Source organism: Sulfitobacter sp. S223, assembly GCF_025143825.1.
In the GTDB taxonomy this organism is placed as follows: Bacteria; Pseudomonadota; Alphaproteobacteria; order Rhodobacterales; family Rhodobacteraceae; genus Sulfitobacter.
The window spans coordinates 1536763-1592474 of the sequence record NZ_CP083560.1 but is presented as its reverse complement, the minus strand read 5'-3'; the positions used below and the strand labels follow the sequence as shown (position 1 = coordinate 1592474).

The window sequence follows — 55712 nt, the reverse complement described above, 5'->3', positions numbered from 1 at the left end:
CAATACCTTCCAGCGTCTCCCACGTCAGGTTCAGGCCGTCGAACTCGGCATAGTGCCTCTCCAGCGACGTCACGATCTTGATGGCCTGTGCGTTGTGGTCAAAACCGCCATAAGGCTCCATCAACGCATGTAGCGCGTCCTCTCCGGTGTGGCCAAACGGCGGGTGACCCAGATCATGGGCAAGCGCCACCGCCTCGGTTAGTTCGACATTGAGGTACAGCGCGCCTGCAATGGTACGCGCCACTTGCGCAACCTCGATCGAATGGGTCAACCGGGTGCGATAGTAATCCCCTTCATGCTCCACGAAAACTTGCGTCTTGTGTTTAAGCCGCCGGAAAGCGCTGGCATGGATGATCCGGTCACGGTCACGCTGAAAACAAGAGCGGAAGCTGCTTTCATCTTCATGGACACGCCGACCGCGGGCGCGGTCAGGATCGGAGGCAAAGGATGCACGCATCTGGCAGGTCTCCTACAACGCAGCGCTTGTACCGCGCTTTGTCCGTTTCTATATTATGCATACGGCCCAATGGAAACACACTGCGGAGACCCAAGATGAACCTGCCCCCAAAAGTGACCGAGCGTGCATTTGCCCGCCTGTCCGAGATCGGCGCCGCAACAGACGGTAAAGCGCTGCGCGTGGCCGTAGAGGGTGGCGGCTGCTCCGGTTTTCAGTACGAAATTGCGCTGGATGAGGCCAAGGATGACGATCTGGTGCTTGAAGGCGCTGGAGAATCTGTTGTGGTCGATAGTGTCTCTTTGCCGTTCCTGTCCAACGCGGTGATTGATTTCACCGAAGAACTGATTGGTGCGCGCTTTGTCATAGACAATCCGAACGCATCGTCGTCCTGCGGTTGTGGCACGTCATTTTCGATGTAGCGGGCGGACGGGGCGGCATAGGCTGCTTGCCCTGCTGCACCAATTGGGCGATAGCATGAGGGTCCCCGCCAAAGGAGCCCTGCCCCATGAAGATCGCAACATTCAACATCAACGGTATCAAGGCCCGCATCAACGCGTTGCCTGACTGGCTGGATGCAGCCCAACCCGACGTGGTGCTGATGCAAGAGATCAAATCCGTGGACGAGGCCTTTCCGCGCGAAGTTTTCGAAGAACGCGGCTATAACGTGGAAGTGCACGGGCAAAAGTCCTTTAACGGGGTTGGCATCCTGTCAAAGCTGCCGCTCGAAGATGTGACACGTGGCCTGCCCGGCGACGATACAGATGAACAGGCGCGCTATATCGAGGCGACGGTCGTTGGCGACACCCATTCCGTCCGGCTGTGTGGTCTTTATCTGCCAAACGGCAATCCCGTCGAGCTTGAGGAAGACGGCACGCCGGTGGCAGGCGGCAAATTCGCATACAAACTGGCGTGGATGGACCGCCTGCGCGCCCGCGCACAAGAACTGCTGAAGGAAGAGACCCCCTTTCTGATGGCAGGCGACTATAACATCATTCCACAGGCCGAAGATGCCGCCAAACCAGACAGCTGGCGGGATGATGCACTGTTCCGCCCTGAATCACGCGCCAAATGGCGGCAGTTGCAGAACCTTGGCCTGACCGAAGCGTTCCGGGCGCGCACCCAAGGGCCCGGCCACTACAGCTTTTGGGATTATCAGGCTGGTGCATGGAATCGCAACAACGGCATCCGCATCGATCACTTCCTGCTCTGCCCCTACACGGCAGACCGCCTGCGTGACTGCCAGATCGACAAGGATATCCGCGGCTATGACAAGCCGTCGGACCACGTGCCTGTCTGGGTGGATCTGGAACTGTAACCACAGGTAGATCAGATCCCCTACCGCTTGCACCAAAGCACGCGCAAGACCAAGCAAAGCTTCCGCAAGGTCAACGCTTCGATCCCGAAAAATCACCTTTCATGAGTGACTTAGGGTAAATTGATTATTGGTCACACTTTCTCACTTTGCGGTGAAACCCGGCACGGATTGCTTGAGAAGAGACCGTCAAATCCTCACAGATATTCGCCATGCAGTTCTTCATGATGAAGCTGCTTGGCAGCCCTGACCACAGCGTGTCGCTGCTCGGGGCCAGTCTTCTGGGGAGGAGATAACTATGAGACGAAATCTAATTGCAATTGCGGGCCTGTTGGCATCAACAACGTCCGCCTACGCCGTCGGTCTGGACCGGTCCGGTCAAGACATCAACGTATTGTTCGAGACCGGCAACCACATCCAATTCCGCTTTGGCAGCATCAATCCCGACATTGACGGTGCGGATCAGCAAGTGTTTGGTGGCGCCAGCATTGGCAACGTCGCGGACGACTTCAGAGTCCTCGGGCTGGGCTTCAAATACGAGCTGACCGACAAGCTGTCCTTTGCCGTGATCGCGGATGAGCCTTTCGGCTCGGATGTGGTTTATCCCGGTGATCCAGCAAGCACATTCCTTGGCGGCACCAGCGCAATAGTGGAAAGCTATGCGGTCACAGCTTTGGCGCGGTATAAATTTACCGATAAATGGTCAGTACATGGCGGCCTGAAATATCAGGAAGTATCCGCCGACGTGACACTCGGCGGTCTGGCGTACCGGTCGGCCAACGGATACCAGGGGTCGTTTGAGGCTGATGGTGCGGTCGGGTTTGTGCTTGGGACAGCCTATGAAAGACCTGATATCGCCCTGCGCGTTGCCCTGACATATCACTCGAAAGTCTCTCATGATCTGCGCACCACCGAGACCATCAATGGTGTACCAATTGCGCCAATCAGCACCACCGAAGTGCACACCCCCGAAAGCCTCAACCTGAGCTTTCAATCCGGTGTCGCGAAAGACACCCTTGTCTTCGGCAGTCTGCGCTATGCGCGCTACGGCGACACCGAAGTAAGCCCTATCGGTTTCACCACCAATACCGGTAATTCGCTCACCGATCTTGAAGACGGTTTCGACTTTGAGCTGGGCGTTGGCCGCCGCTTTAACGAAAAGTGGTCGGGCAGTGTCGCCGCAGGATTTTCGACGAAGGGCAATGACGACCTCGTGTCGCCGCTGGCGCCGACAAACGGGTCCAAGCACATCTCGCTTGGCGTCAAATATGATGTAAGCGACCGGATGGCTGTGTCGGGAGGTGTTCGCTACACCTTCTTGGGCGATGCGATCGCGGCCCCTGCCGGGAATGCCGTCGCAGACTTTGATGACAACACGGCTGTTTCCATCGGCCTGAACATCGGCATCAAGCTGTAAATCAGCCCCTTTGACTGACAGTACCCCGCCGTGCGTACACGGCGGGGTTTTCCCCTTCCGTCCCGCACGACGACCGCAAGGCGGATGCTTTCAGCGCGGCATCCGATATTGGGCATCCATTCCAGCTGCCATGCAAATTCCCCTTACACATAGTTGATCTGAAAGAATTTTTTCGATGAACAATAATCCGCTCATGGCGCATGGAGGGCGGAACGTTATTCAAAATCGAACGTTGTCTATCCAGCACCCCGATACCGGGGGATCATAACACTGGAGTACCAAGATGAAAAATTTTGTTCTGAGCTCGACCGTCGCTGTCGTTGCCCTCATGGGGTCCACGGCTATCGCCGCTACCGCAACTGCAACAGGCCCTGTAACTGTCAAGATGATCGAAGTCACGACCGATCTTGACGCGATCCAGAATGCCGAAGCTGCCGCAGTCTGGGCAAATATCGATGCGGACCTTACCGCTGCGATTATCTCGCAGTTGGGTGTGCTTCTCGATCCTGAAGGCGCCGAAATTGTCATCGACATTGATGAAGTGTCCTTGGCGACCAGCTTTGAGCAGGCCATCGGCACCGAAGAAGCCTACCTGCAAGGCGATGTCCTTTTGCGCGTACCCGGCCCTGACAACAACGAAAACTACACGTTGACCGTCAGCTCGCTGCAAGCGGAATCGTTCTACCCTGACGGGACCGTCATTGGCGATCTAACCCAGGGCAGCGATGTTTATTATCGTGCGATGCTGGACGCGTTCGCCGCAAACGTAGTGCGCAATCTCGAAGACTGATCAGCTCGCAAAGCAATTTGGGAAATAGCGCCGCTTGTCGGCGCTATTTTTTTGGCTGCACCTGTTAGGCTTCCAGTTCTGCATCCCAATAGAGGAAATCCATCCAGCTATCATGCAGATGGCCTGGCGGGAATTTCCGGCCCGTGTTGCGCAGTTCTTCCGCGGCGGGCTGGCGGGGCGGTTTGCGCAGAGAAAATCCGGTTTGGTGCAGCGCCTTGGAGCCTTTGCGCAGATTACACGGGCTACAGGCCGCAACCACGTTCTGCCAGCTTGTCACGCCACCACTGGCACGTGGCACAACATGGTCAAAGGTCAGATCCCCACGCGCGCCACAGTATTGGCACCGGAATTCGTCCCTTAGAAATAAATTAAAGCGCGTGAAGGCCACGCGCTTTTGAGGTTTTACATAGTCTTTCAGCACAACGACGGAAGGGATGCGCAATGTGGTGGTGGGTGAATGGACGCAATCGTCATACTCAGCCACGATATCCACCCTATCGAGGTATTTGGCTTTCACCGCTTCCTGCCAGGACCACAAAGACAGTGGATAATAGCTTAGCGGGCGATAATCCGCGTTAAGCACCAAGGCAGGCCTGTTTTTCAACCCCGCCGGACTTCGCGTAAATTCGGTTCTGAAATCGCCGTCCATCTGCACGCCACCCTCTTGCCGTTTGATATGACTATATCTCGTGCATTGAAGCTGGCAAGCCTTCCTGTGACCACAAGATGTCGCAGGAAGGCTAACGCGGGAATGTTACAGCTATTTGACGGATTTCATGCCTAAAGGTTCAGCTTGTCGCGCATAAACGCCAGCGCAACAGACAACCCGTCTGGCGCAATACCATGGGCGGTGCCTTTCATGATATGGGCATAGACATCAGTCCAACCGGCCTCTTGCAGCGCTTCTGCGGCCTGCGGCAGTGATTCCGGCGGCACCACATCGTCTTGATCTCCGTGGATCAACATGACCGGTGGCCGCGAAACAACTTCGTCCGCGAGGCTTTCGGGCGAAAGCAAGCGGCCGCTGAATGCTACCACACCGGCGATTTCGTCCTCGCGGCGGGCCGCCACATGCAGCGACATCATAGTGCCTTGGGAAAATCCGAAAAGGGCAACCTGTTCTGGCAAAACGTCTTCGTCTACCATCAAGGCGTCCAGATAGGAGTTCAGATCATCAACCGCCTGGGCCAAGCCACGCGCGCTTTCTTCCTCGGATGAACCGTCGATCCAAGGGATCGGGAACCACTGGTATCCGTTTGGCATACCGGCCACGCTTTCAGGTGCATCAGGCGCGACAAACAGCGTATCGGGCAGATGTTCACCCAAGGGATCGGCAAGACCCAAAAGGTCAGCGCCATTGGCGCCGTAACCATGCAGGAATACAACCACCGAGCGGGTCTCGCCCGAGACTGGTTCGCGGCGTTCCGAATTGAGGACTCGTGTCATGTTATTCCTTCCCGATCTTTTGCAATACGGTAGTAGGTGAACAAAAGACGGGCTGCAACTGCCCTCCAAGGGGACCACGCCAAAGACATGTGTTCCAGCGTGCTTGCCGATGGGCGATCAGGCAAGTCAAACAGGATGCGGGCTGCCTCTTGTAGGGCAAGATCACCGGGCGCGAAAACATCCGCGCGCCCCAGATTGAACATCGCATAAACTTGCGCCGTCCAGACCCCAATGCCCGACACCGCCGTGAGTGTTTCGATAACCTGCGCATCCGGCACATCACGCAACGCATCATAGTCGATGTTTGCGTCGGCCAAAGCGCGGGCATATTTTATCTTCGGTCGGCTAAGGCCCACTGATTTGAGGTCTTCCTCACTCGCGGCTGCGACAGCCTGCGGCGTGATCAACCCTGCCGCCTCTACCCTGCCCCAGATCGCGCGCGCCGAGGCAACCGAAACCTGCTGGCTGACGATCTTGTTAAACAGGGCTGCAAATCCGTCCGGGGCAAGGCGCAGTGGCAGCGGGCCTGTCGCATCTAAAGCGATGGCAAAGCGCGGTTCGATCCGGACAAGCCATTCTGCACCCTTTGCTACATCCGCATCAGTGGCAATCAACACCGTCACAACGCAGCGATCCAAGCAATGGCCGCGTCAATCTCTGTTACCTGTGCGGACCCCTCCGGTGCTGGCGGGCGATCAATCAGGATAACATCCAGATCCAGCGCGCGCGCGGCATCCAGTTTTGGTCGGCTCGCCGCCCCGCCCAGATTTCGACACATCAAAAGGTCGATTCCCAAACGGGTGAACAGCGCCTCTTCCTGCGCTACACTAAAGGGCGGATCGCCAAACACCAATTCTACATGCGGGTAAGGCGCGGGACGCGGGTGCCGACGCGTCTGACGCAGAAAAAGCCGCGCACCGGCAAAATCGGCAAAGGCAGGCAGGCTGTCCCACCCTGTCGCACAAAAAACCCGCGCACCTGCAGGTATCATGGCATTTGCTTCTGTAAGATTAGCAGCGCTCCGCCAACGGAGGTGCTCATCAGCGTCCCACGCAGGACGCTCAAGCCGCAGATAGGGAAGATTTAGCGCGCCTGCCGCAGCATAGGCCGCATGGGTCACAGTCCGGTCGAACACATGACCTGCATCCAGCACAGCGGTGTACCCCCCTTCAGCAATTGCATTGCGCATCTGGGTGCCTGTGTCAAAGCGCCGCAAAAGCGGTATCTGCGGCATCGGCGCCGCGCCACGGGGGGCTTCGCTGAGCCACGCATCATACACCACGCCCTGCGCTGTAAGGGCTTCTGCTACACGCCGCGCCTCGAAACTGCCCGCAAGCAGCAGAATTTTCTGCACTACTGTCATCCTGTCAGCATTAGCGTCATGGCCCGCAGGCGCAAGAGCGGCGTTACTCCAAGGGGTTGCCTCCCCCCCGTCTCGGGAGTAGCGATACCGAATGGCATGGGGACAATACGATGATTGACGACACGCGCGCACGGCGCAATGTAACGGTACTGATTTTGGCTCAGGCTATTCTGGGTGCCCAGATGCCAATGATTTTTCTGGTTGGCGGCCTTGCCGGACAATCACTTGCCAGCAACATCTGCTTTGCCACCTTGCCGATTTCGATGATTGTTCTGGGCTCTATGCTGTCGGCCACACCAGTATCAGCCGTTATGCAGCGCTTTGGCCGACGCGCAGGTTTCTTTCTGGGCGCTGCGGGCGGCGCATCCGGCGCGATAATTGCAGCTTACGGGCTTTTTGTCTCTTCATTCACTATCTTCCTTGCAGGCTCTTTCCTGACCGGCATCTATATGTCGGCGCAGGGGTTTTACCGTTTTGCTGCCGCCGATACCGCCTCTGACGAATACCGACCCAAAGCGATCTCCTACGTTATGGCAGGTGGTCTGGTTTCCGCCATCATAGGTCCGCAGCTGGCCTCGGCAACGTCGCTGAGCCTGTCGGCTATCCCCTTCGTGGGCACATATGTCGCTGTGGCGATACTGAACATATTCGGGTCCTTGCTGTTTTTGTTCATCGACATCCCGAAACCGCCGGTCCCGTCTGTGGACGCCCCGCGCGGGCGCAGCCGGATGGAGCTGCTGCGGACACCGCGCATCGCCGTCGCCGTGATCTGCGCCATGGTTTCCTATGCGTTGATGAACCTTGTCATGACTTCAACCCCTTTGGCGGTGGTCGGCTGTGGCATTGCAGGCGACACCACTGTGCCACCGTTCCTTGCAAACCTGTTTTCGGGCGAGGAAACATCAGCACTGTTCAAAATCATCGCAGGCTTTGTGGTGACCGGCCACGTATTGGCGATGTTCGCACCCTCGTTCTTTACCGGCCACCTGATCAACAAGTTTGGCGTCGAAAAAATTATCGGAGCAGGCCTGCTGATCCTTGCGGCCGCTGGTCTGGTCGCCCTGCAAGGTGTGCGGCTTGAGAACTTCTTTGTTGCGCTCATTCTGCTGGGCATCGGCTGGAACTTTGGCTTTATCGGCGCGACATCGATGCTGGCAGGCGCCCATGCGCCGCATGAACGCGGCCGCATGCAGGGTCTCAATGATTTGCTGGTTTTCGGCGGCGTGACCTTTGCTTCGCTGGCCTCTGGCGGGTTGATGAACTGCTCCGGCGGGACAGCGCAAGCTGGTTGGGCCGCCGTGAACTACGCGATGATTCCGTTCCTGATCCTTGCCGGTGGCGCGCTTCTGTGGCTGATGCGGCACGATCGCCGCGCCTGAACTACCAACGCGCAGTAGCGGCCCGCACAGTAAAGCCCAAGCCGACATCAGGCAGTCGCCCTTCGACGACCGTCTGCGGATAACTGCGTGCTTGCTTCAACGCAGGCTCAGCAGCGGTTGCCGGCAGCAATGCAGGTGCACAGGCACGTGCGACCGAAGCCCTGCCCTTACGCGCCAGTGTAAGCGCGTCCAGCCCGCTTTGCGCCAGATCAGCAACGCCGGACGGCGTTCCGTCCAACAACGGAACCCGCCCCGCAGCTTCAAGCGCGGGGATCGCCCGCAGCCACGCACCAATGCCCGCCGCACGGCCTGCATGGCGCACAGGGTCCTGCTCCGCCTGCCCCAGAACTGATGCAGCCACCCACATCAGATGGCCTGACGTCTGGTCGATATAGCGCTCAAGATCGGCAGCATCCTCAAAAGGATCGCGGTAAATATCCCAACCCCGGGCAGCCACAAGCGCGTCCAGCAGTCTTGCCTGATCGGGACTGACAACCTCTGCCAAGGGTGTTGCCACCTCGTGGCGCCGGACAGGGCCACCTTCGGCGATTTCCTCTAACACATCGCGCCACCACTGCAGGCGCATCTCGGCGATCATCGCCTCTTGGGTGACCCACGGCGCGCGGCTTACTTCCACGTTAAACGCATATAGCGCAAACAGCGCGGCACGTTGCGCCACAGGCGCTAGCATCGCGGTACGAAAACGCAGCGGATCGCCCCGCTCAACAATGGCGGCACAGGCATTCAGATCATCAGACCAAGTCACTTCGGGCGCACCACGCTAAGCAGATAGCCATATTCATCGCGGTGCGCGCGCCAGCAAGCCGCTTCTTCTTCTGCCTCGTCCAGTACAGTGGTCAGAGCAGCGTCCGCCCCTTCCCGCAGCATCGCAATACGTGCATCCAGGGGCGTGAAATATGCCTCCCAGGCGTTGTCGGACAACCGGCGCTGAGCTACCACCTCATAGCCTGCAGCATTGATCTGCGCAGTGATGCCAGCCGCGTTCTGCATGGTCCGGTATTCCCGATCCCAAAGTGCCTTTGCCCGTTCAGACGGGGTATCGGTGAACCAGCACGCCTCAGAAAACGCGATGGCCCCTTCGGGCAACAAGGATTTCCGCCACGCGCGCAAGGCGGTTTCTACCCCCATGAAATAGACAGCACCGGCACACCAGATCAGATCGTACTGGTTGGCAATCACTTTCATGTCAGCCTTCAACACCGTCACGCGGTCATCCTCACGCCACAGGGCGCGTGCGGCTTCAACGAAATGAGGCGTTGCGTCCAAAGCTGTCACATGCCCGTCAGGTGCAGCCTCTAACAATGAAGCGATATCGCCGCCCGGACCACAGGCGACGTCTGCCATCCGCGCACGCGCAGGCAACGTTAACAGGGATACAGCCCAAGCCACATCCTGCGGCACACCCGGCCCCTCGCGCGGAAGATCCCGATGCAGTTTGAAGAACGCTTCCATTTTTGCATCAGAACTCATTCACAAATCCTTTGATAATCGCCTCTGTGCGCGGGTCATCGACCAGATCAAGGTGGTTTGCCCCCAAGATCATGTCATAGCGGCCCTTGCTGGTCACATCCCCCATGGTAGGCGCGTATTGCGATGCGTCAAATGCCTCGTCCGCGCTGCCGGCCAGCAACACAAAAGGCGGAAGCGCTGCAACATCATCCAGATACCTGCTGCGAGGCGCAAAGGAGGTGTTGAGCCTGAATGAATAAGACGTAGTGGCAGTATCGCCTAACGGTCCTTCCAAGACCGTGCGCGGCATATTGAACTGAATAACCGGAAGGTGGTTGAATGTTGTCATGCCGACACTGTTGAGAATGCTCAATCCGATGATCCTGCGAGTCAGCACATGCGCCCAGCCACCCGAATTTTCGCGCGTGGTTGGCGCATTATGCTTGAGAAACGGCGCAAGCAATATCGCACCATCAAGCAGATCACCATGCTGCCCGCCAGCAAAGCGCACAACCAGCCCGCCACCCGAGCTGTGCCCCCCCATAATAACCTTCTGGCCCGGCTTCGCCACGGCTTTGATCAGATCGGCAAGATCATCTTCCAATTGCCCGATATAATCGATGTCGCCACGCCGCCCCGGTGCCGTCCCATGGCCGCGCAAATCCGGAACGATCACATCAGCGTCGCGAGACAGCTCATTGGCAAGCCTGTCAAATTGGAGACCGTGCCAACCAGACCCATGCACCAGCACCAAAAGCGGCACATTATCTGCACCGCCATATGTACGCACCTGCATCTGGTAGCCGTCGCGCATCGGCAACGCCTGTAGTGCTGCGGGGTTTTCGCGGCCTGCCGTCAGCTGACGGCGGAAATCCAGCCCGCCTTCGCCGGTCGTTTGTCCGGGACGTTGCGAAAACACCAGCACTACGGCAACGGCCAACACAGACACAACCGAAATGCCTATATTTTTCAGAATCCTAACCAGCACTCTTCACATCCATATCGCGTATCAGTTTCCAACGGATGGCATCCAGCAGGGCCTCAAAAGACGCATCAACTATGTTGGCTGAAACGCCCACAGTAGACCAAAGGCGGCCCTGCGCGTCTTCGCTGTCGATGATGACGCGGGTCACCGCCTCTGTGCCGCCTTGCGTGATACGTACCTTGAAATCGACCAGCCGCCAGTCTTCCAATTGTGCGGAATACTGACCCAAATCCTTCACCAGCGCTTTGCTTAATGCATTGACCGGGCCACGGTCGCTGCCTGTCTCGTCCATGCTTTCCGAAACTGACAGACGCTTTTCGCCGTCCACCTTAACCACGACGACAGCCTCAGACAGGCTGATCATCTGGTTGTGCTTGTTTTTGCGCCGCTCAACGGTCACGCGGTAGCGTTTGACCTCGAACAATTCAGGCATCTGCCCCAGCACCTTGCGCGCCAACAGCTCAAAGCTCGCTTGTGCCGTATCATAGCTGTAGCCCTCGGCCTCCCGCGCCTTCACCTCGTCAAGGATCAACGCAAGCGCGGGATCGCCCTTTTCAACGTCCAGTCCGGCGCTTGCCAGACGGCGGCGCAGGTTGGACTGGCCCGCCTGATTGGACATCGGAATAATCCGCGCGTTGCCCACAAGCGCGGGATCGATATGCTCATAGGTACTGGGATCTTTAAGGATCGCGCTGGCGTGCAACCCCGCTTTGTGCGCAAAGGCCGAACCGCCCACAAAACCCGCCTGCTTCATCGGTACACGGTTGAGAATTTCATCCAGCATCCGCGACGTACGGGTCAGCCCTTGCAAAGCCTCATCGCTTATCCCTGTCTCATACTGGCTGGCATAAGGTTCTTTAAGCTTCAGGATCGGGATAAGGGTCGTAAGATTTGCATTCCCGCAGCGTTCGCCCAGACCGTTAAGCGTGCCTTGTATCTGACGCGCACCGGCGTCTACGGCTGCCAGCGTACAGGCCACCGCGTTCTCTGTATCGTCATGGGTGTGGATGCCCAAACGGTCACCACTGATACCAGAGGCAATGACGTCTGCTGTGATGCGCCCCACTTCGGCGGGCAATGTGCCGCCATTGGTATCACACAGCACAATCCAGCGCGCGCCAGCGTCGTAGGCCGCGCGGATCGCTTCCAACGCATAGGCAGGGTTGGATTTATAGCCGTCAAAGAAATGCTCCGCATCAAACAGCGCCTCGCGCCCCTGAGCGACCAGATGGGCGATGGATTTTGCGATGTTTTCTGTGTTTTCGGGCAATGTGATGCCGAGCGCGGTTTTGACGTGGAATTCATGGGTCTTGCCAACCAGACAAACACTGGCGGTGTTGGCATTCATCACGGCGGCCAGCACATCGTCATTTTCGGCGGACATGCCATTGCGTTTGGTCATGCCAAAGGCTGTCATTGTCGCGCGCGTTTTGGGCGCTTCGTCAAAGAATGCGGAATCCGTCGGGTTCGCCCCCGGCCAGCCACCCTCGATGTAATCCACGCCCAGCGCGTCCAGCGTCTTTGCGATGATTTGCTTTTCTTCGGTAGAGAATTGCACGCCTTGGGTTTGCTGCCCGTCACGCAGGGTGGTGTCGTAGAGCGAGAGGCGTTCCATCAGAGCGCCTCCAGCTTGTCGGCGTCAAACTCAGGCGTTGGCGTCAGCACGACGCCATCCTTGCTCATTTGCACCTGAACACCAGCGGCGACCAGCATGGATTTAATCCGGTCTACATCGGCAAAGTCCTTTGTTTCCATCGCAGTAACACGCGCATCACTCAGGAATGCTTCGTAGTCCACCAGATCAAAAGAGGCCTGTGCGGCCCATGCAGGAATGATGTCCCCCATCAGCCCCAAAAGCTGCAATCCACTGCGCAGTGCGGCAGCGTCCCCTGCACCTGCGAGCTTGTGCAAATGACCAATCGCGCCTGCCGTGTTCAGATCATCGGCCAATAGACCAATCAAATCCTCATCCGGCGTGCTACCATCGGCAGCAGCGGCCAAGGCATACCACTTGCGCAGCGTCTTCTCTGCCTCTTCGCGCTTCTTCTCTGTCCAGTCCATCGGCTTACGGTAATGGGTGCTGAGCATCACAAAGCGGATCACTTCGCCCGGCACGTCCTGATCCAGCAGGTCACGTACGGTAAAGAAATTGCCCAAGGACTTGGACATCTTCTTACCCTCTACCTGCAACATCTCATTGTGCAGCCAGACATTGGCGAACTTGTCGCCCGCGCAGCAGCTTTGCGCGATCTCGTTCTCATGGTGCGGGAACATCAGATCGTTGCCGCCGCCGTGGATGTCGAAATGCGATCCCAGCAGCTCATGCGCCATGGCAGAGCATTCTATATGCCAGCCCGGGCGCCCACGGCCCCACGGACTGTCCCAACCGGGTGTTTCTGCATCCGAAGGCTTCCACAGAACGAAATCCATCGGGTCTTCTTTGTAGGGCGCGACTTCGACCCGCGCACCAGCGATCATGTCATCCACCGACCGACCCGACAGCGCGCCGTACTCTTTGTACTTGCGCACGCGAAACAGGACGTGACCGTCCTTTTCATAGGCGAAGCCATCGGCCATCAGACCTTCGATCATCGCAACCATCTGCGGGATGTATTCAGTGGCGCGGGGCATGTGCGTGGGTTGCAGGGCGCCGACAGCGCCCATGTCCTCTAGGAACCAGCCGATCGTCTCTTCGGTAATCTCACCGATGGACCTGCCGCTTGCAGCGCTGCGCGCGTTGATCTTGTCATCCACATCGGTGAAATTGCGCACATAGGTCACGTGATCTGCACCGTAGATGTGGCGCAGCAGACGGAAAAGCACGTCAAACACAATCACCGGCCGCGCATTACCAAGGTGTGCGCGGTCATAGACCGTGGGGCCGCAGACGTACATCCGCACGTTTTGCGGATCAATCGGCGCGAAATCCTCGCGCTTGCGTGTCTTGGTGTTGTGCAGTTTGAGGGTCGTCATGGCAAATATCCTATCGGCGCGGGGATGCGCGGGACATGGCACAGTTTCAATGAGAATAAAACAACGTGATCAAGGCCCGCGAGAGGTATCTCAGCAGGTAATGGTACAGCAAATAATCAGCGTCATCTTTGTCATGCTTCCTGCCTAGCCCAAGGCACGCAGTCCGGTCAAGGTTGATTGACAATTCCGCCCGCCTCTGCGCCCCTGCGCTCAACAACTGGAAAGGAGCAAATCATGCAGGCATCAACACGGATTAGCAGTATTCTGGGCGGTGGCTCTGACGGCTGGGAGGTCTTTTTGCGCGCGCGCCAGATGATCGCCGAAGGCACAGCAGTGACGGAGCTGACCATCGGCGAGCATGACATCCGCACCGCTGCGCCGATCCTGCAAGACATGCACCGCGCGTCCATGGCGGGACATACTGGTTATGCCGCAATTCCGGGTATCAATGCTTTGCGCGACGCAATTGCCGCGCGGGTTACGGCGCGCACAGGTGTGCCCACCAACCGCGACAACGTGATGATCACACCCGGTGGACAGTCAGCGCTTTTCGCAGCGCATATGGCTGTGATCGATCCCGGCGATACGGCGCTTTATATCGATCCCTATTATGCCACCTACCCCGGCACCCTGCGCGGCGCCAGCGCGGTGCCCGTTGCTATTGAGGCCCAGGCCGAGGCTGCGTTTCAACCGCGCCCCGCTGATATTGCGGCAGTGGCAGACGGGGCGAAATCCCTGCTCGTAAACTCACCCAACAATCCAACGGGCGTGATCTACAGCCGCGAAACGCTGGAAGGTATCGCAGAGGTTTGCCGTGACCATGATCTGTGGCTCATCTCGGATGAGGTCTATGACACCCAGATTTGGGAAGGCACGCATATCTCCCCCCGCGCGCTTGAGGGTATGGCAGAGCGCACGCTGGTTGTCGGCTCCATGTCGAAAAGCCACGCCATGACGGGATCGCGGATCGGCTGGGTAATCGGGCCTGAAGAAATCGTAGAGCATTTGATCAATCTCGCCACGCACACCACCTATGGCGTCCCCGGCTACATTCAGGATGCGGCCTTGTTCGCGCTAGAGCTGGGCGACGCGTTCGAGGCAGAGATCGCAGAGCCGTTCCGCCGCCGCCGCACCTTGGCCCAGAACGTGCTGGCCGCGCAAAATGTGGTCGGCACTGTCCCGAACGGAGGCGCAATGTACATGATGCTCGATGTCTCAGCCACGGGTCTGAATGGTGAAAGCTTTGCCAACGCCCTGCTGGATGCGCATCATATCGCTGTGATGCCCGGAGAGAGCTTTGGCGCAGCTGCAGCGGGCCATATCAGGGTGGCAATGACGATCGAGGACAGCGCATTCGAGCAAGCCCTCAAGACGCTTTGCGCCTTTGCAGAACAGCTAAGCGCAAACCGCTAACCCACAAAAAAAGGCGCGCCTTGTTACGGGCGCGCCCTTCTTACCGTACCTTGAACCTTAGAAGCGGAACGAACCACGCAGGTTGAAGGTTGTGGCATCGGCGTCAACGCCGGAACCACCGATATCATCAAAGCGGTGCTCCAGCAGTTCACCACCTACGGTGAAGCGGTCTGTGACCTGATAGGCAACACCAACACCGACGAATTCACCAGTGTCTTTACCCAGGCTGGTGTCCACACGTGCAGCACCGGCTGTTGCATAAACCAAAGTCCGGCCCAGATCGTAACCGCCGCGCAGTTTCAAGCGCGTCACGCTATCAACGTCTGCCGCGCCGCCAAGATCGATGTCTGTCTTGTCATACTCAAGCTCGCCACCAACGACGTAGCGACCAAAGTCATAGTCGTAACCAAGGTGCACACCATAGGTCGCATCATCGCCATCCGCATCGCCGTCACCGTCGATGTCGGCGTAGCCAAGGTTCAGACCACCATAAGCGCCGGTCCAGTCAGTCCCTACTTCAACAGGGGCGTAAATGGGCTCTGCAACGGGCTCGACAACCGGGTCTGCCAAGTTGCCTGCAAAGGCTGTGGTGCCAAGCAGTGATGTCGCCAGAACGGATGCGGTACCGAATTTGTTGAACGTTTTCATGGTTGTCTCCTAAATATTTCTATTATCCATGTCAGACAGTCTGGCTGCCCTTCAGTGCGATAACACTGCAATTAGGTATTCGTTCCCGACAATGCGAGGCAGGCGGATTCACCACGAGCCAATCGTCGCCTAAACGGCCGGAAACCGGCAAAAACACGCTGGTTCCGACGCGGTAGCGAAAAATTGACCAGCGTCGCAAATAGGACAGATTTGGTCGCCTTTCCTTTCCACTCTTGTGGTCAAAGGGAGCCCAGGCATGCAGCACACAACCTGCACGGCGATTTTGGTCAAGCGCACCATCGGCGCTGAGCGCGGCCGCGCGGCACGCGGGGCACCATAGGGAAACGCAGCAAGCCCATCACGCCCCTCTTTTAGAAAGAACTGCTCATGAATGTTCAAACATCATCCCGCTCCGGTGGCCGCGCGGCGCGCCGTGCTGCCCGCTCCACTGCCCTGCCCGATAGCTTGCGCCCCGTGCGCGCTGGTCTTGAGGGCGGCCAGTACAAACCATTGTCAGAAGCGGATGTGCTTAAAATCCACCATGCAGCCCTTGATGCACTAGAAACCATTGGTCTGGCTGATGCGCCCGCCTCCGGTGTTGCATACCTCACCGCAGCCGGGGCTGTGTTGGGCGATGACGGGCGCATCCGCTTTCCCCGCGCCTTGGTCGAAGACACATTAGCCCGCGCCAACCGTTCTCTCACCTTGATGAGCCGCGACGGCATGAACGATCTGGATCTGTCGGGCACCCGCGTACACTATGGTACCGCAGGGGCAGCGGTGCATCTGGTCGATGTGGATGGCAAGCACTACCGCGATTGTGGTGTGCAGGATTTGCATGACGCGGCAAAAATCGTGAACACACTGGAAAACATCCACTTTTGTCAGCGCCCGATGGTCTGCCGAGACATCCTGGACAATATGGAGATGGATTATAACTCCATTTATGCCTGCGTAAGCGGAACCACAAAACATATCGGTACGTCCTTTACCGATCCCGCCTTCGTCGCCCCTGCAATCGAGATGCTGCATATGATTGCCGGCGGTGAGGACAAATGGCGCGAGCGTCCCTTCGTCACCAACTCCAACTGCTTTGTTGTCCCCCCGATGAAGTTCGCCACCGAAAGCTGTCTGGTCATGGAGGAATGCATCAAGCACGGCATGCTTGTGCTGCTTCTCTCGGCCGGTATGGCGGGGGCGACGGCGCCCTCTACTGTGGCAGGGGCCATTGTGCAGGCCGTTGCCGAATGTCTGGCGGGACTTGTCTATGTCACGGCAGTCAAACCGGGCCATCCTGTGATCTTCGGCACGTGGCCCTTTGGGCTGGACCTGCGCACAGGGGCGATGACCGGCGGCTCGGGTGAGCAAGCCTTGCTGACCGCGGGCTGCGCCCAGATGCATGCCTTCTACGATCTGCCCGGTGGCGCTGCGGCAGGGATTGCCGACAGCAAGCTGCCGGATATGCAGGCTGGATGGGAGCAGATGTGTTCGAACGTGATGGCCGGTCTCTCTGGTCTTAACATGGTGTATGAAGCTGCGGGCATGCACGCGTCCCTGCTGGGGTTCTGCCACGAAAGCCTGATTTTGGGGGATGACATCATCGGACAGGCGCTGCGCTGTGTACGTGGCATTGAAGTCAACGACGAGACTCTGGCGCTGGATCAGATGGCCGAGGTTTGTTTAGGTGGACCCGGCCACTACCTCGGGACGTCCGGCACGCTTAGCCGGATGCAAAGCGACCACTGCTACCCGACCTACGGCAACCGCATGTCGCCCAAAGAATGGGTTGAGAAAGACAAGCCCGACCTGATTGAAACAGCCGTTGCACGCAAGGAGGCAATTCTAGGCGCACCGTCTGCTGCAGCCCTTGATCCAATTGTTGATCGTGCGATCCGTGCAAAGTTCAACATCCATCTAAAGGGATAGACCCGTCAAAATACCAGAGGTCCGGTCACTGAGTTGACCGGACCTCCAATAATCTGCACGCGACGCCGCCACATCTGCGCGCAAATCTTGCGGGCGGCTTAGGTTGTCGGCATCAGACCCGCCTCTTGCGCCGCCTTCACTTCGGCATCTTCCAATGTGCCGTCCCCGTTGAGATCCATCGTGGTGAACTGATCTTCGGTCATGTCGGGAAAAACTGCCTGAACTTCTTCAAGGCTCAGCACGCCATCCTCGTTTGCATCTGCTTCTGTCCCGTTTTGGCCCATCGCAAAGGCAGGTAGGGCAAGGACTGTCGCAGCGATCACCGTGAGGGTTTTGAGGTAAGTCATAGGTGTCTCCATTTTCTGGTTGTCTAAAGCGGGGCACCGGATGGCGCCCTCATACAACCAGATGCGCTTTTGCGCTGCTGCGTCCCTTCCTTGCGGACAAGCGCGGCGTACCGCCGATTTGCGCCCTGAATATGCGCGCCGGATCGCCTAAAAAACCGTGGTCTATCGGGTAGGCGAAATTCCCCCTATGGTTGAATTAAAAAATTTAGGCATGGTGCCAGTTGCCAATAGCAGCTGGAGACCCTTGATGGACTTACACCTAAACACAGCAGACTTTGGTCCTCTCGTCATCCGCCTGCGCGGCCGCGCACAGCGCTTGGGTCTACAGCCCTGCGACGCAGAAGATATGGCACAAGAGGCCATTCTACGCCTCATGCAGCGCATGGAACGGTCCCACGTAAAAGTCCCGGAAAACTATGCGATGATCATTCTGCGCAATCTCGCACGCGCGCGGTGGCGGGCGCACATTGAATTATTGGAACTGGAGGAAGCCAGCGCCAGCACCCCGCCGCTTGGCGATAGCCGGCTGGCACTGGATACGCTGCGCCGCGCCATTGCGGCACTGCCAGCCGAACAGGCCTGCGTGATGGAATTGGTCCTGCATGGCGAATGCAGCCCCCGTGCGATTGCCGCGCGTCTGGATGTGCCCGAAGGCACAGTTATGTCGCGCCTTGCCCGCGCCAGAGCCACCTTGCGCCGTGTGATCGGGTTGGAGACAGGTATGCCGGTGGCCGATCTTTTATAGATTGAGAGCATCAGACCATGCGCCATACAGCTTGCCACCTTCCACACAATCCATCATATTCGAAATAACGAATTTATGGGAGGACAGCGAGATGCCATTCACAAGACGCGACTTTATGGCCGCCAGTGCAGGATTTGCCGCCAGCACGGCGTTGGGGCTCAAGCCCCGTATGGCCCATGCACAATTAGCGCTGGGAGAAATCAGGCTTGATGTCGTCAGCGACGGCTCTCTCACCCTGCCCGGCGGGTTCATCTTTGATACGATGCCAAAGGACGCACTGGCGCCCATTCTGGAAAAATACGACCTTTCAGCGGAGGTATTGACGCCCCCCTGCAACGTGACACTGATGCGCAGTGGCAAGCGCGTCATCCTGTTTGACGTGGGCTCCGGCCCCGATTTTGCGCCGAATGCGGGGGAAATCGTGACCTCGCTTGAGGCACTTGGCGTCACACCTGAGGATGTCACCGATGTGGTCTTCACCCATGCTCACCCTGACCACCTGTGGGGCCTATTGGACGACTTCGACGATCCGCTTTTCGCGCAGGCCAGCTATATGATCGGCAAGGCGGAATGGGACTACTGGATGAATCCGAACACCGTAGACGAGATCGGGGATGCGCGCGCATCATTTGCCGTTGGCGCACAGCGTCGACTGGCAGCGATTGAAGACACCATCACCTTATTCAACGATGGCGAAGAGATCATTCCGGGTGTCGCCGCCCGTGCGACATTGGGCCATACACCGGGACATATGTCTTTCGAAGTCCGCGACGGCAGCAATGCGGTGATGATCCTTGGCGATTGCATCGGCAACCATCACGTGGCCTTTGAGCAGCCCGCATGGATTTCCGGCTCCGATCAGGACGGCGAAGCGGCGGCGAAAACACGTGTGGACCTACTGGACCAACTCGCAGCCGAGAAGACCCAGATAATCGGCTTTCACCTTGCCGGTGACGGCATCGGTCATGTCGAGAAATCGGCCTCCGCGTATACATTCGTACCAGGCGAAAAAGCATGAAACAGCTTCTTACTCTTTGCGCTTTTGCCGCCCTGCCCGCCTTTGCCAGCGAGGATATCGCAGACCAGTATCCCGCGTCTGAGCTATATTCCAAGCCGGTAGAGGTGATCCCCCACGTCTGGTCTGCTATCGGTGCTACCGCGCCGCCCACCTATGAGAACGCGGGCCACAACAACAACCTTAGCTTTATTGTTACGGGTGACGGTGTGGTGGTCGTGAACGGCGGCGCGTCCTATGCGCTGGCCAAAGCGTTGAACGAAGAAATCAAAAACGTAACATCACAGCCCGTAAAGCTTGTTTTTAACGAGAACGGTCAAGGGCATGCCATGCTTGGCAACTCTTACTGGGCCGAACAGGGGGTTGATATTGTCGCCCACGTGGACGCCGCAGCGGCCTTCGAGGAAAGTGGTCACCAATCCCTGCGTGCGGCCATTGCAACGACCAAAGAGCGCGCTGATAAAACCGAAGTCATCAGCCCCAGCATCACCTTCGAGGATGCGTATATCGTCGAAATGGGAGAGATGAAGATCGAAGCCCGCTACCTTGGCCCTGCCCACAGCCCTGGTGACATCGTAGTCTGGCTGCCTGAACAGGAATTGGTGATCTCTGGTGACATGGCCTTCCACGAGCGGATGCTGCCAATCTTCGAAGACACTATGACTGCCGACTGGATTGAAACCTGGGAAACCGTGTTTGAACCGATGGGCGCGACCTATGTCATTCCCGGTCACGGGCATCCGACAAATATGGATCAGGTGCGCCGGTATACCCACGATTATCTGGTGTACCTGCGTGACAAGATCGGTGCCCATCTGGACGACGGTGGTACGCTTGCTGATGCCTATTATGTGGATCAAACGCCCTATACCGGTCTGGACACCTTTGAAGAACTGGCGACCAAAAATGCAGGTCGCGTCTATGAGCAGATGGAATTCGAATAAAAGCGTCGGGGTGCGGTATCAGGCTGATACGCACCCCCGCAAATAGCTGGTCCTAGGCAGCAGCGCGTGACGCGGTTGGCACGCGAGACAGCGCAATATGGGTGGCCATTGCCCCGACCCACATGAAAGAAAGCGCGAGCCATGCAGTTACGGCAAAAATAGAGCCGCCAGACATGCCCGCCCCTACGGCGCAACCACCGGCCAGCATGCTGCCGAACCCCATCAACACCGCACCGATCAGATAGCGCTCCATTGGCGTGTCGATACCAAAGCGTTCGATCCGTGCCTCACGGCGCAGCAGTGCCATACCGCCTGCACCGACAAACACCCCCGGCACCAGCCCCACTCCGAAACCAAGCGGCAGGTCGGAGGTGTTAACCAACCCCATCAATGTATCCGTAGACGGCCCCGTGAAAGTGACAGAGGAAATCGCAACAACTTCGAAGGAGCTTTGCGCGATGGCAAAGGTCAGCAGCCAACCCACCCCGATGGCCAGCCCCACACCAGCAGCGGCCCAAGCCTGTGTGGCAATGACATGTCGCCGACGCGCCAGCCAAAAACCGAAAACGAGCCCGGCAGCCGCAAGAACTGCTGCCATGGTTGAACTGAGCCCGATCAGCGACAGGATATTGCGCCCGTCTCCGCCTTGCACCAGCCACAATCCGCCAAGGTTTTCGCGCAATGGCGATAGCGCGCCGCGCAAGGACGCTTGTGCCACCAACGTCAGGACAAGCCCTGTCATCAGCGCGCGCAGGTTCCCTGTTGCTGACAAGACCAGCAATCGGCTGGCACACCCCCGTGCAAGGATCATACCGCAGCCAAACATCAACCCGCCAATCATCGCGCCTGACAAACTGCCTGTGGCTGCCAGCGGTCGGGCCTCGTTCACGTCCAGCCAGCCCGCCGCGATTGCGCCTTGCACGGCCAGCACAGCAGCCGAAAAAGCAATAAACCAGATCGACAAGCGCGGGCCAAAGCGACCTTCGGCAACTTCGACCGTGGCAGCGCGCAAGCAAAAGCGCGAATGCTGCGCCATAACGCCAAACAAGACGCCGGTAATCGCACCAGCGGCGGCCAGGACGAAACCATCTCCGAAGCGGTCCAATACGGTCTCAAGCATCTGACGATCCTTTGTGTTGGACGATCATGCAGATGGCCGCAGATGCCTACCTCACATGCCGCTATTGCGCGGCAAGCGGCATCCGTGCCAACTGACATTGCGCCCATAGGTCTTCAAGCGCGCCGATAAGCTGTTCGATATCCGCATCGCTGTGCACCGGTGACGGCGTGATGCGCAGACGTTCGGTGCCTTTCGGGACCGTGGGATAATTGATCGGCTGGATATAAATGCCGTATTCTTTCAACAGCATATCCGAGATGAATTTGCATTTATGCGGGTCACCAACCATCACCGGAATGATGTGGCTGGGGTTTTCCACATGGGGGATGCCGATGGCGTCAAGCCGCGCCCGCACCTGTGCCACCTTGGCTTGCTGCTCCGCCCGTTCTGCCGCGCTGTCTTTCAGGTGCCGGATGGAGGCTGCTGCTCCGGCGGCAACCGCAGGCGGAAGGGCGGTGGTAAAGATAAACCCACTGGCAAAGCTGCGCACGAAATCGCACAGCTCGGTCGAAGCGGCGATGTATCCGCCAACCACACCAAACGCCTTGCCCAGCGTTCCCTCAATCACAGTGAGGCGGTCCATCAGCCCGTCGCGTTCGGCAATGCCGCCGCCGCGTGGACCGTAGAGGCCAACCGCATGCACTTCGTCCAGATATGTCATGGCATTATATTTATCGGCCAGATCGCAGATCGCCTCGATCGGGGCGATGTCACCATCCATGGAATAGACGCTCTCAAACGCGATCAGCTTGGGTCGGTCGAGCGGCAAGGCTGCCAGCTTGGCCTCCAGATCGGCAAGATCATTGTGCTTCCAGATCATTCGTTCTGCTTTGGAATGGCGGATACCTTCGATCATTGACGCATGGTTCAGCGCGTCAGACAGGACCACACAATCAGGAATGCGCCCCGCAAGCGTACCAAGCGCCGCCCAGTTCGAAACATAACCGGACGTAAACAGCAGCGCGTCTTCCTTGCCGTGCAGATCGGCCAACTCGGCCTCCAGCAGGACATGGTCGTGCGTTGTGCCCGATATGTTGCGCGTGCCACCAGCACCTGCCCCACAACGATCCAACGCTTCGTGCATGGCCTCCAGCACCTTGGGGTGCTGGCCCATGCCGAGATAGTCGTTTGAACACCAAATGGTCACATCCGATGTCTCAGTCCCGTGCGACGTCGCATGTGGGAAATCGCCGCAAGTTCGCTCCAATTCAGCGAACACGCGATAGTTGCCCTGATCGCGCAGATCGTCCAGCGCGCCCTTAAAAAAATTCTGGTAGTTCATTAGTCCCCCACCGCCTCGCGGACGATATCATCAAGCAGTGCTTGTACTTCCTGCATGGCACCTTCGGGATAGTTCCGGTGCCCGATCATCACCTGACCGTCGCGGTCCGCAACAAAAATCCCGTAGGGACAATGCGCAATATTCATCGGATCGGCTTCCATCACCTTGCGCGACACCACAGCCGAGCAGAACAGAAACACATCCGCAGCCTCGAACAGCTTCACTTCGCTGCCCACGTCCGCCGCCGTCCGGTTGAGCATTTCACCCGTGTGGCTCACGTAATCGATCACAAGTCCCCGACCGACAATCGCGCTTTCAACGCTGAAGGTAGCGTCATCAAAGCTGCCCTCGAATGAATGCACTGTGTACGCCTCTTCGGCACCGGCACTCACACTGGTTGCGATGCCAAAAACAGCTGCCAACAAAATAGATCGTACCATGTCATTCTCCTCTTTGTTGATCAGTTTCTCACGTAACAAAAACCTGAGCCTTGATCTGCATCAAGGCTCAGGCGGTTTAACCTAAGCGCCGAACATGTCCGCGGTGATACCGGCATACCAGCCCTCGGATTCCTCATAGGTCGTCTTGCGCAATTCGGCAGTTTCGCCTGTGGCTGAGATAAACCCATCTACTTTGGCGATTTTTTCCGGCGTTGCCTCATAGGTGGCTCCGACTTTGACGCCGTCATTGGTGTCAATCAGTGACCAGCATGTGTTAGAAAACTTTGCCGGAAAGACCTTGGAGCCGGTCAGCGCACCGCGCACCGCATTGGCGCAAACCTTTGCCTGCGAGTTGGCAGAGAAACCGGATTTCGGCATATCGCCCTGCTGTGCGGAATCGCCTAGCACGTAGATATCAGCATCTGCCTTGGAGGACATGTCAGCGGCGTTCACCGGCGCCCAGTTCCCCTCAGTCACGCCAGCAAGTTCGGCGATATGACCCGCCTTCATCGCAGGGATGACGTTGCAAACATCGACGCTGGTTACTTCACCGTCGATGGACAGCGTCATCGCGTCAGGATCAACCACGACATTGCCGCCGCCGAAATCAGAGCCGATCCAGTCAATCATGCCGGAATAATGGTTCGACCAACCTTCCTGAAACAACGATTGCTTCGAGAATTTCTCTTTCGGATCGGCAACAAGGATCTTGGCTGTCGGATTGTTAGCCTTCAGGTAATGCGCCACCATCGAGATCCGCTCATACGGGCCCGGAGGGCAGCGGTAAGGATTAGGAGGTGCGACCATTGCAAAGGTCCCGCCCTCAGGCATCGCCATCAGCTGTGCTTTGAGCAATTCAGTCTGTGATCCGCCCTTATAGGCATGGGGCATGGCGTTTTGCGCAGACAGGTCCCAGCCCTCAACCGCGCCGTCCACAAAATCAATACCCGGCGACAGGATCAGCTTGTCATAGGGGACAGAGCCGCCACTGGCGAGCGCCACCATCTTGGTATCGCGGTCCACGCCCACGGCGTAGTCATGCACGACATTCACCCCACCTGCAGCAAGACCGCCATAGGAATGACCGAGATCATCCATCTCTTTGAAGCCGCCCAGATAAAGGTTGGAGAAGAAACAGGTGTAATACTGGCGCGTCGGTTCAATCAGCGTCACGGCGATTTCGCCCTTGCTGTCTTTGGCGATGTAGCGCGCAGCCGTGGCACCACCTGCCCCGCCACCTACGACAACCACACGCGGCTTACCGTGGCCCGCTGCAAAGACCGCAGGTGCGGCAAGTGTTGCGGCCGCGGCAGCGCCCGTACCAAGGAATATCCGTCTGTTCAGTGTCATGATCGTCTCCTCCCAGAGTTATCAATTTGGTGGCCCCGTTATTCGAGGTCCTTGAAGTAGGCAGCCAAGGCTGCAATCTCTTCGTCAGACAAACGCCCTGCCATCATTTGCATGACAGGATGCGGTCTGAGCTTGCGTTTATAGGCGTGCATGGCAACCACGAAATCTTCATCGGGCCAGCCGCTGATGCCGGGAATACCGTCATTGGCCCCGCTTGCCTGATGGCATGTCTGGCACTCACTGGCGAGGTATTCACCGTATTCGGGATCCCCCTGAATGGCCAGAATCGCGGGATCAAGATCATGATCCGTGCCCCGCGCCGTTGGCTCCGCTTCGGGGATATTTGCAGGATTGTCGGAATAGACCCTCAAATAGGCCAGCAGATCGTCACGCTTTTGTGGATCATCCAGACCGCGAAAACTCATCCGGGTTTTCGAGACCAAAGCGCGAGGGTTTTCAAGATAGGCATCAAGCGTTTCGGCCGTCCAGATCAGACCATCATTGCCCATGCGGATCATATTGGGGGAGTATGTTACCCCCGTAACAACACCCGCCGTGCGCCCGTATATCCCGTTCAGCTGTGGTCCAACGCGATTGCGCGCATCTTTTCCCACATCATGGCAGGCGCTGCAATTTTTCTTGAAAACCGCAGCGCCTTTTTCTGGATCACCAATTTCGCTGGCCCAGCCCGCCCCCGCCACCGCAAGGGCGGCAAGAGTGACGACAGATTTGGCCAGCGATCCCATTGGTTAGTCGCCTACTGACTTCAGGTATTCGACAACCGCAAGCTGGTCGTCTTCCTTCCTGAGCCCTGCAAAGGACATCTTAGTGCCCTTCATGTACTTCTTGGGGTTCTCCAGAAAGCTTGCCAGTTCGGCTTCGGACCAGACCAGACCGTCCTCAGCCGCCTTTTGCATGGGCTTGGAATACTTGAAGCCTTCAACAGCGCCGGCCGCATGATCTACGATCCCGTTCAGCATCGGGCCAACCTTGTTCTTGGCGCCTTCGCCGACCTGATGGCAAGATTTACACTTTCTGAAAACCTTTTCGCCCTTGGCAGCCAGATCAGCATCAAAAGCAGCCGCCACCACTTCAGGTTCCGCTTCTGCTGGTGCTTCTTCTTTGGGTGCCTCTGCTACAACGACTGCGGGCTCTTCTGCAGCTGGCTCGGCAGCAGCTTCTTCCTGCGGTGTCACGTCCAGAACCATCGCGCGCATGGTGACTTTCACAGGCTCGCTTTTGCAGTTCTCCATGCAAGGCTCACCCGACCAAACTGCATATTCAGTCTCGGCGCGGTCATCCACGAAGAAGCCGTCGGCGTTGGGCATTTCCACGTCAAAGAACGTTTCTTTGGAAAGCACAAAATCATCTTCGATCAGATCGTTGGAATACAGGATATAGGCGACGATTGCGTAGGTTTCATCATCGGTCAGCGTGCCTGCATTGCCATACGGCATCGACCGTTTGATGTAGTCAAACGCGGTAGACAGATAGGGCCAGTAAGAGCCGACTGTCTTAAGCGGGTCTTCACGATCCAGTGTATCTGCCCCACCGGCCAACTTTGGCCAGTTGCCGATGCCTTCGGCGAAATCACCGTGGCAGGCTGCGCATTTGTCGGCGAAAATCTCTTCGCCAACGATTGCATCACCTGACCCTGCGGGCAGACCCGTTCCGTCAGGATGAACTTCGCCGTTCCATGCGGCGACCTCTTCTGGCAAGGCCGGACGGCCCAACCCGAGTTTTTCTGCAAACGCCGGACCGGAGACCAGAGCCAGAGCTGTCAAAAGAGCTGTTGATTTAAGAAACTTCGACATTTTCCGCCTCGCCGTTGCTGCGCACCAGCCATGTCTGGATACAGTTATTGTGATAGATTGAATTCAGGCCGCGCACTTCGCGCAGCTGTGCTTTTGTGGGTTGGATATAACCTGTGTCGTCCATGGCGCGACTTTGAAGCATCATTTCCGATCCGTCCCAATCCGTGTCGAGATAGAAGCGCGTAAGCGCCATCTTCTCGCCCGGCTTGGCCAGACGTGCGGTTTCCCACGTCATGCCGCCATCTTTGGAGACATCAACACGGGTGATCGCCCCGCGACCAGACCAAGCCAGACCAGAGATCACCAGCGGCCCTTTTCCATGGGTAATCGGCGCCTGAGGGCTGGGGCTGGTTACGACAGATTTGGCATCCATCGCCCATGTCCACTTGCGGCTTGTGCCGTCTTCAAGCGTGTCGGTGTATTTCGATGTCTCTTCGCGGCTTTCTACGGGGGTATCGACAACTTCGATCCGGCGGATCCACTTGACCCACATATTGCCTTCCCAACCCGGCACAACAAGACGCACAGGATAGCCATGCTCCTTGCGCAGCGCCTCGCCATTGGCCTTGAACGCGATCAAGCAGTCATCCAGCGCCTTTTCCATCGGGATCGAGCGGCCATTGGAAGAAGCATCCGCCCCCTCAACAAAGACCCATTTATCCTTGAGATCGCCTGCCGTGTCCAAGCCTGCCTCTTCCAGCAGGGTGCGCAGCGGAACGCCCGTGTATTCCATGTTATGGATCATACCATGGGTGAACTGCGCACCGTTGAGCTGCGCGCCTGCCCACTCCATGCCTGTATTGGCTGCACATTCGCAGAAATACACGTGGTTTTCACGCGGGAACCGTTCAAGATCAGCGTAGGTAAAGACCAGCGGCGTATCGACCAAGCCGTTGATCATCAGGCGGTAATCTTCTTTCTTGAGCTCAATCGCACCGGAGTGGTGACGCTCGAACGCACAGCCCTGCGGCGTGATGGTACCATCAAGCGCGTGGATCGGCGTGAAGTTGATCGAGCTGACCGTATCTGCGGTGAGCCACTCAACGTTGCGGCGGATGACATCGCTCTCATACTCGATCGGCATGCCGTAAGGCGTTGCATCTACCCCCTCGCCAAAGGCCTGCGCCCAAGGCTGCACTTCGGTGATCAGCGGATCAGGCGTTTGCGCCTTGGCAGTTCCGGCAACAGTGATTGCTGCGCCAGCCGCTACGCTGCTTCTTAAAAATTGTCTGCGTGAGGGTTTATGCGTCATGGCATTCTCCTTTTGTTAGCTAGCAACAATCAGGCCGCTGAATCAGGGCCGGATGTAGGCATAGTCTTTCTCTTGTAATTCAATCAGGCGCACGACACCGGAGGGCACAATGGTCGCCTCATCCATCAAGGTGATGTCTTTGCCTGCTTTTTTGCTCATATTGCGCAGAGTGTTGCCGCACGCGGCAAAGCTCAGATTTTCCATCTCTAGCGACATTGTCGAAATGCGGTCCTCGACAGGGCTTTTGCCCGGGACAAACATGTTGAGCCCCGGACCATAGGCCACCAGCTCAACCATGACTGTGTCGCCTTGTGCCTCATAATAGCTGGTCAGGTTGGCGACGTTGTTGAGAGCCATGTTCATCACCTGAGGATCGTTCTGATCCACATGCACAGCCACACGGTGCACCACACCTTCGGCAAAAGCACTGGTGGCCATCATCACGGTCAAAGCCGTTGTCGCGATAAATCTCTTCATGGTATCTCTCCCTGTCGGGCCGGATTTACGCGCCGACCACTTCCACGCTGTTATTTGGGTCAAGCGAGATCGTGCCTTGTTTGGCGATATGCGCCTCGACCACATCCCAGATTTTCGGGCCTTCCGTGCCTTCGTTGACCGAAGCCCAGCCCGCAATCTGATAGGTTTTCGACGGATCAATCTTCTCGCCTGTTTTCAGCAGAGTCATCTCGGTGATACGGCTGCCCTGCGGCTTGGTCACATCGATTTTATAGCCAAGTCCGCCCGTGCGCACCATGTCGCCGCCCTGTTGGTAATAGGGATCGGGGTTGAACAGGTTGTCGGCCACATCCTCTAGCACCACATGCAGGAATTCACCTGTCATTTCAGTGCGGTAAGCCTCACCGTAGGTCATAGAAGTGACGTTCCAGATGTCTTCGCGGGTGATGTCCTGACCGGGCAGGATGGACGGCCCCCAGCGCACGCCAGGGCTAAGCGCGATGTCTGCCTCACGCTCCGAGATCAGCGCATCGCAGATCAGGTCATCCCATGTCCCGTTAAAATTCCCACGGCGATAAAGCGTTTGTGCATCGCCTGTGCGGCCAATGACTTCGCTCAGCTGGTCTGCATAGGGCGCGCGCTGCTCATCAATCAGCTTGGCCACCTCGGCGTCCGGCGTAATCACGTCCGAGAAGATCGGGATCAACTTATGACGGAAGCCCATCATCCGCCCATTCTGTACATCCAGATCAACCCGGCTGACAAACTTGCCGTTAGAACCGGAGGCGACGATAATCGTCTCACCAACCAGCACAGGTTCGGGCAGCGCGTCGTGGGTGTGACCTGACAGGATCACATCAATGCCGGTAACTTTACCCGCCATCTGCTTATCAACGTCAAAGCCGTTGTGGCTGAGGCATACGACAAGCTCGGCACCCTTCGCGCGCACTTCGTCAACCATGGCCTGCATATTCTCGTCGCGGATACCAAAGGAGTATTCGGGGAACATCCAGCCCGGATTGGCGATGGGCATGTAGGGGAATGCCTGACCGATCACGGCTACTTTTACGCCGCCAGTCTCATAGAATTTATAGGGCGGGAAGAGGTCGGATGGCTCATCCCATTCAGCGTCAAAGATGTTCTGGCCAAGGGCGGCGAACGGCAGACCTTCAACGATCTCGTTCACCCGGTCAGAGCCGAGTGTGAATTCCCAGTGGAACGTCATCGCGTCAGGCTTGAGCGCGTTCATGACATTTACCATGTCCTGCCCTTGGGTCTGGTAGCAGGTGTAGCTGCCGTGCCATGTATCGCCGCCATCCAGCAGCAGTGCGTCAGGGCGGTCAGCACGGATCGAATTGATCACGGTGGCCACACGGTCCAGCCCGCCAACACGGCCATAGCTCTGCGCCAAGGCGCTGAAATCATTGTAGGACAGCGCATAGGCAGACGGGCTGCCGTCCTCGATGCCGTAAAGCTTGCGGAAGTCGGCGCCAGTAACATGGGGTACAGCGCCCTTGTTGCCGCCTACCCCGATGTTAATCTCCGGCTCTCGGAAATAGATCGGTTTTAGCTGAGCATGGATGTCGGTGATGTGGATCAACGAGACATTCCCGAAGGTGTCAAACTCTAGCAGCTTGTCTTGCGTCAGCGCCTGTTGGGCAGCCAGACGCGCCCAGTTCCCAAAACCAGAAGAGCCGTAAAGGGCGGCTGCTGCCATGCTGGTTTGCAAAAAATCACGACGAGAAATCATTTTGGGAACTCCCAGTTGCGCATACATATGCGCATTATTGAATGGATTAGAGCAGAAAAGCCCCGCGCCGATCTCTCGGGCGGGGCTCAGATAGTTTAGTTGCGGACGGCTGGACCTTCGACACTCAGGCCGTTGCCGCGGGACGCGACATAAAGCTCAAGTGCGACGAACTCTTGGCTGCCCGGGCTATAAGTCTCGGCGCGGGTATCGCGCACACAACCTTTAAAGCGGCTATGCGCCGAATTCAGCTTTGTGTTTTTCAGACGATAGACAGGGAAGCCGTTGATCTGGCCCTGGCTCAGGTGGTCTGCACGGATCATGTTGCCATAGTTGTCTTCGTGGCAATTTGCGCAAGACAGTTCAAGCTGGCCTGTCCGTGTGTAATACAGCTCTTTGCCCTGCTCCCACATCGATTGCGCGGGTCCGTCGATTGCGACGTTCACGGGCAAACCACGGGAAACAGACGCCAGCAATGCGGTCATGTTGACCATATCGCCACCAGTGTACTTCCACTCGTCTGCGCCCATCTGGTTGGTGCGGCAGTCGTTGATCTGCATTTCAAGCGTGCGTACTTCGCCAGCGTCTGCATTCCACTTCGGATACGTCGGACGCACTTCAGACATGTCCGCAGATGCACCGTGGCAATCTGCACATGATTTGCCTGCGCTCCCCTCGGCTGTGTTCCAGACCTCCTCCGCCTGTTCCACAAAAATCATGCCGGGGTTGTCGAAGTCATCCGCCTGCATCGCACGGGTCTCTGTCCCGCGGAACAGCCAGCCTGACATCACTTCGTCCAACGCGTCAGAAACATGCTCTGGCGCGGCAGTGCGCGTGACCATTTCAGTCTCTTCGTTGAGGATCAGATTGTCATCGACCGGATCGGCAAAAGCTGCCGATGTTGTCAACAGAGTTGCAAGCAGTGCGCCTGTCAATTTCCGCATGGTGTCCCTCCCAAGGTAAAAATGCGTTCAGCCGATCGCGATTGTTTTTGCGTCTTCGTAGACCGAGCCGTCGTCGTCGTACCATGTGAATTTGAATTCACCGGCCTCAGGGACCAATGCTTCGAATTCGAAGTACGGGTTGGTGGAGATCGCAGGCTCCATCTTCACGTCAATCACGCTCTCACCGTTGAATTCACAGGTGAAACGATTGATGATCGAACGCGGAATGGCATTGCCTTCCTTGTCCTTGCGCTGACCGGATTCCATCTTGTGGCTGATCAGCGTTTTGATTGTGATGGCCTCGCCGGCGGTTGCCGATTTTGGTACTTTGACGCGTGGTTTTACATCAGATGCCATGATTGTTTCTCCTAAAGACCTTTAGCCGCCGCAGCCGCCGATTGTTACTTTCACAGTGCTAGACGCCTGCACGAACGATCCATCGTCCAGCTTGGCGATTGCAACGACGTCCTGCGTGCCCGCGAGGCGGATGCGTGTTGATGCAGAACGCGATCCGGCCAGTTTGCCGAACTTGAACGTTGCAACACCCGGTGTGGGGTTGCCTGTTGCCAGCAACATGATCTCGGCAGCTGTTTCCGAAGATACTTCGACCGGCACAGTGTTACCGTTCTCGGCGATTTCGGGGGCTGTCAGGCTGATGTCACCAGACCCGATTTCTGCGCCACCCGTAAAGGCAGCGATTGCTTCTTCTGCCGCCGCCGATGCGCGGATCGGCAAGCCTGCGATCAAAAGGGCCCCTGCCCCCATCGCAATGGCGTCACGTCTCGTCATTTCCATCTGTATACTCCTTCATTCCCGTTCGGGTTTGATTATTCTTTGAGGGTGGCCAAATAGGCCACTACGTCTTCAACTTGTTGCGCGGACAGCAGCGGGCCGAAAGTGTCATCCGCCGCTTTGCCTGTGTAGGCGTTGCCCGGGCGTATGTAGCCTTCGGTGCGATAGAAGGACGGCATCATGCTGCCCTCGAACATCACCTTTGCATTCGCAACGATCCCGCGCAGCTCCGCTTCGGACCAACGCTCCCCCGCGCCATCCAGCATAGGGCCGATGTTGCCCTGAAATGGCACATCCGCCAGGTCGCTGACTTCATGACAGGCAACGCAGTTACCCTGCTTTTTATCGCCGACGATCAAACGACCGTTGGCAGCATCACCAGCAACGCCGGTCAATGATTGTTCAACTGCGCCGTCAGTATAGCTAACTGCTGTCGGCGCCACATCTTCGGCGTATACGCCCGAAGCCATAAGCCCAGCCGTGATGGCTGTAATACCAAAAATCCTCATGAGTCCTCCCTCAGACCTTATTCGGTATACCGTAGCGCACACTCTCGACATCACGCAACAACAAATTCAGTTAATTGAATTATAACGTGCGAAATCCCGCAGGACCGCTACCGAAACCCTTATTTACTTTGCTCTTCGAACTTGCGGGCATGGTACTTTTGAAACGGTTCATCGCCATCATACCCTTTTTCAACGACCCAATTGAGCATATTGAAGGTGGTATGACGCCCGAAAGCGCCCGGCATTGTGGCGACCGCCGCCCGAGAAGCGCTCAACCCTTCATCCACCTCTTCAGGAAAGAACAAAATCATCGGCGTAAACAATGCGCCCCACTTTTTGACCATGTCCTTTTCGGCCAGAGCCTCCCCGTCAAAGTCGGTTACTTCGACATCACCAAACATGTTGATCTGCACAACAAAGTAGTTCTCATTAATATAGGAGGCGATCTCTTCGACGGGAAAAACCTCTTCGTGCATCTTTTTACAGTAGATGCAGCCGCGCTGTTCGATGATGACCATCAAACGCTTGCCTTCAGCGTTCGCCTCTTCGAGATCTTCGGAAAGATCCTTGAACGTGTCACGCATCCACGGCGCTTTGTGCAGGCCGTCATCTCCCAATATTGCGGCATTCGCCCAGACGGTCATTGCAATCAGCGCAAGGCTCGCAGTTATCAATTTCTTCATATGACGTCCTCCCATTATCCTATTGTACCGAAAGTGGGCACCACAGACAGCATCCACTGGGCGATGTAATTCATCGAATTGGTGGCAATCAACAGACCGAATACGATCAACATGATACCCATAATTTTTTCAATTTTTCCAAGGTGTTTGCGGAACTTCTGCATCCAACGCATGAACGGACCGATGAAAAATGCCGCAAGGATGAACGGCGCAGTCATGCCCACACCATAGACAAACAACAAACCCGCACCGGTTGACGCTGTGTCAGCCCCGCCCGCCATGAACAGGATCGCCGCCAGAACAGGCCCGACACAAGGTGTCCAACCAAAGGCAAACGCCAGTCCGATCACATAGGCCCCCAGCAGACTTACATTTGAAGTGCTGCCGGTATCCGCGCGCATCTGACGGTAAAGAATGCCGATGCGGATAACGCCGAGAAAATGCAGGCCCATCGCGATGATGATCGCCGCTGCGACCCAGCGCAAAATATCGAAGTATTCGCGCACCACCTGCCCGAACATCGTGGCGGCCGCCCCTAAGCCCATGAAAATCGTAATGACGCCCGCCGCAAAAAAGCACGCAGCCATCACCGCGCGGCGGCGTGTCTTGCGATCAATTGTAGCCTCCGCACTGATCTGATTCATACCGACCCCTGCAAGATAGCTCAGGTAAAATGGGACAATCGGCAGGATGCAGGGCGACAGGAATGAAAGAAGTCCTGCCAGTGCCGCACCGGCAAAAGTAATTTCCATCATGGTAGTGGCGCACCCTTGTAAAATTCACATATTCAGATTACGTTATTTAAGTATCAAAGGTCAATTTGGCATGTTCGTACGGTCTCTCTTTTTTGGTGCTTTGGTGGCATGCCTCAGCGTATCGGCTGCTTTGGCAGACGTGCGTCTGATCATGGTAGAGGAAGAGGGTTGCATGTGGTGTGCGCGCTGGAACGAAGAAATCTCTGAAATCTATCCGAAAACGGCTGAAGGTCAGGCTGCTCCGTTGCGGCGCATCGATATCCGCGCTCCCTCTCCTGATGATCTGACATTTGCGCGCCCGCTGTTTTTCACACCGACGTTTGTGCTGGTTGTGGATAACACCGAAGTATCCCGCATCGAAGGCTATCCCGGTGAGGATTTCTTTTGGGGATTGCTAAAACAGATGCTCGAACGCGAAAAAGTTGAATTGACCAATTAGTTTATGATAGGAAGCCCGTGGCTTAGGCTAACGTGTGGGTGAGGCCCTTATGAACCTTCGAAATAACGATCTTAGCGCCGGAAAAGCATCGGCATACGAGGAAAAAATGGGCCTACCGGTATTTGACGTGAACATGTGTGAAGAAGATATGGACAAGATGGCAGCAAGCGCCGTCGAAGCGTCAAACTTCCTCAAAGCAATCAGCCATGAAGGCCGATTGATGATTTTGTGTCACCTCGCCTCCGGCGAGAAATCTGTTACCGAACTTGAAGAGCTTTTGTCTGCGCGGCAGGCAGCTGTTTCACAACAGCTGTCGCGCTTGCGGCTTGAAGGGCTTGTGACACCGCGGCGTGACGGTAAGACAATCTTTTACAGCCTTACTGACGACCGCCCCAAACAGATCATGGAAGTCGTATATGATCTGTTCTGCCGGTCAAATTGAGACTGCGCGCAGCTGATATGCCGCGTAGGGCCAATGCACTCTGTGTGGCCCTCTAGATATGTTTGATATTTTGCCTGAACCGGTGTTAGTGGCCCTTGTCGGGCTGTTTGGCGGTGTGTTGCTTGGACTTGCAGCACGTATTGGCAGGTTCTGCACACTTGGCGCTATCGAAGATCTTTACTATGGAGAGAACCCGCTGCGTTTGCGGATGTGGGGCATTGCGATCGGCGTGTCGGTCATCGGTACGTTCGGCCTGTCTGCGGGCGGATTGCTTGAACTGGATCAGACGCTTTACCTCAGCCGCATCTGGAATCCTGTGGCCAGCGTTGTTGGCGGCCTCGTGTTCGGTTACGGCATGGCGCTTGCGGGCAACTGCGGCTACGGCGCACTTGCCCGTGTCGGCGGAGGAGACCTGCGATCCCTCCTGATTGTACTGGTAATGGGTGTCTCTGCCTATATGGCGCTTGGCGGGCCTGTCTCAGGGCTTCGGATTTGGGCGTTCGGCGACGCCATTCCTGCGGATACCGCCCCCGGCATTGCACAGGCCGCAGGGCGTCTGACGGGTATGTCGCCTGATCTGGTCGGTATCGCACTAGGATGCGTGATCCTAGCCCTTACCCTGCTCAGCCGCTCTTTGCGGGCCTCACCCAGTCACATCTTTTGGGGAGCGATTGCAGGCCTTGCGATTGTCAGCGGATGGGCGGGAACCCAATGGGTAGCCAGCAACGGGTATGACGCGACCCCTATCGTTAGCCACACATTTTCAGCACCCATCGGCGAGACACTTCTTTATGCCATGACATCCTCCGGCAATACGATCAGCTTTGGGACAGGCTCTGTTGTGGGGGTATTGCTGGGCGCCTTGGTTGGCAGCTTGGTCAAAGGGCATTTCCGTTGGGAAGCTTGTGATGATCCGCGAGAGCTGCGCCGACAAATCCTTGGTGCGGCGCTGATGGGGGTTGGCGCGGTTGTGGCAGTGGGATGCAGCATTGGTCAGGGGTTGTCCGGATTTTCCGTCCTTGCCTACAGCGCACCGGTAACATTGCTAAGCATCATGGCAGGTGCCGCCCTTGGCCTGCGCCAATTGATCTGGGGTTTCGCCCCTTCTGTCTAGGTCTAGACCCAGCTCAGGACCAGGGCGGCCAACACCAGATAGCGGCCTGCCTTGGCAATCGTGACAATCACGACAAACGGAACCAAGGGTTCGCGCATGACCCCCGCGACGACAGTCAACGGATCACCAACAATCGGCAACCAGCTACCCAACAAAGACCAGCGACCGTAACGCGCGTACCAGCGCTGTGCCCGCTCAAGCTGCGTGTCCGAGCTGGGAAACCAGCGGCGTTCCTTGAACCGCAACAGCGCGCGCCCCAGGTACCAGTTGACGATTGAGCCAAGCACATTCCCGACAGTTGCAACCGTGATCAGCAACCCAACAGATCGACCACCTGCGGCCAACAGACCTGTCAGAACCGCCTCGGATTGCATCGGCAGGACAGTCGCCGCGACAAGCGCCGATGCGAACAGCCCGATATAGGCGATCATGCGCGCATCACAGCCTCTGCCGCCTCAAGAGCGCCTTCCAGATAGCCACCAAATTGCTGCGCCACTTCGGTCCCCGCCATACTTAGACGTCCGTCCCACAGGTCCTGTAGCGCGGCGGGCATCCCGTAATCGGGATGGGCATAAAGCGGCGCGCGGTCTGCATCAGTTGCCGTCAACGGATCATAAGCCCAGTCTTGAACAATCAGCTTTATTGGCTGCGCAGCGTCTGGGCCAAACAGCCGGACAAGCTGAGCCAGAAGCTGCTGTCGGAGGACTGGCACATCCGCCCTGCCCTCGGGCGGCACTCCGATAAAACCAAACAACGCACCGGGGCCACCACGGTCAGGCGAGGCATCATGAATCTCGACCATCGGGCCAAAGCGGCTTGTGGCATCGCCTGACAGTCCGGCTGTCCGCCAAAAGGCCGTTTCATAGACAGCGACGGCCTTTGCCTGACCTGCCATCCATGTGGGCACACCGCCCATCACTGCCATAGTTGCCTTGGGCAATGCGGGTTCAAAGTCGATTTGCGTTGCGACACGCGGTGGTAATGCCAGCACGACACGCCCCGCGTGCAGGGTTTCGCCGCCTGCCAGCTTCGCAGCGATTCCGTCTCGCGTTCGGGAAAGCGCCGTAACCAGAGCATTCAACCGCACGCGATCTTGCGACAAACGGCGAAGCAAAGCCGCCGTTAACGCGCCCAGCCCCCCTTCAAGCCGCCAAGAGCCCTCCATCGAGGCAAACCCGCGCCCGCGCTGAACGTGACCCTGCGAATCCTCGAACGTCAACGCGCCAGCCGCGTATTGATCGAACTTTTGCAATCCTAGCCGTTCAATAAGTGCGGCAATCCGTGGCTGGCCCGGCCAAAACCACGCAGGCCCCAGATCAAACGCCGCACCGCCGACATGCTCTGTCAGGATACGGCCGCCAACACACGCGCGCGCGTCGACAAGCAGGTAATCATGGCCCGCGCGCTCAAACGCCTCGGCCAAAGCAAGCCCCGATAGGCCCGCCCCGATGATCAATGTCCGCATGTCAGCCCTCGTTTGTGCGCCGCAACCACATCAAACCTGTGGCGCTTGCGCAAAAGGCAAATGTCCTGTCTTGATCCAGACCTGTGCCCCGCTCTCGCCAGCAACAGCTTGCAGCGCAGCCCCTTCCGGCAACCTGAGCCATGCGCCTTTTTCAAGGGTCTCACCACCTTCTTGTACTGCCCCGCCAAGCACCAGCATTTCAATGCCGCCTGCGTCGCTATTGGCAAGCATGGCGCCAGCTTCCAGCACATGATATGTGACCGTTTCACGCGCATCGCTGTGCAGCAACGCGGTGGCAACACCATCCCGCGCATCGCCAAGCGCCCCTGACATGTCCTTGCGGAACTGGGTGCGATCCTTTGGATCAAACTGCCAAAGCTTCACAAAGATCACGCAGCCTTCTGCCGCACCGGGGGTATGGGAGGTGGTCGGCGGATTGCGCACATAGGTGCCGGCGGGATAGTCCCCGTGTTCATCCTGAAACACGCCTTCCAACACGATGAATTCCTCACCGCCAGTGTGGGTATGCGCAGAAAACTTGCTGCCCGGCGCATAGCGCACGATTGAAGTCGCACGCGCCACTTCTCCGCCAATCCGGTCCAGCATCCGGCGGTCCACACCCGCCATCGGGGACGCGACCCAGTCAATTCGGTCAGAGTGAACGACAACGCGGGACGTAAAATCGGCGTTAAGTTCCATGGTGTTTTTCCTTTGATCTGGGGACCTGAGTACGGCTGCTGTGCCAACATATGGGGCATCTGTGCCCGATCTCCAACGGGTACCGACGTCTTTTGCACAGCATGGGTAACTGACGCACCGGAATTCTGGACACGATAGCCCTTAACGACTACCTCGGAAGCATCCAAATACCAGAGCATGTCATGGCAGAAACAACCTATCCCAGCGTGAACCCGACCCACCGCCGCGCCGATCTGGCCGTGCATATTGTCGGTTTAACACTTGTGTTGGGTGCAGGTGGCTTCCTGATCGCGAAAGCCACTGGCGCGGTCGGACCTGCGCTGCTGATTGCCGTCATGGTCTATGTGCTGTTTGCCCTACTGTCGAATCTGGCCTCCTGTGCCTATCATTTTTCGCCATGGCATGACCGCCGCGTCAGGCTGCGCAGGATAGATCACGCAGCGATTTACCCAGTTATATCAGGAACTTTCACACCGTTCTTTGTGCAGGCCGGAACGGTGTGGACATTATTCCTGCTTGTGCTTTGTTGGGGTCTGACAGCTTTGGCCATGTGGCACAAAATTACCGGCGAAGCGGTGCAGGCACGCTGGTCGACGGCCTCCTACCTTGGGCTGGGTGCAATCGGACTTTGCGCGCTGCCGGATATGGGCGACGTGCCGCTGTCAACATTGTGGTTCATTATTGGCGGCGCTTTTTGCTATGTGATCGGGACCATGTTTTACGTCCGCCGCAGCATGCCTTATCGCTATGCGATATGGCACACGTGGGTGAATTTTGGCGGTATCGCGATGTTCGCGGGCATCTGGATCGCCCTGTTTCCAGATGCGCTTTAAGCGACCGACCCTGCCATCGCTGAATCGGGCTACAGCGCCTCTTCATAAATCCGGCGCGCGTCTTCCAACGTGACTTCGCGTGGATTATTGACCAGCAATCGCGTCTGATTCATCGCATCCGAAGACAGGCGTTCAATATCACCGACACCGATCCCGACCTGCGAGAGCCCTTTCTCTAGCCCCAGATCAATATTCAATTGAACAAGACGGGCGATGAAGTCTTCGCAAATCTGCTCGGTCGGACGATCCTGATTGATATCGGGGAAAACATGTGGTGCCAGCTCGGCGTAGTCCGCCCCACAGACCTGCGCGTTGAAGCGCATCACCTCGGCCAGAACCAGAGCGTTGGACAGGCCATGCGGGACGTGAAACAGGCTGCCCACAGGATAGGCCAACGCATGCACTGCCGCCACAGGCGAATTGGCAAAGGCCTGCCCCGCCAACATCGACCCCAACAGCATATTGCTACGTGCCGTGATGTTGCTGCCGTTGCCCACGGCTTCACGGATATTGGCCCCCAAAAGGTCCAGAGCCTGTACAGCAAGCATACGGGACAGGGGATTATTGTTGGCGCTTTTGGATGTGTAAGCTTCAATCGCATGCACCATCGCATCCACGCCTGTCGCAGCAGTGATATGTGGCGGCAACCCAAGCGTCAGCTCTGCGTCAAGCAGCGCTACATCTGGTAAAATCAATGGACTGACAATGCCCTTTTTCTCTTCGCTGCCTGTTGTCAGAATGGACACTGCTGTGACCTCTGAGCCTGTACCAGCCGTGGTTGGCACCAATACCAGAGGTAGCCGCGATCCGGTCGCCTGATTAACACCGTAAGCTTCGTCAATTGGTTGCTCGGAATGTGCCAGCAGCGCAATCACCTTCGCCACATCCATTGAGCTGCCGCCACCGAAGCCGACCACACAAGCGATATTGACGGATTTCGCGATCGCGACAGCTTCAAGAACCGTCGTCGCTTTTGGGTCCGGTTCGACACTGTCAAAAACGGTGACCTCGAAGCCGCTATCGCGCAAGCTGCTCAGCGCAGGATCACACAGGCCCAATTTGACGATACCAGGGTCCGTGACGAACATCACTTCGCGCCGCTGTTCAGCAAAGGCCAGCCCGTTCAACAGGGGTCCCAGACGGGTCGCTCCACCCGTGAATTGCCGGATTGAAGGCGTTGTGTTGAATATAAAGTCTGGCATGGCCCCTCCGGTCATACTGAGTGTGGTTTTGTCCTGACCCGTCTAGCGTTGACCCACGCTTGCGTCTTTGAAAAGCGTTGAAAACTCGCGCGGTTGAGAGCGCCAGTATTGCTTGGGCGCTTTGATCTGGGCTCCAAGAGCAGCGGCAGCATGCCACGGCCAGCGCGGATCATAAAGCATGGATCGCGCCAAAGCGATCAGATCGGCGTCACCGTTTTGCAGAATAGCTTCAGCCTGCTCCGGCTCTGTTATCAGCCCCACAGCCATTGTCGGCAAACCGGTGGCAGCCTTGATCTTCGCAGCAAAAGGCACCTGAAAACCAGGGCCGACGGGGATCTTCTGCAAGGGCGACACGCCTGCTGTGCTGACATCGATTGCCACGCACCCCAGTTCTTTCAATCTGGACGAAAGGGTAATCGTGCTTTCCAAGTCCCAGCCATCCGGCACCCAGTCTGTGGCCGAAACCCGTACCCAGACAGGTACATCATCCGGCACAGCGTTTCGCACGGCCTCGAACACCTCAAGCGGAAAGCGCATGCGGTTCTCCAGTGTTCCGCCATAGCCATCGCTGCGGTTATTCGCCAAAGGCGAAAGGAACTGATGCAGCAAATAGCCATGCGCCATATGCACCTCAATCCCGTCAAAGCCCAGTCGCACGGCACGCAGGGCAGTGTCGACGAACGCCTGCTTCACCCGCTCCAGTCCCGCTGCATCCAAAGCCTCGGGCGCTTCTTCCGCAGGTGCGTGCGGCAAGGCAGACGGGGCTTCGGTCATCCACCCCGAAGGCGCATCTGATCTGATTTGCCCACCACCATCCCACGGCGCATGGCTTGATCCTTTCCGGCCCGCGTGGGCGATCTGGATCACCAGCGGCATATCCGATTGCGCGCGGAGCGCCGTCACCACCCGCGCAAGAGCGGTCTCGTTTTCATCCGAATAAAGCCCCAGATCACCAGGGGTAATGCGCCCCCGCGGCGAGACCGCAGTTGCCTCGATGATCAACATCCCGGCACCTGACAGCGCCAGTTGGCCCAGATGGATCAAATGCCAATCCTGCGCGTTACCGTCGACGGCGGAATACTGGCACATGGGCGCAATAACGATACGGTTTTCCAGCGTGAGGTTGCCAAGAATGAATGGTGTGAAAAGAAGACTCATTGCGGCCCGTCCTGTGTTGCTCTTCATTTGATATAGGCTCAGCAGCGACATTCATAGATAAACCCTACCGCTCGATTTCCCGTGCTAACGGCTTTGCAACCCTTTTGCTTCAAAAGCATGGCAGATGTGTTGTTGATGGAGCGTTGATGTCCCCTGCCCGTTATACCCTGCCCTTATTCCTACTGTTCACACAGACCGCCAGTGGAGAGGCGTTGCGCGGCAGCCTGTTTCACTCAACGCCCGTGGCCACGCGGGTGACCGCATCGGGATTGTTTGTCGGCCGCGCGCCGGGCGGGTTGTTCGCGGATCTGCCCGCCCATGAACCTGCCTTTGCCCAAGAAAGGACAGCGCGCATCAAAGGGACGGGTGTTACCCTGATACGTGCACTTATTCAGGAAGCAGAATCGCGGCTTGACGGCTATGATGCCGTGCAACATGGCGCGCGGATCAAGCCCCGCAAACGCCCGACGCAAATGACAATTGCAGAGATATTTGACTGGGTCGATGCAACCCCCGGCCAACCCCACGCCATCGGCCGCTACCAGTTCATTCCCAAAACCCTCCGCAGGGTCGTCGCCCGCGCTGGTATCTCAACATCGCAGCGCTTCAGTGCTGCTGTGCAAGACCAACTGTCGGATATCCTGCTGGCAGAAGCAGGGCTGCACCGTTTTCTTGCCGGCACGCTGGAGCGGCAAGAATTTATGAACAACATGGCAAAAATCTGGGCCGGGCTGCCGAATTCTACAGGTCGTTCTCATTATGAGGGCTACGCAGGGAATAAGGCGTCCATCAGTTGGGACCGCTTCGATGCAGTGATGGCGCAGGTTTCGTCAGGCTAATGCCAAGCGGACATCACAAATCGGGGCGCCTTCTAAATGCCGTCTGCAACAGCGCGTTTGATGGGGGTTTGGGGTTCGGACGAAGTCACAGCTGCTTTCAAAAACGCGCGCACCTGTTTGAGATGTCGATCACGCACCACTCCGAACCTTCAGCAAGCGGCTCACCAAAGAAAAAGGGGTGCCTGTTGGCACCCCGAGGTTCGCGTGACCATGCTCATTAATTTACCGCTCGTTTTATTTTATGCCTGCGGCTTGGCCAGCGTCAGGGGCAAGCGCACCTGCCCCTTGTCTCGTTGTCTGTTTGGCGGGAACGCCCCGCGCTTAGCTACAGCCTGAGGTTCCCCCGCAGGTGTTGCACTTCATGCAGGTGCCGTTGCGCACCAATGTGTAGTTACCACATTCCCCACAGGCTTCGCCCTCATACCCTTGCATCTTGGCTTTGACGCGGGCGTCCATGGACACTGTTGTGGACGAGATCGCAGTTGTGCTTGCTACGGCCGTGGCAACGCCACCGTCGCCTTCCGGCACCAAAGTAGAGATCGCCTGCACTGCCGCCGACTGGCCACCCTGAAACACTGTCAGGTTTTGCGGTACGCGGTTACGCAGGTAGCCCGGAGACGTGATCTGACGCAGTACTTCCAGCGACTTCGCGGCTGCGTTTTCGCTCACTGCAGAGATATTTGCCTCATTCTCTTCCTCGCCACGGCCTAGCGTATCGAACGTGGCCCCTTGAGGTTGCACATGCGCAAGGTCTGTCCGGTCAAGATAGCTGACCGCCAGTTCGCGGAAGATATAGTCAAGGATTGAGGTTGCCGATTTGATGCTATCGTTGCCCTGAACCATACCAGCTGGCTCGAATTTGGTGAAGGTGAAGGCATCGACAAACTCTTCGAGCGGCACGCCATATTGCAGACCAACCGACACCGCGATGGCGAAGTTGTTCATCATTGCCCGGAAACCGGCACCCTCTTTGTGCATGTCGATAAAGATTTCGCCCAGAGAGCCGTCTTCATATTCACCCGTGCGCAGATACACTTTGTGCCCGCCGACATTGGCCTTCTGGGTATAACCCTTGCGCCGCTGTGGCATCTTTTCACGGTGCGATTTGATGATCTCTTTGACGATCACCTTTTCCACGATTTTCTCGGCCAGAACGGTGGCTTTTTCATGCATGGACCCGATTTCAAGGATCTCTGCTGCCTCGTCATCATCTTCTACAAGCGATGCGGCCAGAGGCTGGCTTAGCTTTGAGCCGTCGCGGTAAAGCGCATTGGCCTTGATGCCCAGCGACCATGAAAGTTCATACGCCTTCTGGCAGTCCTCGATCGTTGCATCATTGGGCATGTTGATCGTCTTTGAGATCGCACCCGAGATAAACGACTGGGCCGCTGCCATCATGTAGATGTGGCTGTTTACCGACAGGTAACGCTTGCCTTTCTTGCCGCAAGGGTTCGCGCAATCGAAGATGGCGTAATGCTCTTGCTTCAGGTGCGGCGCCCCTTCTAGCGTCATCGTCCCGCAGACATGGTCGTTCGCGGCATCGACGTCTTTCTTGGAGAAGCCAAGTGACTTCAGCAGATCAAACGTGGGATCGTTCAGTTTCTCGGTGGGGATACCAAGCACCTGAGTGCAGAACTCTTCGCCCAGCGTCCATTGGTTGAACACAAAGCGAATGTCAAAGGCAGAGGCAAGCGCGCCATCCACTTTGGCCAGCTCATTGGGGCCGAAACCGTGTCCCATCAGCGTCGTGTGGTTGATGCCCGGCGCATTGCCGATGGTGCCGTGGCCAACAGCGTAGCCGACGATCTCTTCGATCTGGGCAGAGCCATAGCCAAGCTTTTCAAGGGCAGCCGGAACCGACTGGTTGATGATCTTGAAGTAGCCGCCACCGGCCAGTTTCTTGAACTTCACCAAGGCGAAGTCAGGCTCGATCCCTGTGGTGTCGCAATCCATGACCAGACCGATGGTGCCCGTCGGCGCGATGACAGACGTCTGCGCATTGCGGTAGCCGTGCTTTTCGCCCAGCTTCAGCGCTTCGTCCCATGTGGACATGGCCACATCGACCAATCCCGCCTGCGGGCAGTTGCCGTGATCCAGCGGCAGCGGCTTAATCGCCAGTTTTTCGTAGCCAGTGCTTTCACCGTAGGCCGCGTTGCGGTGGTTACGGATGACGCGCAGCATGTGCTTGCTGTTTTTACCATAGCCCGGGAAGGCACCCAACTCGCCAGCCATTTCGGCGGATGTGGCATAGGCAACGCCTGTCATGATCGCAGTCAGCGCACCGCACAGCGCGCGACCTTCGTCACTGTCATAGGAATACCCCATGTTCATCAGCAGACCGCCGATGTTCGCATACCCCAGACCCAGCGTGCGGAAATCATAGGAACGCTGAGCGATCTCCTTGGACGGGAACTGCGCCATCATCACAGAGATTTCCAGCGTCACAGTCCACAAACGCGACGCGTGCATATAGTCTTCGACTTGAAACTCGCCATCTTTCAGGAAAGTCAGCAGGTTCATCGAGGCAAGGTTACAAGCCGTGTCATCAAGGAACATGTATTCCGAGCACGGGTTGGAACCACGGATCGCGCCATCTTCGGGGCACGTGTGCCAATCATTGACGGTATCGTGGTACTGGATGCCTGGATCGGCACAGGCCCAAGCTGCATGGCCAACCTGATCCCACAAATCCCGTGCGCGGATCGTCTTGGCGACCTTACCGCTCACCCGGTCGATCAGTTCCCAATCACCATCAGCCTCAACCGCCTTCAGAAAGGCATCGGTAACGCGGATGGAGTTGTTGGAGTTCTGGCCGGAAACGGAGTTGTAGGCTTCGCTATCCCAATCGGTATCATAGGTAGGGAACTCGATACTTGTGTGGCCCTGCTTGGCATAGTCCAACACTCGCTTGACGTATGTTTCTGGAATAGCGACCTTTTTGGCCGCGCGGACCGCGTCCTTCAGTTGCTCATTCTTGGCTGGATCATAGGCGTCGGCCTCAAGCCCGTCCCAGCCCGCGATCGCTTTGAAGATCAGGTTGAGCTTTTGCTCGTGCATTTTGGAGCCCGCCACGATGGAGGCAACCTTCTGCTCTTCGAGCACCTTCCAGTTGATGAAATCTTCAATATCGGGGTGATCGGCGTCGACGATGACCATCTTGGCCGCACGGCGCGTGGTGCCACCCGATTTGATCGCTCCAGCAGCGCGGTCACCGATTTTCAGGAAACCCATCAAACCAGAGGATTTGCCGCCACCTGACAGTTTCTCCCCCGCACCACGCAAGGAAGAGAAGTTGGTGCCGGTGCCGGAGCCATATTTGAACAGACGCGCTTCACGCACCCACAGGTCCATGATGCCGCCGTCACCGACCAGATCGTCGGCTACAGATTGAATGAAACATGCATGCGGCTGCGGGTGCTCATAAGAAGAAGTGGAGCGTGTCAATTTGCCGGATTTGTGATCCACATAATAGTGACCCTGCGCAGGGCCGTCGATGCCGTAAGCCCAGTGCAGACCGGTATTAAACCACTGCGGGGAATTCGGCGCGGCGCGCTGAGATGCCAGCATGTGGCGCATTTCGTCATAGTAGGTGCGCGCGTCTTCTTCGGTTGTGAAATAGCCGCCTTTCCAGCCCCAATAGGCCCAAGCGCCCGCCAGACGATCAAACACTTGCTTTGACGACGTCTCACCACCCATTTCGGTGCCTTCAACAGGAACGGAGCGCCACAGGAACTCAGGAACACCCTTTTCCTTCACCCGCTTTGATTCGGCTGGCACGCCCGCTTTACGGAAATATTTTTGCGCGATGACATCGGATGCAACCTGGCTCCAGGATTTCGGCACTTCGACGTTGTCGAGATGGAATACAATCGACCCGTCCGGATTGCGAATTTCAGACACCGTGTGGATGAAATCCAGATCCGCGTATGCGTCTTGTCCTTGAGTGGTAAATTTCCGTTCAATCTTCATCGCGCTGCCCCATTTTCCAGCGTTACCATTTCCAGACGTGCACATCGCCCGCCCACCTCATTGCTGCACTGCAAAGCAAAGCGGCAGCCTTCGAAAGCGTCGAAAACGCCCGAAGCGACCAAATAAACCGTCATGTGAGACCGTTTGCCTGTACTTTGCTGCGCGGCGGCCCGTCGTAGCGTTTAACCACTACATATTGTGGCGACGCCGTCAGCCCGCACAAACTGGCGTATCTACCCGCCTTCGGTCAACGGTTTTATTAGCCAGAATTTCACATTTTCACGGTTGACGCATTCTGCGTCCACTTCTGCGATCATGGTCACGCGATCAACTTAAGAGGCTCAGCAAAAAGGTTAATTTTTGAGACCGCTAAAAAATGCTTTAAAACAGCACGACTAACCAAAAATGGGCCCGAAGACTGCATTCAGATCCCGGCTCATGCCGCCCTTCGCAAACATCAGAGATTCGTGTGCACTTTTTTTGCGCCCCAGAATGACAAATCTGTTTTACGGGCGATTCTGGTAACATTTTTGGCACAGCGATCTTACCAGTGGTTGCGGAAATGATCCGGCGATCGACCTCGGAGCACTACATGTAGGGAGCAACGCCACCAATTAGCTAAATCTCGGGCCGATGCGATTCTTATCGGAATCACCGGACCCTTAAAACACTTGTGGCCCCTTCGCTATTCACGAAGGAGCCACATGAGTTCTAAGTCTTTTAGAATGGTCGGGGCGAGATGATTCGAACATCCGACCCCCTGTACCCAAAACAGGTGCGCTACCAGGCTGCGCCACGCCCCGACTGACGCTTCTTTAGCGAAGCCGATCAGGATTGAAAAGGCATAATTCGCCCCTTGGTGCGATCTATTTTAATTGTTAGCAATTCCAAGGCTCGGCGGCGCTGATAAACGCCGGATGACGCAGCACATCGCCGACCTTAATCCCAAGCCGCCGTGCCAGCCCTCCATTGATTTCCAGAACCCCCGTCAGCAGATCAGGACCGCCGGATATGGGCGTTTCGTCCAACGGCTGCGCGCGGTCATGAATATGCCGGATCACACCAGAGCCATCCAGAAACAGCATATCAAGCTCGATGAGGGTGTTGCGCATCCAGAAGCTCATGAGCTGCGGACGCTGATAAACGAACAGCATACCACTGCTCAGCGGCAATTCGTCCACATTCATCAGGCCGCGTGCGCGGTTGGCCTCATCTGCGGCGACCTCGACATTAAACGAAGCCGTGCCAAAGCCACCTGTGATGGTCACACGGTCCGTGGGACACGGCGGCAGTGGCGTTTTGGCGGCGACCGCCCCTGCCCCTGCAAAAAGCAGCGTTATTCCGGCGATGAACTGTCTTCTGTTGTGATCACTGTTTCCCACGCGCGTACCTCTGCTGCCATGCGGCCACGTTTGCCGCTTATCACACGCATTGCAATCGCTTCTCCGGGGGCAAGATCGGACAATCCCGACTGGCGCAACACATCTATATGTACAAAGACATCTTCGCTGCTGCCAAAGACATTTGCGAAACCGAATCCCTTCGCCTTGTCGAACCACTTGATCCGAGCCGCCACCAGCGGGCTACGTGCAATCGCTTCGTAATCCAGCTCGGCAATGTCAGGCAGATTGGGCGCAAGCCCCTTGGGAGGCGCGATAGAGACGACTGTAACGGCCTGCACACCACGATCTGTCTTGTGCGCGACCAGTTCGATCCGTGCCCCGTCCGCGACCGAGCTTTGGCCAAAGTTGCGCAGCACATTGACATGCAACAATATATCGTCGCCGCCCCCGTCCGCCAGAACGAAGCCAAACCCTTTTACAGGATCAAACCATTTGACCGTGCCAACGACGGTTTCCGGTGGCGTGTTTTGATCGTCCGTCTGTGTCATAGCAACAATACCGTTTTTCAATTCATTCTTCGGTGCGGAATACTCAAATACTTAACTACTCAAAACCAAGCGACTTTACTGGCGTAATTATGGATTCAGTCTCGTTATTTCCCATTTCGCGTCAACAGTCGCGCGGCGCCACTGAAACCTGTTGTGCAGACGCGCATCGCCATCTGCCCAAAATTCCAGCTCAAGCGGCACCAGCCGGAAACCACCCCAATAAGGCGGCCGTGCCGGATCATCTCCGTGCTTTTCGGTCGCTTCTTGCAAGGCGCGCTCCAGCGCGTCGCGGCTTTCCAGCGGTTGCGACTGGTTTGAGGCCCAAGCCCCCAGACGGCTTTTAAGCGACCGTGATGCGTAATACGCATCTGCTTTTTCACCATCTTCGCGGGTGATCAGACCACGCGCGCGCACCTGACGGCGCAGCGATTTCCAATGGATGACAAAGGCAGCTTTGCCAGCGAAATCAAGTTCGTGCGCCTTTGCGCTGCCGTAGTTCGTGTAGAATACAAACGCACCGTCCTCGATGTCTTTCAGCAAGACGACACGCGCGTTCGGCATCCCGCTGGCATCCACCGTGCTAAGCGACATGGCGTTGGCATCGTTAAGCTCTTCTTTGGTTGCTTCAGCAAGCCAGTCACGCGTGATAGCAAAAGGGTCATCGCCCGCAAAAATTCCATCACGATCTGTCACAGGCTCATCCTTTCCGCAAAGAGAGAGACAAAACCGTCTCTCTACATCATTATTGTGTAATTCTAACTTTAGCTGCCTGCAGTCATGCCGCACCACCATAGTCTTCTACCACAATTCTATCATCGTGATCTGCTGTGCAACCTAAATCGCGATAAGACGCGCCCTCACTTGATGGTCCCTTGGCAATGGCGTAGACCGATACGAACAGATTTTGAACGGAGAACACGCGCATGTCGAACAACCTTATGGCAGGCAAGCGGGGGCTGATCATGGGATTGGCCAACGACAAATCAATCGCTTGGGGCATTGCCAAGCAATTGGCCGATGCCGGTGCCCAGCTTGCTTTCTCCTATCAAGGGGATGCGCTGAAAAAGCGGGTTGATCCGCTGGCCGCCCAGTTGGGTTCGGACATCGTCCTGCCGTGTGACGTGGGCGACGAAGCCTCCATTGATGCGCTCTTTGAAGGTCTCGCCGAAAAATGGGATTCACTGGACTTTATTGTGCATGCCATCGGCTTTTCCGACAAGAACGAGCTGCGCGGGCGCTACGTCGATACCAGCCGCGCAAATTTCGCCCTGTCCATGGATATCTCTGTCTACTCTTTCACAGCCGTTGTTCAACGCGCCGAAAAGATGATGAAGAACGGCGGCTCCTGCCTGACGCTCACCTATTATGGTGCAGAAAAAGTCATGCCACATTATAACGTCATGGGCGTGGCAAAAGCCGCCCTTGAAGCCTCCGTGCAATATCTGGCCGAAGATCTGGGCAAGGACGGCATCCGCGTGAACGCCATTTCCGCCGGTCCGATCAAAACACTTGCTGCCTCCGGCATTGGTGATTTCCGCTACATTATGAAGTGGAACGAGTATAACTCGCCCCTGCGCCGCAATGTCACCATCGAAGAGGTCGGCAAATCTGCCCTGTATCTGCTGTCGGATCTTGGGTCTGGCACCACAGGCGAGAACCTGCATGTCGACGCAGGCTACCACGTGGTTGGCATGAAGGCGGTTGATGCGCCCGACATGGCCAAGGGCTAACAATTTCGCAAAGGGCCGTCTGCGATGACACTGGACCATCTCCTTGCCTTTAATGCCGTGCTGGTCATTTCGATCCTCAGTCCCGGTGCGGCTTTTCTGATGGCCGTGCGCAGTTCTGTTTCCAACGGGCGGCGCGCGGGCATCGCAACAGGTTTTGGACTGGGTGTGATGGCCAGCCTTTGGACGCTGGCCGCCCTACTTGGGATGGACGCGATCTTTGCCTTGTTTCCGTGGGCCTTTGCGGTGCTCAAAGTTGGCGGCGCGGTCTACCTGATCTATCTGGCAATCAAGACATGGCGCGGCGCGGCCACCCCATTGTGCGACGCGCCAAAAGCGCAAGGCCGCGCTTTCATTGATGGCTTTCTGGTTAATCTGGGCAATCCAAAGTCTGTTCTTTTTGCCGCCGCGGTGCTGGTCGTTGTGTTTCCGCCCGACCTTGCGGGGAGCGAGATTGCCTTCATCACGCTCAATCACCTGACTTTGGAAATCCTGTTCTATACGGCATGCGCCTTCATCCTAACTGCGCCTGTCGCTCGCGCCCGCTTTTTGCGGGCGAAAACCGTTATTGACCGCACTGCTGCCCTACTCTTGGGCGGCTTGGGCCTGAAACTTCTGCTGCAAAGGTAATTCCCATGTCAGATACCCGTCTCCCTCATGAAAAGGGCTTTCACATCAGCTGGGACCAGATCCACCGCGACAGCCGCGCGCTGGCTTGGCGGTTGGACGGCAAAGGTCCCGATGACGGGGCATGGCGTGCTGTCGTCGCGATCACCCGTGGTGGCATGGCCCCCGCGATGATCGTCGCACGGGAGCTGGACATTCGTACCGTCGATACAATTTCCGTGGTATCCTACCACTCCGGCGGCGGCAAAGCGGATGAGCGCCGCGAGGCGCGCGTTCTGAAATCCCCGGACACAGAGATGATGGGCGATGGCACCGGCATTCTGATCGTTGACGACCTTGTAGACAGCGGCAAGACGCTTGAACTGGTGCGCAGCCTCTACCCTAATGCCCATTTTGCCACGGTTTATGCAAAACCCGCAGGGGAACCAATGGTGGATACTTTCATCACCGGTGTTTCCCAAGACACGTGGATTTTCTTCCCGTGGGACATGGCTCTGCAATATGTCGAACCGTATCGCGGCAAAGACTGACAATCCTCTCTATTCCTTACACCCGATCCGGCTTCCTCCAACCTTTGGACATACCAATGACGCTCCCCCGTACAGCCACCACATTCCCCCCCCCCGTTATGGAGGCCCGCCGCTGGCTTGAGGGCGTTGATTTCACAGCTGAGCGTCCGCTGATTAACGTGAGTCAGGCCGCACCGGTCGAACCACCGCATCCTGACATGCGCCGCGCCATGGCCGATGCTGTGCTAAATGATGATTCCGTGCACCTTTATGGGCCGGTTCTGGGCCTGCCGGAGATAAGAACCGAGCTGGCAGCGCGCACGTCCAAAATCTATGATGGCACGGTTGACGCGTCTCAGGTTGCCATGACCTCGGGCTGCAACGAAGCCTTTGCTGCTGCGATCTCGGCGCTATGTGCCGAAGGCGACGAAGTGATCGTGCCGGTTCCGTGGTACTTTAACCATAAGATGTGGCTGGATATGGCGGGCGCGAAGGCCGTGCCGCTGGTCTGTGAGGGCGATATGATGCCCGACCCGTGGGATGCGGCCAAGCTGATCACCCCGCGCACGCGCGCAATTGTGTTGGTGACACCGAACAATCCCACTGGTGCTGAATACCCCGATGATCTGGTAACCGCCTTTTATGACATCGCCAAATCCCGCGGCATCGCGCTGATTGTGGATGAAACCTACCGCGATTTTCACGCAAGCACGGGCCTGCCCCATAGCCTGTTCAAACGCGATGATTGGGACCAGACACTGATCCACCTCTATTCTTTCTCCAAAGCTTATCGCCTGACGGGCCATCGCCTTGGCGCAATTATAGCGTCAAGCGAACGGCTGGCCGAGATCGAGAAATTCCTTGATACCGTTACCATCTGCCCCAGTCAGGTCGGCCAACATGCAGCACTATGGGGGATGCAGAACCTTGACCAATGGCTTTCGGGCGAACGGGATGAAATTCTGACCCGCCGCGCAGCCATAACCGAGCATATGCCGAAGCTGGCGGCCAAAGGATGGAAGCTGTTGGGGCTGGGCGGCTATTTCGCGTATATGCAGCACCCCTTCGCGCACGCCAGCGCCGAACTTGCGCCGCTAATGGTGCGCGAGGCCGGGGTTTTGTGCCTGCCGGGAACAATGTTCTATCCCGAAAATAATAGCGCAGGCGATAAAGAGTTGCGCATCGCTTTTGCCAATCTGGATGCCGCCGGCATCGCGGCACTGTTCGAACGGCTAGAGACTCTTGATCTGCCGCTAAGATAGCAGCCTCTTGCCCCTCTGGGGCCAAGCCCTTAGACAGTCCCAAACAGCTTTTGGGGGCACCTGTCATGGCCAAGAAATCAAGCGTCGGCAAAACCGCAATGTGGATCCTTATGGCTCTGCTCTTTTTGGGTTTGGGCGGCTTCGGCGCGGTGAACCTTAGCGGCAACATCCGCACAATCGGATCGGTGGGTGACAAGCCTATCGCGGTAGACACCTATGCGCGTCAGGTCCAGCAAGAGCTTAATGCGATCAGCCGCCAGACAGGTAGCAACATGAGCTTTGCTCAGGCCCAGCAATTGGGTCTGGACCGTGCAGTCCTGCAACGCCTGCTGCGCGACCGCGCCCTGGACCACGAAACCACGCTGATGGGTTTGTCGATTGGCGATGAAGTTCTGCGCGAGCGCATTCTTGAAATTCCGGCGTTTCAAGGCGTTGACGGCTCTTTTGACCGTGAAGGCTATGCGCAATCGCTGCGTTCTGCCGGCCTGAACGAAGCCGACTTCGAAACCAGCCTGCGCGAAGAAACCGCACGCCAGCTGCTACAAGGCGCGATCCTTAGCGGCGTTGAAATGCCCGCCGCCTATGCGGAAACGCTTGTCAGCTACATCAGTGAAAAGCGTGATTTCACGTGGGTCCTGCTAGATGAAACATCCCTTGAGACACCACTGGAAGAGCCGGACGCCGAAACGCTCAGGGCCTATTTCGATGCAAACGCCGAAAGCTTCGTGCTGCCTGCGACGAAAAAGATCACTTACGCATGGCTCAACCCGACCGATATCATCGACGAGGTAGAACTGCCTGAGGCTGACCTGCGCGCAGAATACGAATCTCGCGCTGAGCAGTACATCCAGCCCGAGCGGCGCTTGGTCGAGCGGTTGGTCTTTGCCGATCAGGAAACAGCAGATCAGGCTGCGGCAGCGCTTGAAGTGGGCGGAACAACTTTCGAAGCACTGGTTGAGGAGCGCGATCTGCAGTTGTCCGACGTGGACATGGGCGACGTAGATCTGGCCGACCTTGGCGCAGCCGGTGAAGCCGTGTTTGCGGCAGAGGTTGGAACCGTCGCAGGCCCCGCCCCCACGGGCCTTGGCCCTGCCCTGTTCCGCGTGAACGCAGTCCTGCCCGCGCAGAACATCAGCTTTGAACAGGCCGAGCCGGAACTGCGCGATGCGCTGGCAGCTGACCGTGCGGTTCGCATTGTCGAAGCTCAGGCCGAAGATTTCGACGATCGTCTCGCTGGTGGTGCCACGCTCGAAGAACTGGCAGAGCAGACAGATATGGTTCTCGGGCAGATCGACTGGACCGTTGACAGCAGCGATGATCTTGCTGCCTACGAAGGCTTCCGCGAAGCGGCCGCGACCGTGGCCGAGGGCGACTTTCCGAAGATCGACCAACTCGGTGATGGCGGCATCTTTGCGCTGCGCCTGGATGAGGCACTGCCTGAGCGTCCAGCAACCTTTGAAGACGCGACAGAAGAAGTCGCAGAGCGGTGGCGTGCAGACGCAATCGTGCAACAGTTGCGCGCAATCGCCGATACCGCCAAGACCGAAGCAGAGGCTGGCGCCACATGGCCCGAGCAGGGTTTGACACAGCGTGAAGAGAAAACGCAAACGCGCAATGCCTTCCTGCCAGCAACCCCCGCAGGTTTCACAGCCGAAGTGTTCGAAATGGCTGTCGGAGAAATCCGGATTATGGAAGGCAGCGATACCGTTGTTCTGGTCCGGTTGGATGCGATCACGCCTGCCGACAAAGACAACACTGAGGCCCAAGCGCTAGTTGCAACTCTGCGCGAGCAGCAAAACGAAGCTTTGGCGCGTGGTTTGTTCGACATCTTCTCCGAAGATACCCTTCTGCGTGCAGGCCAGAATATTGATCCACGCGCTGTAAATGCCGTGAATGTGAGTTTCCAGTAAGATGTCCCTGACACCCGATTTTGAAAGCTTCGCGGCCCGCTACGCAGCGGGTCACCATCAGGTGGTCTACACCCGTCTGGCCGCCGATCTGGACACGCCGGTTTCCCTGATGCTCAAACTGGGCGGCGCGGCGGAAAACGCATTTATGCTGGAATCCGTGACCGGCGGAGAGGTGCGCGGACGCTACTCGATCATCGGGATGAAGCCTGATCTGATCTGGCGTTGCCGGGGGACCTCCTCCGAGGTGAACCGCTCGGCGCGGTATGATCCTGACGCATACACGCAAATCACGGGCAACCCGTTAGACGCCCTGCGCGGTCTTATCGCCGAAAGCAAAATCGACCTTCCTGATGATCTGCCACAAGCAGCTGCGGGTCTTTTCGGCTATCTGGGGTATGACATGATCCGTCTGGTGGAACGTCTGCCCGATATCAATCCAGACCCTCTTGGCCTGCCGGATGCCGTCATGCTGCGTCCATCGGTGATTGCCGTGCTGGACGGTGTGAAAGGCGAGGTCACTGTAGTGTCCCCCGCATGGGTGACCAAAGGCCAAAGCGCGCGCGCAGCCTATGCACAAGCGGCAGAGCGTGTCATGGACGCTGTGCGCGATCTGGAACGCAGCCCTGCGGGTACTTCCCGCGATCTAGGCGATGCTGCCCCTACGACCGAACCTGTCAGCAACTTCACCAAGGATGCCTACAAAGAGGCGGTGCTCAAGGCGCAGGAATACATCAAGGCCGGTGATATCTTTCAGGTCGTGCCTTCCCAACGCTGGGCGCAGGAATTCCATCAGCCGCCTTTTGCGCTGTACCGGTCGCTGCGCCGCACCAACCCGTCGCCGTTCATGTTCTATTTCAACTTCGGCGGCTTCCATGTCGTCGGTGCAAGCCCTGAAATTCTGGTGCGCGTGTTCGGGCAGGAAATTACCATCCGTCCCATCGCAGGCACCCGTCCGCGCGGCAAAACGCCCGAAGAAGACCGCGCACTTGAGGCCGATCTTATGGCCGACAAGAAGGAGCTGGCGGAGCATCTGATGCTGTTCGATCTGGGCCGCAATGATGTGGGCCGCGTCGCCAAGATCGGCACAGTGCGCCCCACCGAAGAATTCATCGTGGAGCGCTATTCACACGTCATGCACATCGTCTCAAATGTGGTGGGCGAATTGCGCGACGATTGTGATGCTTTGGATGCGTTCTTTGCCGGCATGCCCGCAGGCACTGTCTCCGGTGCGCCCAAGGTCCGTGCGATGGAGATCATCGACGAACTAGAGCCGGAAAAGCGCGGCGTCTATGGCGGCGGTGTCGGTTATTTCAGTGCGGGTGGCGACATGGACATGTGTATCGCGCTGCGCACCGCAGTTGTGAAAGACCAGACGCTGTATATTCAGGCTGGTGGCGGCGTTGTCTATGACAGCGACCCCGAGGCGGAATACATGGAGACCGTGCATAAATCAGGTGCCATCCGTCGCGCTGCCGAAGACGCATCGCGCTTTGATGGCACTGGCAACAACTAGATGTCCGAGTTTTACTAACGCTCGAAGGTCGAAAAGAACCCTTAGCAGGATTCCGTCCTTTGATTAAATCGGTTACCCAGGCCTGGATATTGCTGTTGCCCCCCTCTGATCAAACAGCCCTTCGCGGTTCTACAACAGGAAGCGAAAGTACATTGCCTTGAAGCTCTTTCAGGGCTTCAAGGCACGCATCCCCGCGCACACAAACGCGATCAGGTCACTGAATGAAAATTCGACACCGGCATCATCCGGGTCGCATCTCGACAACATGGGAATTCGGAAGGCGTGATCAATCGCGAACATCCCCGTCGGTAACGCATAAAGATAGGCTTTGGCGGCACT

At 57.2% G+C, this 55712-nt stretch carries 58 protein-coding genes and 1 tRNA gene (2 of these 59 only partly in view); 21 read left to right on the top strand and 38 right to left on the bottom strand.

The features are described 5' to 3' along the window. Positions 1–457 carry the 5' end (the start) of a deoxyguanosinetriphosphate triphosphohydrolase gene (locus K3757_RS07675; protein WP_260000759.1) on the bottom strand. Its footprint begins 722 nt before the window's first position, so only the first 457 of its 1179 coding nucleotides appear in the window; it begins with the start codon at positions 455–457; the stop codon falls past the left edge of the window. A gap of 95 nt (positions 458–552) precedes the next feature. Between K3757_RS07675 and K3757_RS07670 the strand changes: the two genes are divergently transcribed. The 4 genes from K3757_RS07670 to K3757_RS07655 all read left to right on the top strand — a co-directional run bounded on the left by K3757_RS07670 (position 553) and on the right by K3757_RS07655 (position 3976). Continuing rightward, complete coding sequence (locus tag K3757_RS07670; RefSeq protein WP_260000757.1) at positions 553–876, top strand: iron-sulfur cluster assembly accessory protein; 324 nt, start codon at positions 553–555, stop codon at positions 874–876. 86 nt (positions 877–962) lie between these two features. Continuing rightward, positions 963–1772, top strand: coding sequence for an exodeoxyribonuclease III (gene xth / locus K3757_RS07665; RefSeq protein WP_260000755.1), 810 nt, complete (start codon positions 963–965; stop codon positions 1770–1772). A 295-nt stretch (positions 1773–2067) separates the two neighbouring features. Then, positions 2068–3186: an OmpP1/FadL family transporter gene (locus K3757_RS07660; protein WP_260000753.1), complete on the top strand. Its 1119-nt coding sequence runs from the start codon at positions 2068–2070 to the stop codon at positions 3184–3186. Between the two features lie 283 nt (positions 3187–3469). After that, entirely contained in the window at positions 3470–3976 is a 507-nt protein-coding gene (locus tag K3757_RS07655; RefSeq protein ID WP_260000751.1) for a hypothetical protein, read from the top strand. Between the two features lie 64 nt (positions 3977–4040). Here the strand turns inward: K3757_RS07655 and K3757_RS07650 are convergent, their stop codons facing one another. From K3757_RS07650 to K3757_RS07635, 4 genes are all read right to left on the bottom strand, one after another. Continuing rightward, complete coding sequence (locus tag K3757_RS07650) at positions 4041–4625, bottom strand: HNH endonuclease (protein WP_260000748.1); 585 nt, start codon at positions 4623–4625, stop codon at positions 4041–4043. A gap of 131 nt (positions 4626–4756) precedes the next feature. Continuing rightward, a complete protein-coding gene (locus K3757_RS07645; RefSeq protein ID WP_260000746.1) occupies positions 4757–5422 on the bottom strand; it encodes an alpha/beta hydrolase in 666 nt (221 codons plus the stop codon). After that, the gene (locus K3757_RS07640; RefSeq protein ID WP_260001213.1) at positions 5419–6036 is read right to left on the bottom strand and encodes a DNA-3-methyladenine glycosylase; all 618 of its coding nucleotides are present in this window, start codon (positions 6034–6036) and stop codon (positions 5419–5421) included. The genes K3757_RS07645 and K3757_RS07640 overlap by 4 nt, the downstream gene beginning before the upstream one ends. A gap of 5 nt (positions 6037–6041) precedes the next feature. Next, complete coding sequence (locus tag K3757_RS07635) at positions 6042–6776, bottom strand: precorrin-6A/cobalt-precorrin-6A reductase (protein WP_260000744.1); 735 nt, start codon at positions 6774–6776, stop codon at positions 6042–6044. Between the two features lie 119 nt (positions 6777–6895). Between K3757_RS07635 and K3757_RS07630 the strand changes: the two genes are divergently transcribed. Further along, a complete protein-coding gene (locus K3757_RS07630; RefSeq protein ID WP_260000743.1) occupies positions 6896–8164 on the top strand; it encodes an MFS transporter in 1269 nt (422 codons plus the stop codon). A 1-nt stretch (position 8165) separates the two neighbouring features. Here K3757_RS07630 and K3757_RS07625 read toward each other — a convergent pair whose 3' ends face one another. Genes K3757_RS07625 through cysS form a run of 5 tightly spaced genes read right to left on the bottom strand, consistent with a single transcriptional unit; the run spans position 8166 to position 13592 of the window. Continuing rightward, positions 8166–8930 carry a squalene/phytoene synthase family protein gene (locus tag K3757_RS07625; RefSeq protein ID WP_260000741.1) on the bottom strand — a complete coding sequence of 255 codons (765 nt, stop codon included), beginning with the start codon at positions 8928–8930 and terminating at the stop codon, positions 8166–8168. Beyond that, positions 8927–9655, bottom strand: coding sequence for a class I SAM-dependent methyltransferase (locus K3757_RS07620; protein ID WP_260000740.1), 729 nt, complete (start codon positions 9653–9655; stop codon positions 8927–8929). The genes K3757_RS07625 and K3757_RS07620 overlap by 4 nt, the downstream gene beginning before the upstream one ends. Next, positions 9645–10622 (bottom strand): lysophospholipase, encoded by a 978-nt coding sequence (locus K3757_RS07615; RefSeq protein ID WP_260000738.1) that lies wholly within the window; start codon positions 10620–10622, stop codon positions 9645–9647. The genes K3757_RS07620 and K3757_RS07615 overlap by 11 nt, the downstream gene beginning before the upstream one ends. Further along, a complete protein-coding gene (cimA, locus tag K3757_RS07610; protein WP_260000736.1) occupies positions 10612–12234 on the bottom strand; it encodes a citramalate synthase in 1623 nt (540 codons plus the stop codon). Before cimA ends, K3757_RS07615 begins: the two co-directional genes overlap by 11 nt. Further along, the gene (gene cysS, locus K3757_RS07605) at positions 12234–13592 is read right to left on the bottom strand and encodes a cysteine--tRNA ligase (protein WP_260000734.1); all 1359 of its coding nucleotides are present in this window, start codon (positions 13590–13592) and stop codon (positions 12234–12236) included. The genes cimA and cysS overlap by 1 nt, the downstream gene beginning before the upstream one ends. Before the next feature lie 234 nt (positions 13593–13826). Here cysS and K3757_RS07600 point away from each other — a divergent pair, with 234 nt between their 5' ends. After that, positions 13827–15005 carry a pyridoxal phosphate-dependent aminotransferase gene (locus tag K3757_RS07600; RefSeq protein ID WP_260000732.1) on the top strand — a complete coding sequence of 393 codons (1179 nt, stop codon included), beginning with the start codon at positions 13827–13829 and terminating at the stop codon, positions 15003–15005. Between the two features lie 57 nt (positions 15006–15062). Here K3757_RS07600 and K3757_RS07595 read toward each other — a convergent pair whose 3' ends face one another. Continuing rightward, positions 15063–15653, bottom strand: coding sequence for an outer membrane protein (locus K3757_RS07595; RefSeq protein ID WP_260000730.1), 591 nt, complete (start codon positions 15651–15653; stop codon positions 15063–15065). A 387-nt stretch (positions 15654–16040) separates the two neighbouring features. On the opposite strand from K3757_RS07595, the gene K3757_RS07590 reads away from it, so the two are divergent. Next, on the top strand, positions 16041–17579 hold the full coding sequence (locus K3757_RS07590) for a trimethylamine methyltransferase family protein (RefSeq protein ID WP_260000728.1): 1539 nt from the start codon (positions 16041–16043) through the stop codon (positions 17577–17579). Positions 17580–17677: 98 nt separating this feature from the next. Here K3757_RS07590 and K3757_RS07585 read toward each other — a convergent pair whose 3' ends face one another. Next, positions 17678–17926, bottom strand: coding sequence for a hypothetical protein (locus K3757_RS07585; protein WP_260000726.1), 249 nt, complete (start codon positions 17924–17926; stop codon positions 17678–17680). A gap of 247 nt (positions 17927–18173) precedes the next feature. Between K3757_RS07585 and K3757_RS07580 the strand changes: the two genes are divergently transcribed. From K3757_RS07580 to K3757_RS07570, 3 genes are all read left to right on the top strand, one after another. Then, positions 18174–18671: an RNA polymerase sigma factor gene (locus K3757_RS07580; protein ID WP_260000723.1), complete on the top strand. Its 498-nt coding sequence runs from the start codon at positions 18174–18176 to the stop codon at positions 18669–18671. Positions 18672–18762: 91 nt separating this feature from the next. Next, positions 18763–19689 (top strand): MBL fold metallo-hydrolase, encoded by a 927-nt coding sequence (locus tag K3757_RS07575; protein WP_260000721.1) that lies wholly within the window; start codon positions 18763–18765, stop codon positions 19687–19689. After that, positions 19686–20630, top strand: coding sequence for an MBL fold metallo-hydrolase (locus K3757_RS07570; protein WP_260000719.1), 945 nt, complete (start codon positions 19686–19688; stop codon positions 20628–20630). The genes K3757_RS07575 and K3757_RS07570 overlap by 4 nt, the downstream gene beginning before the upstream one ends. A 52-nt stretch (positions 20631–20682) precedes the next feature. On the opposite strand, the gene K3757_RS07565 is transcribed toward K3757_RS07570, so the two are convergent. The 15 genes from K3757_RS07565 to K3757_RS07495 all read right to left on the bottom strand — a co-directional run bounded on the left by K3757_RS07565 (position 20683) and on the right by K3757_RS07495 (position 33774). Beyond that, on the bottom strand, positions 20683–21750 hold the full coding sequence (locus K3757_RS07565; protein WP_260000717.1) for a YeeE/YedE family protein: 1068 nt from the start codon (positions 21748–21750) through the stop codon (positions 20683–20685). A 61-nt stretch (positions 21751–21811) separates the two neighbouring features. Further along, entirely contained in the window at positions 21812–23032 is a 1221-nt protein-coding gene (gene hemA / locus K3757_RS07560; RefSeq protein WP_260000715.1) for a 5-aminolevulinate synthase, read from the bottom strand. Next, a complete protein-coding gene (locus K3757_RS07555) occupies positions 23032–23472 on the bottom strand; it encodes a DUF302 domain-containing protein (RefSeq protein WP_260000713.1) in 441 nt (146 codons plus the stop codon). Before K3757_RS07555 ends, hemA begins: the two co-directional genes overlap by 1 nt. 81 nt (positions 23473–23553) lie before the next feature. Further along, the gene (locus K3757_RS07550) at positions 23554–24822 is read right to left on the bottom strand and encodes an NAD(P)/FAD-dependent oxidoreductase (protein WP_260000711.1); all 1269 of its coding nucleotides are present in this window, start codon (positions 24820–24822) and stop codon (positions 23554–23556) included. 38 nt (positions 24823–24860) lie between these two features. After that, positions 24861–25568 (bottom strand): c-type cytochrome, encoded by a 708-nt coding sequence (locus K3757_RS07545; RefSeq protein WP_260000709.1) that lies wholly within the window; start codon positions 25566–25568, stop codon positions 24861–24863. Positions 25569–25571: 3 nt separating this feature from the next. After that, a complete protein-coding gene (locus K3757_RS07540) occupies positions 25572–26636 on the bottom strand; it encodes a c-type cytochrome (protein ID WP_260000707.1) in 1065 nt (354 codons plus the stop codon). Continuing rightward, positions 26620–27888, bottom strand: a complete 1269-nt coding sequence (gene soxC, locus K3757_RS07535) for a sulfite dehydrogenase (protein ID WP_260000704.1) — start codon at positions 27886–27888, stop codon at positions 26620–26622. The genes K3757_RS07540 and soxC overlap by 17 nt, the downstream gene beginning before the upstream one ends. 42 nt (positions 27889–27930) lie before the next feature. Then, on the bottom strand, positions 27931–28365 hold the full coding sequence (locus tag K3757_RS07530) for a DsrE family protein (protein WP_260000702.1): 435 nt from the start codon (positions 28363–28365) through the stop codon (positions 27931–27933). 25 nt (positions 28366–28390) lie between these two features. Then, a complete protein-coding gene (gene soxB / locus K3757_RS07525; protein WP_260000700.1) occupies positions 28391–30094 on the bottom strand; it encodes a thiosulfohydrolase SoxB in 1704 nt (567 codons plus the stop codon). 95 nt (positions 30095–30189) lie between these two features. After that, positions 30190–31035 carry a sulfur oxidation c-type cytochrome SoxA gene (soxA, locus tag K3757_RS07520; protein ID WP_260000698.1) on the bottom strand — a complete coding sequence of 282 codons (846 nt, stop codon included), beginning with the start codon at positions 31033–31035 and terminating at the stop codon, positions 30190–30192. Positions 31036–31062: 27 nt separating this feature from the next. Continuing rightward, positions 31063–31392, bottom strand: a complete 330-nt coding sequence (gene soxZ / locus K3757_RS07515; protein WP_260000696.1) for a thiosulfate oxidation carrier complex protein SoxZ — start codon at positions 31390–31392, stop codon at positions 31063–31065. Positions 31393–31413: 21 nt separating this feature from the next. Continuing rightward, positions 31414–31830, bottom strand: coding sequence for a thiosulfate oxidation carrier protein SoxY (soxY, locus tag K3757_RS07510; protein WP_260000694.1), 417 nt, complete (start codon positions 31828–31830; stop codon positions 31414–31416). A gap of 32 nt (positions 31831–31862) precedes the next feature. Then, positions 31863–32336: a sulfur oxidation c-type cytochrome SoxX gene (gene soxX, locus K3757_RS07505; protein WP_260000692.1), complete on the bottom strand. Its 474-nt coding sequence runs from the start codon at positions 32334–32336 to the stop codon at positions 31863–31865. Positions 32337–32455: 119 nt separating this feature from the next. Further along, complete coding sequence (locus tag K3757_RS07500) at positions 32456–33019, bottom strand: thioredoxin family protein (protein WP_260000690.1); 564 nt, start codon at positions 33017–33019, stop codon at positions 32456–32458. A gap of 14 nt (positions 33020–33033) precedes the next feature. Next, complete coding sequence (locus tag K3757_RS07495; RefSeq protein ID WP_260000688.1) at positions 33034–33774, bottom strand: cytochrome c biogenesis CcdA family protein; 741 nt, start codon at positions 33772–33774, stop codon at positions 33034–33036. 70 nt (positions 33775–33844) lie between these two features. Here K3757_RS07495 and K3757_RS07490 point away from each other — a divergent pair, with 70 nt between their 5' ends. The 3 genes from K3757_RS07490 (at position 33845) to K3757_RS07480 (ending at position 35769) form a co-directional block, all read left to right on the top strand. Beyond that, complete coding sequence (locus tag K3757_RS07490; protein WP_260000686.1) at positions 33845–34213, top strand: hypothetical protein; 369 nt, start codon at positions 33845–33847, stop codon at positions 34211–34213. A gap of 106 nt (positions 34214–34319) precedes the next feature. Then, positions 34320–34655: a helix-turn-helix transcriptional regulator gene (locus K3757_RS07485; protein ID WP_260001212.1), complete on the top strand. Its 336-nt coding sequence runs from the start codon at positions 34320–34322 to the stop codon at positions 34653–34655. A gap of 58 nt (positions 34656–34713) precedes the next feature. Next, a complete protein-coding gene (locus tag K3757_RS07480; protein ID WP_260000684.1) occupies positions 34714–35769 on the top strand; it encodes a YeeE/YedE family protein in 1056 nt (351 codons plus the stop codon). A gap of 2 nt (positions 35770–35771) precedes the next feature. On the opposite strand, the gene K3757_RS07475 is transcribed toward K3757_RS07480, so the two are convergent. The 3 genes from K3757_RS07475 to K3757_RS07465 are packed head-to-tail and all read right to left on the bottom strand — an operon-like array spanning position 35772 to position 37933. Beyond that, a complete protein-coding gene (locus K3757_RS07475) occupies positions 35772–36200 on the bottom strand; it encodes a YqaA family protein (RefSeq protein WP_260000682.1) in 429 nt (142 codons plus the stop codon). Continuing rightward, a complete protein-coding gene (locus K3757_RS07470; RefSeq protein WP_260000680.1) occupies positions 36197–37234 on the bottom strand; it encodes an FAD-dependent oxidoreductase in 1038 nt (345 codons plus the stop codon). The genes K3757_RS07475 and K3757_RS07470 overlap by 4 nt, the downstream gene beginning before the upstream one ends. A 30-nt stretch (positions 37235–37264) precedes the next feature. Next, positions 37265–37933, bottom strand: coding sequence for a cupin domain-containing protein (locus K3757_RS07465; RefSeq protein WP_260000678.1), 669 nt, complete (start codon positions 37931–37933; stop codon positions 37265–37267). A 182-nt stretch (positions 37934–38115) separates the two neighbouring features. On the opposite strand from K3757_RS07465, the gene trhA reads away from it, so the two are divergent. Next, the gene (trhA, locus tag K3757_RS07460) at positions 38116–38766 is read left to right on the top strand and encodes a PAQR family membrane homeostasis protein TrhA (RefSeq protein WP_260000676.1); all 651 of its coding nucleotides are present in this window, start codon (positions 38116–38118) and stop codon (positions 38764–38766) included. Between the two features lie 29 nt (positions 38767–38795). Here the strand turns inward: trhA and K3757_RS07455 are convergent, their stop codons facing one another. Both K3757_RS07455 and K3757_RS07450 read right to left on the bottom strand, forming a co-directional pair. Beyond that, a complete protein-coding gene (locus tag K3757_RS07455; protein ID WP_260000674.1) occupies positions 38796–39968 on the bottom strand; it encodes an iron-containing alcohol dehydrogenase in 1173 nt (390 codons plus the stop codon). A 42-nt stretch (positions 39969–40010) separates the two neighbouring features. Next, positions 40011–41126: an NADH:flavin oxidoreductase/NADH oxidase gene (locus K3757_RS07450; protein ID WP_260000672.1), complete on the bottom strand. Its 1116-nt coding sequence runs from the start codon at positions 41124–41126 to the stop codon at positions 40011–40013. Positions 41127–41272: 146 nt separating this feature from the next. Here K3757_RS07450 and K3757_RS07445 point away from each other — a divergent pair, with 146 nt between their 5' ends. Beyond that, positions 41273–41965 carry a hypothetical protein gene (locus tag K3757_RS07445; protein WP_260000670.1) on the top strand — a complete coding sequence of 231 codons (693 nt, stop codon included), beginning with the start codon at positions 41273–41275 and terminating at the stop codon, positions 41963–41965. Positions 41966–42286: 321 nt separating this feature from the next. Here the strand turns inward: K3757_RS07445 and K3757_RS07440 are convergent, their stop codons facing one another. From K3757_RS07440 to pdxH, 5 genes are all read right to left on the bottom strand, one after another. Further along, positions 42287–45934: a vitamin B12-dependent ribonucleotide reductase gene (locus K3757_RS07440; protein WP_260000668.1), complete on the bottom strand. Its 3648-nt coding sequence runs from the start codon at positions 45932–45934 to the stop codon at positions 42287–42289. 726 nt (positions 45935–46660) lie between these two features. Beyond that, positions 46661–46737: transfer RNA gene (locus tag K3757_RS07435), tRNA-Pro, on the bottom strand. 75 nt (positions 46738–46812) lie between these two features. Beyond that, positions 46813–47316: a DUF192 domain-containing protein gene (locus K3757_RS07430; RefSeq protein ID WP_260000666.1), complete on the bottom strand. Its 504-nt coding sequence runs from the start codon at positions 47314–47316 to the stop codon at positions 46813–46815. Beyond that, positions 47271–47825 (bottom strand): cold-shock protein, encoded by a 555-nt coding sequence (locus K3757_RS07425; protein WP_260000664.1) that lies wholly within the window; start codon positions 47823–47825, stop codon positions 47271–47273. Before K3757_RS07425 ends, K3757_RS07430 begins: the two co-directional genes overlap by 46 nt. Before the next feature lie 87 nt (positions 47826–47912). After that, positions 47913–48518, bottom strand: coding sequence for a pyridoxamine 5'-phosphate oxidase (gene pdxH, locus K3757_RS07420; RefSeq protein ID WP_260000662.1), 606 nt, complete (start codon positions 48516–48518; stop codon positions 47913–47915). A gap of 230 nt (positions 48519–48748) precedes the next feature. On the opposite strand from pdxH, the gene fabI reads away from it, so the two are divergent. The 6 genes from fabI to trpE all read left to right on the top strand — a co-directional run bounded on the left by fabI (position 48749) and on the right by trpE (position 55373). Then, positions 48749–49555, top strand: a complete 807-nt coding sequence (gene fabI, locus K3757_RS07415) for an enoyl-ACP reductase FabI (protein ID WP_260000659.1) — start codon at positions 48749–48751, stop codon at positions 49553–49555. 24 nt (positions 49556–49579) lie between these two features. Further along, positions 49580–50182: a LysE family translocator gene (locus K3757_RS07410; RefSeq protein ID WP_260000657.1), complete on the top strand. Its 603-nt coding sequence runs from the start codon at positions 49580–49582 to the stop codon at positions 50180–50182. A gap of 5 nt (positions 50183–50187) precedes the next feature. Next, a complete protein-coding gene (gene gpt, locus K3757_RS07405; protein WP_260000655.1) occupies positions 50188–50709 on the top strand; it encodes a xanthine phosphoribosyltransferase in 522 nt (173 codons plus the stop codon). Between the two features lie 56 nt (positions 50710–50765). After that, positions 50766–51950, top strand: a complete 1185-nt coding sequence (locus tag K3757_RS07400; RefSeq protein ID WP_260000653.1) for an aminotransferase — start codon at positions 50766–50768, stop codon at positions 51948–51950. 65 nt (positions 51951–52015) lie between these two features. Then, positions 52016–53860, top strand: a complete 1845-nt coding sequence (locus K3757_RS07395; RefSeq protein WP_260000651.1) for a peptidyl-prolyl cis-trans isomerase — start codon at positions 52016–52018, stop codon at positions 53858–53860. 1 nt (position 53861) lies between these two features. Then, entirely contained in the window at positions 53862–55373 is a 1512-nt protein-coding gene (gene trpE, locus K3757_RS07390) for an anthranilate synthase component I (RefSeq protein ID WP_260000649.1), read from the top strand. A gap of 168 nt (positions 55374–55541) precedes the next feature. On the opposite strand, the gene K3757_RS07385 is transcribed toward trpE, so the two are convergent. Beyond that, on the bottom strand, positions 55542–55712 hold the 3' portion of the coding sequence (locus tag K3757_RS07385; RefSeq protein WP_260000647.1) for a TetR/AcrR family transcriptional regulator. The gene runs 453 nt beyond the window's last position; the window shows 171 of its 624 coding nt (coding positions 454–624); its start codon lies beyond the right edge, outside the window; the stop codon is at positions 55542–55544.

What these genes read in the sequence shown, in the direction of transcription:
- K3757_RS07650 (WP_260000748.1), bottom strand. Translation starts at nt 4,625, where the DNA reads ATGGACGGCGATTTCAGAACCGAATTTACGCGAAGTCCGGCGGGGTTG.
- xth (WP_260000755.1), top strand. Translation starts at nt 963, where the DNA reads ATGAAGATCGCAACATTCAACATCAACGGTATCAAGGCCCGCATCAAC.
- K3757_RS07545 (WP_260000709.1), bottom strand. Translation starts at nt 25,568, where the DNA reads ATGGGATCGCTGGCCAAATCTGTCGTCACTCTTGCCGCCCTTGCGGTG.
- K3757_RS07595 (WP_260000730.1), bottom strand. Translation starts at nt 15,653, where the DNA reads ATGAAAACGTTCAACAAATTCGGTACCGCATCCGTTCTGGCGACATCA.
- K3757_RS07450 (WP_260000672.1), bottom strand. Translation starts at nt 41,126, where the DNA reads ATGAGTCTTCTTTTCACACCATTCATTCTTGGCAACCTCACGCTGGAA.
- K3757_RS07410 (WP_260000657.1), top strand. Translation starts at nt 49,580, where the DNA reads ATGACACTGGACCATCTCCTTGCCTTTAATGCCGTGCTGGTCATTTCG.
- K3757_RS07395 (WP_260000651.1), top strand. Translation starts at nt 52,016, where the DNA reads ATGGCCAAGAAATCAAGCGTCGGCAAAACCGCAATGTGGATCCTTATG.
- soxA (WP_260000698.1), bottom strand. Translation starts at nt 31,035, where the DNA reads ATGCGGAAATTGACAGGCGCACTGCTTGCAACTCTGTTGACAACATCG.
- K3757_RS07440 (WP_260000668.1), bottom strand. Translation starts at nt 45,934, where the DNA reads ATGAAGATTGAACGGAAATTTACCACTCAAGGACAAGACGCATACGCG.
- K3757_RS07470 (WP_260000680.1), bottom strand. Translation starts at nt 37,234, where the DNA reads ATGCGGACATTGATCATCGGGGCGGGCCTATCGGGGCTTGCTTTGGCC.
- K3757_RS07500 (WP_260000690.1), bottom strand. Translation starts at nt 33,019, where the DNA reads ATGAAGAAATTGATAACTGCGAGCCTTGCGCTGATTGCAATGACCGTC.
- K3757_RS07570 (WP_260000719.1), top strand. Translation starts at nt 19,686, where the DNA reads ATGAAACAGCTTCTTACTCTTTGCGCTTTTGCCGCCCTGCCCGCCTTT.
- K3757_RS07480 (WP_260000684.1), top strand. Translation starts at nt 34,714, where the DNA reads ATGTTTGATATTTTGCCTGAACCGGTGTTAGTGGCCCTTGTCGGGCTG.
- soxX (WP_260000692.1), bottom strand. Translation starts at nt 32,336, where the DNA reads ATGAGGATTTTTGGTATTACAGCCATCACGGCTGGGCTTATGGCTTCG.
- K3757_RS07490 (WP_260000686.1), top strand. Translation starts at nt 33,845, where the DNA reads ATGTTCGTACGGTCTCTCTTTTTTGGTGCTTTGGTGGCATGCCTCAGC.
- K3757_RS07455 (WP_260000674.1), bottom strand. Translation starts at nt 39,968, where the DNA reads ATGCCAGACTTTATATTCAACACAACGCCTTCAATCCGGCAATTCACG.
- cimA (WP_260000736.1), bottom strand. Translation starts at nt 12,234, where the DNA reads ATGGAACGCCTCTCGCTCTACGACACCACCCTGCGTGACGGGCAGCAA.
- K3757_RS07585 (WP_260000726.1), bottom strand. Translation starts at nt 17,926, where the DNA reads ATGACTTACCTCAAAACCCTCACGGTGATCGCTGCGACAGTCCTTGCC.
- soxC (WP_260000704.1), bottom strand. Translation starts at nt 27,888, where the DNA reads ATGACGCATAAACCCTCACGCAGACAATTTTTAAGAAGCAGCGTAGCG.
- K3757_RS07550 (WP_260000711.1), bottom strand. Translation starts at nt 24,822, where the DNA reads ATGACACTGAACAGACGGATATTCCTTGGTACGGGCGCTGCCGCGGCC.
- gpt (WP_260000655.1), top strand. Translation starts at nt 50,188, where the DNA reads ATGTCAGATACCCGTCTCCCTCATGAAAAGGGCTTTCACATCAGCTGG.
- K3757_RS07670 (WP_260000757.1), top strand. Translation starts at nt 553, where the DNA reads ATGAACCTGCCCCCAAAAGTGACCGAGCGTGCATTTGCCCGCCTGTCC.
- K3757_RS07565 (WP_260000717.1), bottom strand. Translation starts at nt 21,750, where the DNA reads ATGCTTGAGACCGTATTGGACCGCTTCGGAGATGGTTTCGTCCTGGCC.
- K3757_RS07400 (WP_260000653.1), top strand. Translation starts at nt 50,766, where the DNA reads ATGACGCTCCCCCGTACAGCCACCACATTCCCCCCCCCCGTTATGGAG.
- K3757_RS07485 (WP_260001212.1), top strand. Translation starts at nt 34,320, where the DNA reads ATGGGCCTACCGGTATTTGACGTGAACATGTGTGAAGAAGATATGGAC.
- fabI (WP_260000659.1), top strand. Translation starts at nt 48,749, where the DNA reads ATGTCGAACAACCTTATGGCAGGCAAGCGGGGGCTGATCATGGGATTG.
- K3757_RS07575 (WP_260000721.1), top strand. Translation starts at nt 18,763, where the DNA reads ATGCCATTCACAAGACGCGACTTTATGGCCGCCAGTGCAGGATTTGCC.
- K3757_RS07445 (WP_260000670.1), top strand. Translation starts at nt 41,273, where the DNA reads ATGTCCCCTGCCCGTTATACCCTGCCCTTATTCCTACTGTTCACACAG.
- soxY (WP_260000694.1), bottom strand. Translation starts at nt 31,830, where the DNA reads ATGGAAATGACGAGACGTGACGCCATTGCGATGGGGGCAGGGGCCCTT.
- K3757_RS07465 (WP_260000678.1), bottom strand. Translation starts at nt 37,933, where the DNA reads ATGGAACTTAACGCCGATTTTACGTCCCGCGTTGTCGTTCACTCTGAC.
- K3757_RS07660 (WP_260000753.1), top strand. Translation starts at nt 2,068, where the DNA reads ATGAGACGAAATCTAATTGCAATTGCGGGCCTGTTGGCATCAACAACG.
- K3757_RS07590 (WP_260000728.1), top strand. Translation starts at nt 16,041, where the DNA reads ATGAATGTTCAAACATCATCCCGCTCCGGTGGCCGCGCGGCGCGCCGT.
- K3757_RS07630 (WP_260000743.1), top strand. Translation starts at nt 6,896, where the DNA reads ATGATTGACGACACGCGCGCACGGCGCAATGTAACGGTACTGATTTTG.
- cysS (WP_260000734.1), bottom strand. Translation starts at nt 13,592, where the DNA reads ATGACGACCCTCAAACTGCACAACACCAAGACACGCAAGCGCGAGGAT.
- K3757_RS07555 (WP_260000713.1), bottom strand. Translation starts at nt 23,472, where the DNA reads ATGGTACGATCTATTTTGTTGGCAGCTGTTTTTGGCATCGCAACCAGT.
- K3757_RS07540 (WP_260000707.1), bottom strand. Translation starts at nt 26,636, where the DNA reads ATGTCGAAGTTTCTTAAATCAACAGCTCTTTTGACAGCTCTGGCTCTG.
- K3757_RS07495 (WP_260000688.1), bottom strand. Translation starts at nt 33,774, where the DNA reads ATGATGGAAATTACTTTTGCCGGTGCGGCACTGGCAGGACTTCTTTCA.
- K3757_RS07475 (WP_260000682.1), bottom strand. Translation starts at nt 36,200, where the DNA reads ATGATCGCCTATATCGGGCTGTTCGCATCGGCGCTTGTCGCGGCGACT.
- hemA (WP_260000715.1), bottom strand. Translation starts at nt 23,032, where the DNA reads ATGAACTACCAGAATTTTTTTAAGGGCGCGCTGGACGATCTGCGCGAT.
- soxZ (WP_260000696.1), bottom strand. Translation starts at nt 31,392, where the DNA reads ATGGCATCTGATGTAAAACCACGCGTCAAAGTACCAAAATCGGCAACC.
- trpE (WP_260000649.1), top strand. Translation starts at nt 53,862, where the DNA reads ATGTCCCTGACACCCGATTTTGAAAGCTTCGCGGCCCGCTACGCAGCG.
- K3757_RS07425 (WP_260000664.1), bottom strand. Translation starts at nt 47,825, where the DNA reads ATGACACAGACGGACGATCAAAACACGCCACCGGAAACCGTCGTTGGC.
- soxB (WP_260000700.1), bottom strand. Translation starts at nt 30,094, where the DNA reads ATGATTTCTCGTCGTGATTTTTTGCAAACCAGCATGGCAGCAGCCGCC.
- trhA (WP_260000676.1), top strand. Translation starts at nt 38,116, where the DNA reads ATGGCAGAAACAACCTATCCCAGCGTGAACCCGACCCACCGCCGCGCC.
- K3757_RS07530 (WP_260000702.1), bottom strand. Translation starts at nt 28,365, where the DNA reads ATGAAGAGATTTATCGCGACAACGGCTTTGACCGTGATGATGGCCACC.
- K3757_RS07580 (WP_260000723.1), top strand. Translation starts at nt 18,174, where the DNA reads ATGGACTTACACCTAAACACAGCAGACTTTGGTCCTCTCGTCATCCGC.
- K3757_RS07620 (WP_260000740.1), bottom strand. Translation starts at nt 9,655, where the DNA reads ATGAGTTCTGATGCAAAAATGGAAGCGTTCTTCAAACTGCATCGGGAT.
- K3757_RS07645 (WP_260000746.1), bottom strand. Translation starts at nt 5,422, where the DNA reads ATGACACGAGTCCTCAATTCGGAACGCCGCGAACCAGTCTCGGGCGAG.
- K3757_RS07600 (WP_260000732.1), top strand. Translation starts at nt 13,827, where the DNA reads ATGCAGGCATCAACACGGATTAGCAGTATTCTGGGCGGTGGCTCTGAC.
- K3757_RS07655 (WP_260000751.1), top strand. Translation starts at nt 3,470, where the DNA reads ATGAAAAATTTTGTTCTGAGCTCGACCGTCGCTGTCGTTGCCCTCATG.